Below are 51,737 nucleotides of genomic sequence, written 5' to 3'. Positions count from 1 at the left end.
CCCGTCCCGGCCGGGACGGGCCCTCGGCGTCCTCCGGGACCGGACGTGCGCACCCGGCACGCCTCCCGGACCTCGCGCGGGAGACCTCAGGCCTGGCGCAGGGACATGACGAGATAGCGGAACTCGGGCTCGGCGTCACCGGGGACCTCGGCGATGAGCGCCGGGCGGGTCGGGGATTCCAGGTTGAGGCGGACGAACTCCGTCTCGATCCCCGCCAGGCCGTCCAGCAGGAACTGCGACTGGAAGGCGATCTGGATGTCGTCCCCGGACAGCTCCGCGTCGAGGACCTCCGTACCCCTGCCGACCTCGCCCCCGCCCGCCTGCACGGTCACCCGGCCCGGGGTGAACGACAGGCGGATCGCGGTGTTGCTCTCGGCGACCAGCCGGATCCGCTTGATCGCCTCGAGGAACGGCGCGGTCCGCAGATCGGCCCGGATGGACCAGTCGCCGGCCAGCCGGGAACGGTAGTCGATGAACTGCTCGTCGAGCAGCCGGACCGTGATGCTCCGGCCGACGCTCTCGAACCCGGCGATGCCGTCGCCCAGCCCCACCGTCACCTCGCCGCCCCGCAGCGACCTGGCCGCCTCGACGAGCACCCTGGCCGGGATCACGGCCGCGGCCTCGATGCCGGACCGCTCCGGCCTCCAGTCGAACTCCCGGGCCGCGATCCGGTAGCGGTCGGTGGCCGCCATTGTCACGCTCTCGCCGGAGATGTCGACCCGGACACCGGTGAGCATGGGCAGGGCCTCGTCACGGCTGGCCGCCGGGGCGACCTGGCCGACCGCGCTCGCGAAGACGCCACCGCCGACCGCACCGGCCTTCGGCGGCATGGCGGGCAGCGAGGGGAAGTCCTCCACCGGCATGGTGCGCAGGTCGAACGTCGCGCTCCCGCAGGTCAGCACCGCCTCCGCGCCGTCGGCGACGACCTCGACCGCCTCTCCGGGCAGGCTCCGCGCGATCTCCGCCAGGACCCGCCCGGGGAGCAGCACCCGGCCGGGCTCGGACACGTCCGCGTCCACCCGGACCCGGGCGGAGACGTCGTAGTCGAAGGCCGAGAGCACGAGGTCCTCCCCGGCCTCCAGGAGCAGGCAGGACAGGACCGGGATCGCGGGGCGGCTCGGCAGCATGCGGGCGGCCCAGGCCACAGCGTCGGCCAGGACCTCATGATCAACCCGGAACTTCACCAAAAGCCCCTTTCTGCGGACGGATGCCGTACTCCGTCAGACGTTATCCGCTGCCACCGACACTCGGCCCCGGCCGAGGCCGCCGGGTGGAGGTGACCAGGACGACCCGCGCGATCCCTCAGGTATCCCTCCGGCGGACCGATTCCACAACCATGAAGGGTGTATCCGAATCGGTCCGCGGCGCCTTCGCGCGGATGACCATCAGCAGGGCACTGCGCTTCGGCCTCTCCGTGGTGATCGGCTTGCTGCTGCTGCCCGCCGCCACCTCGGCGTGGTACCTGTGGCAGGCGTCCTCCCAGGTCGGCGACCTCGCCGACACCCACATGCCCACCGCGAGGATCACCGGTGAGATCGACGGTCTGATGAACAAGTACCGCAAGGAGCAGTGGGAGTACCTCGCGCTTCCCGAGGGCGACGAGGAGGTGCCCGCCACCGTCGAGGCCATGGCCGAGGAGGACGCCGAGATGAGGGCGCTGTTCGCCGGGTTCCGCGAGCTCTCGCCGAACGAGGAGAGCTCTCCACCCTGGCCGCGTACGAGAGCGCCTGGACGGACTACGTCCGGGTGACCGCGCCTCTGGTCGATCTGGCCGACGCCGGCGACACGGCCGCCGCCCGCGCGACGTTCGACACCGGCGCCGGCGACGAGCTGTGGGACGCCCTCAAGGAGAACCTGAAGGCCCTGCGCGAACTGGACGCCGCACACGCCATGGCGAGCCGCGACGAGGTCCGCCGCGACGTCGTCATCGGCTTCGCCTCGCTGGGCGTGCTGCTGGCGGCCGCGATCGGCGTCGCCCTGGTCGTCCGCCGCGTCCTGGACCGGCGCATCTCCACCGGGCTGCGCGCCCTGTCCGCGGCGGCCGACAGCATCGCCGGGGGCGATCTCGACCAGCGCGTCGCGGTGACCGCCGACGACGAGATCGCCGAGGTGGCGGCCTCCTTCGACCGCATGGTGGAGTATCTCAACTCGATGGCCCTGGTCTCCCAGCGGCTGGCCGGCGGCGACCTGGCCGTCAGGGCCGCGCCCAAGTCCGCCGAGGACCGCCTCGGGCAGGCGTTCACCTCCATGGTGCACAACCTCAACGACTCCATCGGGCAGGTGCACCACTCGGCGGGCGCGCTCGACACCGCCTCCCGGGAGCTGGCCGGCGTCGCGGACGGCGTGGGCGCCGCCGTCGAGGAGGTGGTCGGCAACGCCGAACGCCAGGTCGACCTGGTCGACTAGGCCCAGCGGGCCGCCCAGCAGACCTCCGGCCTGGTCGACGAGGGCATCGGCACCGTGCGGCACCTGGCACAGGTGATGCGGGACCTCGACGAGAAGTCCACCCGGATCGACGACATCGTCGGCACCATCTCCCGGATCGCCGGGCAGACCAACCTGCTGGCCCTCAACGCCTCCATCGAGGCCGCCCGCGCCGGCGTGCACGGTTCCGGCTTCGCCGTGGTCGCGGGGGAGGTCCGTACGCTCGCCGAGGAGAGCAGCCGGGCGGCCCGGTCCATCGCGGACGTGGTGGCCGAGATCCAGCAGAGCAGCGACGAGGCGGTCGCGGTCGTCGACGAGCAGGCCCGCGGCGCGTTCGAGCGGATCGCCGCCGGCACCGCGACGCTGCAGCAGGCGCTCGACGAGGTCGGCTCCTTCGCCGGGGCCAACCAGGCCTCGACCGAGCGCATGGCGCACGCCACCGAGGCCGTCAGCGCCTCGGTCCGTGAGCTGGCCGCCACGGCCGACCGGCTGCGCGAGGTCACCGGCCGGTTCAGGACCGAGCGGGACTGAGCAAACCCCGGAGTGCGCTCCGCCGGCCGGGGCTCCGTGCTCCGGCCGGTGGACCACGCACCGGCCGACGGACCGTGCTCCGGCCGGTGGACCACGCACCGCGGGAGCGGGCCGCGGTCTCGGAAACGGGCCGGGCCCTCAGAGGCAGGCCGCGGGAGCGGAAGCGGGCCGGGCCCTCAGGAGCGGGCGGCGTTGAGATAGGCCAGGACGGCCAGGACGCGGCGGTTGTCGTCGTCGGACGGGGCCAGGCCGAGCTTGGTGAAGATGCCCGCGGTGTGCTTGCCGACCGCGCTCTCGCTGAGGAACAGCCGCTGGGAGATCGCCGCGTTGGAGCGGCCCTCGGCCATCAGCTCCAGTACCTCGCGCTCGCGCGGCGTCAGCGCGGCCAGCGGCTCGTGCCGGGCGGTGCTGGCCATCAGCTTGGCGATCACCTCGGGGTCCATCGCCGTCCCGCCCGCCGCGACCCGGCGCACCGCGTCGACGAACTGCTCGGCGTTGAAGACCCGGTCCTTCAGCAGGTAGCCGATCCCGCCGGTGCCGTCGGCGAGCAGCTCCCGCGCGTAGAGCTGCTCGACGTGCTGGGAGAGCACCAGGACGGGCAGGCCGGGAACCGCCCGGCGCGCGGCCAGCGCCGCCTGCAGGCCCTCGTCGGTGAAGGTGGGCGGGAGCCGTACGTCGACCACCGCCACGTCGGGCCGCTCGCCGGTCAGCGCGGCGAGCAGCTCGGGGCCGGACTCGACGGCGGCGACGACCTCGAAGCCGTGCGCCTGGAGCAGGTGGACCAGGCCCTCCCGGAGCAGGTAGAGGTCCTCGGCGATCACGACGCGCGGGCTCATCGGTCCTGCTCCGGCCGGTGCGGGACCCGTGGACGGTGTGGGGCTGCGTAGGGGTTCATCGGTCCGAACATAGGAGGCGCGGGGCGCCCTCGGCCATCCACCGCCGGCGGGAGTGCTGGATCAGGACCAGGGTGGGCGCGGCGTACATGAGGACGCCCAGGACGATGTTGAAGACGATCACCGGCCACTGCCACGGCTCGGGCAGGTAGAGCGCGAGGAACCAGCTCCGGTCGTCCGTTTCGGTCAGCTTCATCACCATGGCGACGACGCCCTGCGGGAAGAGCGGGAGCCAGGCGAGCCCCCAGCCGGTCACCATGATGAGCCACTTCCACCAGGGCATCTTCTCCTTGTCCGACGGAGCCCGGACGTCGCGCGTGTGCGGGAGCTCGAGCACCGCGGTGGTCGGCCCGCCCGGCGGGCTGCTGAGCGCGAGCACCCCGTCGAAGGCGGCCAGCCGCCGCTCGATGCCGCGCAGGCCGCTGCCCCGCGCCGGATCGGCGCCGCCGGAGCCGTCGTCGGTGACGGTGATCCGCAGCGCCCCGTCCCGGCTGCCGATGTCGATCCAGGACCGGTCCGCGCCTCCGTGGCGGGCCGCGTTGGCCAGCAGCTCGCTGACCGCGAAGTAGGCCGCCGACTCCACCGGCGGCTCGGGCCGCACCGGCAGGTCGACGGTGACCTCGGTCTTGAGCGGACTGTCCAGGGCGAGGGCGCGTACGGCGTCACCGAGGCCGCGCTCGGCCAGGACCGGCGGGTGGATGCCCCGGACCAGGTTCCGCAGCTCGGTGAGCGCGGTGGAGGAGCCCTCCCGCGCCTTGGCCAGCAGCGCCCTGGCCGTCGCCGGGTCGGAGTCCACCAGCGCCTCGGCGGCGCCGAGCGTCATCCCGATGGCGACCAGCCGGGCCTGCGCCCCGTCGTGCAGGTCGCGCTCGATCCGGCGCAGCTCGGCGGCCTGCGAGTCGGCCGTCTCCATGCGCTCCTGGTCGAGCTTGTGGATCCGGCTCGCCAGCAGGGACTTGGCCGTGGGGCCGAGGAACAGCTCGTTCCACCAGCCGTACAGGCGCAGCAGCCACGGGAGCGCGGCCGGCCCGGCGACGGCGAGGAGCAGGCCGAGGGGGAGCGTCAGGAGCTTCGGCGGCGTCCACAGCCACGGCAGGGACAGGCCGAAGCCCGCGACGGCGAGCGGCAGGAGCAGGAGCAGACCGGCGGCCAGCGGGTTGGCCAGCAGCCAGGCGGCGTCCCGCCAGGTTGCCGGGTCGCCGAACATCCACTGCCAGCGGTTGTGCCAGTCCGGCCAGCGCGGCGTCCGGTAGAGCTGGCGGTCGTGCCGGTACCAGCCGTCGGGCTGCGGCCGGACCGGCGGCGGGGGCGGCAGGTAGGGCGGTGCGATCTCCCTGCCGAGCCACCGGCCGCTCAGCCTCCGCGCCAATCCCGTACGGCGCCGCATCGCCCTGACCGCCGAGGGGAAGAGGAAGATCAGCCCCAGCGCGAACGTGAACGCGACCGTCAGCAGGAACCCCACCGCCAGGAACAGGTCCACCACGGCCAGCAGACCCAGGAACGCCGCCCGGAACGGGGCCGTCGCGTACCGCCGCATGACCTTCATGCCCTGAAGTCTCCGTCATCGGAGCCGGTTCCGCCCAGTGGGGCCGGGCACCGGCGAAGAGTGGAGGTAGCCCCACCCCACCGGGTGCCCAGGCCGATTCTCCCGGCGCGGCGCCGTCCGTAGCGTCGCTGCCATGAAGGTCATCGAGGTCAGCGACCTCCGCAAGCAGTACAACGGCCGGCCAGTGGTGGACGGCGTCTCGTTCACCGTCGAGGAGGGCGAGATCTTCGGCGTCCTCGGGCCCAACGGCGCCGGCAAGACGACCACCGTCGAGTGCGTCGCCGGCCTGCGCACCCCCGACTCCGGCACCGTGAAGGTGCTCGGCGGGTTGAGCGGCGACCGGCTCAAGGAGGAGCTCGGCGTGCAGCTGCAGCGCTCCGCGCTCCCCGAACGCCTCAAGGTGTGGGAGGCCTTGGACCTGTACGCCTCCTTCTACCCCCGTCCCGCGGATTGGGAGACGCTGCTGGAGCGCGTCGGGCTCACCGACAAGCGGGACACCCGCTACGGCAAGCTCTCCGGCGGCCAGCAGCAGCGCCTGTCCATCGCGCTCGCGCTGATCGGCAACCCCCGGGTGGCGATCCTCGACGAACTGACCACCGGACTGGACCCGCAGGCCCGCCGCGACACCTGGGACCTCATCGAGCGGGTCCGCGCGGACGGCGTGACGATCGTGCTGGTCACCCACTTCATGGAGGAGGCCGAGCGGCTCTGCGACCGGATCGCGCTGATCGACTCCGGCAGGGTCGTCGCCCTCGACAGCCCGGACGGGCTCATCGCCCGGCTCGACCGGCGGCAGGCCGTCCGGTTCCGGCCCTCGCAGCCGTTCGACCACGCCGTCCTGACGGCGCTGCCCGAGGTGGCCGAAGTCCGCCGGGAGGGCGACCGGATGGAGGTCACCGGCACCGGCGACCTGCTCCTGGCCGTCGCGGGCGCGCTGTCCGCCGCAGGGGTCGTCCCCGCCGACCTCCGCGTCGAGCAGGCCAGCCTGGACGACGCCTTCCTCGCCCTCACCGGAAAGAAGATCCACGCGGGAGACGACCGATGAACAAGATGCTCGTGACCGAGACCAAGCTGTTCCTCCGTGAGCCGGGAGCGTTGATCTTCGCGATCCTGCTCCCGCTGGGGCTCCTGCTCGGCCTGGGCAGCACCTCGGGCATGCAGGAGATCTCCGCCGACCTCGGGGGCCGGCGCATCATCGACAACCACTTCCCGGCGATGATGACGATCCTGTCCGTGGTGACGATGGCGCTGACCGTCCTGCCCAGCACCCTGGCGACCTACCGGGAGAGCGGCGTCCTGCGCCGTATGGCGACCACGCCGGTCAGCCCGGTGCGGCTGCTCACCGCCCAGATGGTGATCAACCTCGCGGTGGCGGTGGTCTCCACCGCCCTGCTGATCGGACTGGGCCACCTCCTCCTCGACATCCCACTACCGGGGAGCCCGCTGCCCTTCGCGGGGGTGTTCCTGCTCGGCACGGCCTCGATGTTCGGCCTGGGGCTGCTGATCTCCGCCCTGGCGCCCACCGGCAAGTCCGCACCCGGCATCGGCTCGCTGCTGATGTTCCCGCTGCTGTTCATGTCGGGTATGTGGGTCCCCCGGGAGATGATGCCCGACCTGCTCCGGCGGATCGGCGACTTCCTGCCGATGGCCCCGTTCGGCCAGGCGCTCCGGGACACCTGGGCCGGCGACGCCCCGCAGACGCTGCACCTGGCCGTGATGGCCGCGACCCTGCTCGTCCTCGGCGGCCTGGCCGCCCGGCTCTTCCGCTGGCAGTGATCCCGCCCGCCTCCCCGCCGTGGCGAGGGCCGCCTTCCCGCCGGTCCCCGCCGCGGCCCGGTCCCGTGCCCGTCCTCCGCACGGCCCGCAGCCGTACGGCCCGCGACCGCGCGGAGACCGGCTGCCGTACGGCCCGCGACCGTACGGAGACCGGCTGCCGGATCGTGTCAGTCGCAGCCGCAGCTGCACCCGTCCCCGCAGCAGCCGCCCTCACCGCAGCAGTTGCAGCAGCACTGGCAACCGTCGCAGCAGCCGGAGCAGCCGTCGCAGCACTGCCCGCAGGCGTCGCAACCCAGGCGCTCGTGCCAGGGACTGTCGCGCTCCTCGTCCCACGGTGGCCGGTAGAGCCCGCAGCTGCAGGCCATGGAGCTGAGCGCGAAGCAGAGCCGGGGTCCGCAGTCCGGCTTCGGCGGGCGCTTCGGAGCCCAGGGAGGAGTCCCCGGCGGCCCTGACGGCCCCGGCGGCCCCGACGGCAGAACCCCCGCGGGGACGTCCCTGACCGCGCTCCGCTCCGGCGCCTGGAGCGAGCACGCCCCCGCGCCCCCCGGCGCGTGCGGGGCGAAGACCCGGTCCACCGAGCGGCGGACCTCCTTCACCAGCAGCACCCGCACCAGGCTCCGCTCCGCGAGGTCCAGGTCGTCCACCGCCAGTCGCAGGCCGAGCAGCGCGTCGTCGCAGAGGCGACGGGCCTCGGCCAGGTCGGTGCCGGTGGCGAGCAGCGGGTTGTAGGCGCCCGAGGCGCGGTCCTCCTCCAGGTCCTCCACCGCGTCCACCAGGTGGGCGAGGCGGCCGAAGCAGCGCCCCGCCTCGGCCAGGAGGCCGGCGTTGTGCGGCTTGCCGGAGAGCGTCGCGGTGTGCGCGAACGCCGCGGCGACCGCGTCCTCGGTGGGCGCCGTCAGCTCGAGCAGGGTCAGGCCCGTCTCCGCCTCCAGCAGGGTCTGGCGGGCCACCGCGTCCACGAGCACCCCGGCGTCGAACCCGACGGCGCCCGCCGTCCGGGCGCCGGACGCCTCCCAGCGGGCGGCCATCCTGCCCGCCGCGGCGGCGACCGGGCGGCGGGCGTACATCCCGTCCCGGTCGGCGATGTGGTCCTTGAGCTTGCCCGAGGCCAGGATCAGCGAGGTCGCCGCAGCCAGCCGTACCCCCTCTGCCCGCGCGCCGACGACCTCGGCGCCGGAGAACCCGCGCAGCGCGCAGGGCGCGGCCCTGCGGCGCGGGGAGAGCTCCGGAGCCTGCGCCTCGGCCAGGACCGAGACCAGCAGCCCGTCGTAACTGGTCACCAGGCGCGCCGCGTGCCCGTGCTCGTCCCGCAGCGCCAGGCAGAGCCCGCACAGATGCGCCATCCACGACGCGAACAGCCCTCGGCACATCCCGTGCCGGCACGGCCGAACAATCCCGAACATCCTCACCCCGCACATGTCGCAACTTGGGCAAACCCTGCCACAAGCGACTTAAGGATGACTTGAACGGCCCGGTGCCCCGCACCACGGTCGGCCGGACCTCCGCGGCGGCCGGGCGGAGATGCGAGGCTGGAGCAATGCTGACCCTGGCCCACCTGAGCGACACCCACCTCGACGGCACCCCGCGCAGCGCCGAGCGGACCCGGGCCGTCATGCGGCACCTGGAGAGCCTCCCCGGACCGCTGGACGCCGTCCTGGTGACCGGCGACATCGCCGACCACGGCGCGGTGGAGGAGTACGAGACCGCCCGCGACCTGCTGGCCTCCCGCTTCCCCACGGTCGTCTGCCCGGGTAACCACGACGCCCGCGCGCCCTTCCGCAAGGTCCTCCTCGGCGAGGACGGCGCCGGAGCCGGGGACGGCCCGGTCAACCAGGTGCTCCGGCTCGACGGCCTCACCGTCGCCCTGTGCGACTCCAGCGTGCCGGGACGGCCCGAGGGCTTCCTGGAGGACGAGACGCTCGCCTGGCTGGACGCCGTGCTCGCCGAGGACCCCGGCACCCCCGCCCTCGTCGGCATGCACCACCCCGCCGCGGCCCTGGGCATCCCGTACGTGGACGAGATCGGGCTGCGCGCCCCGGAGCGGCTGGCGGAGGTGCTCCGGCGCCATCCCCGGGTGGTGGCCGTGCTCGCCGGGCACGCGCACACCCCGGCGAGCACCGTCTTCGCGGGCCTCCCGCTGCTCGTCGCCCCCGGCGTGATCAGCACCGCCCTGACCTCCGCCGAGACCGCCGAACAGGTCCCGCTCGACCGCGGCCTGCCGCCCCAGATCGCCCTGCACGTCCTCGACGGCCGCCGCCTCACCACCCACGTCCGCCCGGTCATGTAGGCCCCCGTACAGGCCCGCACAGGTCGACGCGGTCGGCGCTCCCGTACGGCCTGGGCGGGTTTCCCGGCCCCGTCCCGGAGTCCGGATCCCCCGTGTGGGCCGGAAGGCTCGGGGCCGGGTCCCATGCGGACCCGAGGTTCGGATCCGGATCCCCATCCGGCCCGAGGTTCCGGGTCCGCAGGACGGCATCCGCGGGCGAATCCGTGATTTCATGATTCATGACCCAAGGGGCGCCATGACCGATCATCGGAAGTTCCGGGCGAGCGATCAGGATCGTGACAGGGTGGCGGAGACGCTCCGCGCCGCCGCCGGCGACGGTCGCATCAGCCTGGAGGAACTGACCGAGCGGATCGACCGCGCCTACACCGCCCGCACTCTGGGCGAACTGGACGAGGTCGTGTCCGACCTGCCGCGGTACGGCGCGCCGTCCCCGGCCGCAGCCCCGCCTCCCGCACCGGCCGGCCTTCCGTTTCCCGTGCCTGCCGAGGGCGACATCCTGCGGCTCCACACGGGCAGCGGCAGGCTCGCGCAGACGGGCCGCTGGACGGTGCCCCGGCACATGAGCGCCAAGGCCGGCCGGTGGGGCAAGGTGCGGATCGACTTCACCCTGGCCGACTGCCCGCACCGGGAGGTGCTGCTCGACGTCGAGATCACCTCCTGGTTCGGTGACATCGTCGTCGTGGTGCCCCGCGGCTGGTGGGTCCGCGACGAGGAGGTCGTCCGGCGCCGGATGGGCGCCGTCCACAACCGCCCGCCGGTGCCGCTCGCGCCCGACGGCGTCACCGTGCGGCTCACCGGCCACGTGCAGACCGGCGACGTCTGGGTGCGCTACCGCGGGATCACGGCCTGAGGAGGGCCGGAGCCCGTCCCGGCCCATGGCGGATCCCGGACGCCGCACCGCTTCCCCGCCCGGAACAGGCCTCATAAGATCATGACGTGCTCCCCACCGCAGTGATCTTCGACTTCTTCGGCACGCTCACCCCGAGCACGCCCTCCCACGTGTGGGACGAGCACGCCGCCCGGAGCGCGGCGGTGCTGGGGATCCCGGCGCGTGACTGGTGCGCGGCCCTGGACGCCTCGTTCCCCGAACGGGCCGTCGGGAGCCTGGGAGACCTGTCGGCCACCTTCCGCGCACTCGTTCAGCGCTGCGGGGCCGAGGCCGACGACCCCGTGCCGACGACCCCGGGCTGGCCGCCGCCTGCGCGGTCCGGCTGGAAGCGCAGCGCGAGCTGTTCACCCTGCGCGAGGACGCCGCACCGGCCTTGACCGCGCTGCGCGCCACGGGGCTGCGGGTGGGCGTGCTCAGTGACTGCACGGTGGAGCTCGCCGAGTCCTGGCCGTCGCTGCCGCTGTCCGGCCTGGTCGACGCGGCCGTGCTCTCGTGTGAGGCCGGCCGGAGGAAACCGGACCCGGAGCTGTTCCGCCTGATCGCCCAGCGGCTGGGAGTCGCCCCGCAGGAGTGCCTGTACATCGGCGACGGCGGCGGCCGCGAGCTCACCGGCGCGTCCGCGTGTGGCATGCGGGCCTTCATGCTGCGCGCCGAGGACTGGTGGGACGACGACGCGCACAGCCGGGAGGACGACTGGCCGGGGCCGTACCTCTCCTCGCTCCGGGAAGTGCTCGACCTCGCGCTCGGCGTCCCGGCGGCGGAGTAGGACCCGGCGCCCGCGCTCGGCGTTTCGGCATCTCTGCCACGGAGCAGGAACCGGCGGCGGTGTCGATGCCGCCGCCGGAAAGGCGGCCCCTGCCGCCCGCCTAGTGGGTGGCCATGTCGACGAAGCGGCTGTAGTGGCCCTGGAAGGCCACGGTGATCGTGGCGGTCGGGCCGTTACGGTGCTTGGCCACGATCAGGTCCGCCTCGCCCGCCCGGGGCGACTCCCGCTCGTAGGCGTCCTCCCGGTGGAGCAGGATGACCATGTCCGCGTCCTGTTCGATGGAGTTGTGCACGTTGATCCCGTTAGCCACGAAATTGTGCGTGCCCAGGACAGTCGCGTCGTAGACGGGCTGCTCCCCCTCGCTCTCTATGGAGACGACCTCGTCCCAGAAAACGTCATTGGTGGCCAGCATCTCCAACTGCGCGTCATCCAAGATCGTGGCGACTCTGCCCAGCCGCTCACGACTGGGAGCGCTCTTCCAGAGCGCGCTTCCGCAGAACTGGGTACCGAGCTGCGCCGAGAAGGTCCTGTGTGTCATCCCCTTCTCCGCCAGCGCTTCCCGGACCTTCTCCCAGACCTCACGGGGCACGGTGTCGAGGTTCGTGTTGCCCTTGAGCCCGCGTAGTGCCGCGGTGCAACGCTCGGCCTGAACCGATCGCTCGCCGTGCACACCGATCTCGTCGAGGAAGCGGAGCTGGTTCTCCGCACCGTAGATGACCAGCTGGTAGCCGGGCCGGTGGTCTCCCTTACGGACCTCCTTCACCCGGGTCATCACGTTGAAGCGGAGCAACAACCGGGCCACGTCGTCGATCAGGCGTCTGCTCGTCGAGGCGTAGTAGATCCGGGCCTGACCGACTTTCTCGTCCCACCAGACGCAGCCGTCGGTCGCCCACAGGTGTCGGAGAAAGAGAGCGATCTGCGGCTTGGTCAGCGAGAAGACCGGCTCCGGCACGTATTTCTCGTGGCTCCTCCGGTCGAAGAGCCCCAGCGAGTCCATCCAGGCCGCGATCGGGTTCCGCTTGCCGTGGGTCAGCCGGTACGGCGCCGGCAGTCGCAGGGTCGTGACCCTCGCCGCTTCGTACTCATCCCGGATCGCCGTGACACCGAAGTGCCCGGCCGCCTCGGTCACCGCCGCGAGACACGCCTCGTCCTTGCTCGCGTAACGGATCGGCTGCCTCTTCAGGCAGGATCCGTCACCGATCATGTGTGCCAGCAGGACGATCTCGCTCTCCGGCCACTCTTGGAGCTGCTCCGGCGGGGGAACGTGCCGCGGCACCGCCAGCCGCGCCCCCTGATGGAGTTCGCCCAGTGGACGCCAGCCGTCGTAGGTCATGAAAGGGTGGTTCGCCGTCGCACTGATCTCCCGGCCGGACTTCAGGCGCAGGCGGAAGACCTCCTTCACCCCGCTCGGGAACACATGGGTCATGGTGCGGGGGATGAGCCTCAACCGCTCGTCGAGCGACCAGACGGGGATGTCCCGTTCACCACTCTCCAGAAGCTCACCCAGGGAGACCTCGGCCCCGTTGTCGGCACGGAGAATCCGAGTGTCGGCCGTAAGGCAGCCCGATTCGCGAAGGTCGCTGACCATGGGTCGTTTGTCCGTTCGTTGCTCCGGACCACGGTTCAGCTGCGAGATCGCGATGACCGGGACCTCCAGCTCCTTGGCGAGGAGCTTGATCGCACGGGAGATCTCGGAGACCTCGTTCTGGCGGCTCTCGGTCTTCTTCGGCGAGGACATCAGCTGGAGGTAGTCGATGACGACGAAGCGCAGGTCGTGACGTTGCTTCAGACGGCGGCACTTGGCCCGGATCTCCATCATCGACATGTTCGGTGAGTCGTCGATGAAGAGCGGGGCTTCGGCCACCTCGCCCATCCGCCGCGCCAGCCTCGCCCAGTCCTCGTCGGTCATCGAGCCCGAGCGCATGGAGTGCAGCGCCACCCGGGCCTCGGCGGAGAGCAGACGCATCGTGATCTCGTTTCTGGACATCTCCAGCGAGAACACGACAGTCGTCATGCCGTGCTTGATAGCGGCAGATCTGGCGAAATCCAGACCCAAAGTGGATTTGCCGATCGCGGGGCGCGCGGCCACGACGATCATCTGGCCGGGGTGGAGGCCGTTGGTGAGGGCGTCGAGGTCCTGGAAGCCGGTGGGGACGCCGACCATCTGGCCGTTCCGGCCGCCGATGGCCTCCAGCTCGTCGAGCGCCCCGGGCATGATGTCCGCCAGCGGCGCGTAGTCCTCGGAGGTGCGGCGCTCGGTGACCTTGTAGATCTCGGCTTGGGCGCGGTCGACGAGGTCGTCGACCTCCTCGTCCTGCCCGCCGTAGCCGTAGGAGACGATGCGGGTGCCCGCCTCGATGAGGCGGCGGAGGATGGCCTGCTCGCGGACGATCCGCGCGTAGTAGCCGGCGTTGGCCGCGGTGGGCACGACGGCGGTCAGCGTGTGGAGGTAGGCGCCGCCGCCGACCCGGGCGACCTCGCCGCGCTTCTGCAGCTCGTCGAAGACCGTGACGGCGTCGGCCGGGTCGCCCCTGCCGTAGAGGGTGGTGATGATGTCGTAGATGATCTGGTGGGCCGGTCGGTAGAAGTCGTCCGCCCGGATGATCTCGACGACGTCGGCGATGGCGTCCTTGGACAGGAGCATGCCGCCCAGCACGGATTGCTCCGCCTCGATGTTGTTCGGCGGCGTGCGTTCGAACCCCGGTTCGAAGACCGGTGGATCTGCGATGCTCACCGCGCACCCCCTCTGTTCATCGCGGCCGCGCTGCCTTCGTTTTTAGCCGACCGATCTGACAGTTTCGCCGCTCCGCGGACCTGGCGGCAACGCGGCCTGTAGACAGACCTGTGGATAACGTGTGCAGTTCTCCCCCGGACATGTGAAAACCCTGGGGACAGCCCTGTGGATAACTATCGCCGCCGGTGTGGAAAGGCCGCTCCACCCGGGATGCCGTCATCCACCGCCTGTGGAGGAAAGAAAGTCGGAGCCCCATGCCGGGGCGGTGTCCGCGCAGGGCCGCCGACCCTCACCTCCGGCTGGCGCCCGGCGGGCTTCCCGCAGGCGCCCGGCGGGCGTCCGATGAGCTTCCGGCGGGCTTCCGGCGGGCGCGGAGCTCAGCCGAAAGTAACAGGCACAATGAAGCCGTGCCTCTTACCGTTCACCCTGACGACCGGCGGATCCTCCGGCTGGCCGTCCCGGCCTTCGGCGCACTGGTCGCCGAGCCGCTCTTCCTCCTCACCGACACCGTGATCGTCGGCCGTCTGCCCTCGCCCGCGCTCGGCGCGCTGGGGGTGGCGAGCACCGTGCTGAGCTTCCTGGTCGGCCTGTGCGTGTTCCTGGCCTACGGCACCACCGCGTCGGTCGCGCGGCAGATGGGCGCGGGCGACCGGCGGCGGGCGCTCCGGCACGGGGTGGACGGCCTCTGGCTGGCGGCCGGGGTCGGCCTGGTGGTCATCGTGGTGGTGTGGCCGCTCGCGCCGTACCTCGTCCAGGCGCTCGGCGCGGAGGGGGAGCTCGCCCGGCAGGCGGTGACCTACCTGCGCATCAGCCTGCTCGGCGTCCCGTCGATGCTGCTGGTGCTCGCCGGGACCGGGGTGCTGCGCGGCATGCAGGACACCGCCACGCCGCTGCTGGTCTCCGTCGGGGCCTTCGCGCTCAACGCGGTGCTCAACGGCGTGTTCGTCCTCGTCCTGGGGTGGGGTGTGGCGGGGTCCGCCTGGGGCACCGTGCTGGCGCAGACACTCGCCGCCGCCGTCTACCTGGCCATCCTGTTCGGCCGCCACCACGCGCCGCTCCGGCCCGACCCCGCCGGGATCAGGGCCGCCGGATCGGCCGGGGTCGCGCTGGTCGTCCGCACGCTCTGCCTGCAGGCGGTGCTGCTCATCGCGACGGCCGTGGCGACCGGGATGGGTGAGGAGCAGCTGGAGGCCCATACGATCGCCTTCCGGATCTGGACCCTGCTGGCCTTCGCCCTGGACGCGATCGCGATCGCCGGGCAGGCCATCACCGGCCATACCCTGGGCACCGGGGACGCGGCGGGGACGCGGGCCGCGACCCGCAGGATGGTCTTCTGGGGCATCGGCTCCGGGCTGGTGCTGGGGCTGGCGGTGATCGCCGCCGGACCCGCCATGCCCGGCCTGTTCGACACGGGGCCCGCGGTGGCGGGCGAACTGCTCGCCCTGCTCTGGGTGGTGGCGCTCCTGCAGCCGGTCGCCGGGATCGTGTTCGTGCTGGACGGGGTCCTGATCGGGGCCGGGGACCAGTCCTACCTCGCCTGGGCGGGGGTGTGGACGACGCTGGCCTACCTGCCCGCCGTGGGCGCGGTCGTCGCCACCGGCGGCGGGTTGATCGCGCTCTGGGCGGCGCTCGGTCTGTGGATGGCGGCCCGGATGACGACGCTGGGCCTGCGCGCCCGCGACGACCGGTGGCTCGTGACGGGCACCTGAGCACCTCACCGGTGGCTCGCAGCGGACACCTGAGCACCTCACCGGTCCCGGCGGGACGGGTGATCGGCACGTGATCAGGCGGTGTCCACCACGTGACCGGTTCCCTCTTGTACGGCGTGATCCCCTGCGGCACTGTGAACAGACCCGGCAACGCAGGGTGTTGCTCCGACCAGGATTGGCCGCGCCGTGTCCGAGGACCGCTCTTCATCGATCACCCGCCGTCTTCCGCCGGGCACCGCGACGGAGCGCTGGACCGGCGCACGCCACGGCATGGCCACGACCTACCGCCGGGCGGACCTCGTCGTGCTGGGCGTCGGCGTCATGATCGGGGCGGGCATCTTCAGCCTCGCCGGCCGCCAGGCCGCCACCATGGCGGGCCCCGGCGTGATCCTCTCCTTCATGATCGCCGGTATCACGAGCATGCTCGTGGCCTTCTGCATCGCCGAGCTGTCGTCCGCCATGCCCGCCTCCGGCAGCGCCTACACCTTCACCTACGTCATCTTCGGCGAGGTCTGGGCCTGGATCGTCGGCTGGGCGCTGGTGATGGAGCTGCTCGTGGCCACCGCGGTGGTCGCCCGCGCCTGGTCGCTCTACGCCGCCCAGATGCTGGCCGACCTCAGGGTCCCCATCCCCGCCCCGCTCGCCGGGGTCGTCGGCCAGACCGAGGGTTTCGACCTGTTCACCCTGCTCATCCTCGTGCTGCTGGTGGCCGTGGTGGCCCTCGGCGCCCGGATCGGCCTGCGCGCCCTGTGGATCATCGTGGTCGCCAAGCTGCTGACCATCGGAGCGGTGATCGTGATCGGCGCCCTCCATTTCGACCAGGGCAACCTCACGGCCATCCCGGCGCCGCCCGCGCCGGTCCCGGCGGCCTCGGAGACGCTGCAGTCCTCGGTGCTCGGGCTGCTCTTCGGCCAGACGGACGCGTTCGGCTGGTTCGGCATCTTCGCCGCCTCCGCCACGATCGCCTTCGCCTACATCGGCTTCGACGTCGTGGCGACGGCCGCCGAGGAGGCGGAGGACGCCCCCCGCGCCGTCCCCCGGGGCATCATCCGCAGCCTGATGGTCACCACCGTCATCTACATCGCGGTCGCGGTGGTCATGGTCGGCATGACCTCCTATGACGAGATCGACCTGAACGCCCCGCTCGCCAGCGCCTTCCGCCGGGCGGGCGTGGACTTCATGGTCCACGTCATCAACATCGGCGCGGTGCTCGGCCTCACCACCGTCGTCCTGGTGCTGCTCGTCGGGCTGACCCGGGTGGTCTTCGCGATGGCCCGCGACGGGCTCTTCCCCCGCTCGCTCGCCAAGGTCAACCGCACCTACCACAGCCCGACCAGGGCCACCCTGGTCATCGGCCTCGCGGCGGTCCTGCTGGCCGAGTTCGTGCCGGTGCTCACCCTGGAGCCGCTGGTCGTCATCGGCGCGCTGTACACGTTCATCGCGTCGGCCGCCGGGGTGATCCGGATGCGCAGGACGATGCCGGGCCTGCCCCGGGGTTTCCGCACCCCGTTCTCCCCCTACGTGCCCGCCGCCTCGATCCTGGCCTGCCTCTGGCTCATGGTGAACCTCCAGGTCGTCACCTGGCTCTACTTCGCCGTCTGGATGGCCTTCGGCCTGCTGGTCTACCTGCTGTACGGCAGGCGCAACAGCCTGCTCGCCACCGGCGGGGGCAGGCCGGCCGTCGACCCCGCCTACGGCAACCGCGGCCGGCACCGGCGCTGACGGGCCCGCTGCCCGCCTGCGGGACCGCCGTGGGGGACGGGAACCGTCAGCGGCGGCACCGGCCGCCGCCGGGGGCGCGTCACATCCTGCGGGCGTCGATCACGGTCCGCAGGAACTCCCGGGTCCGGGGTTCCCCCGGGTCGGTGAAGATCTGCTCGGGAGTGCCGCGTTCCAGGAGCACGCCCTCGTCGAGGAAGCAGACGGTGTCCGCGATCTCCCGGCAGAAGCCCATCTCATGGGTGGTCAGGATCATCGTCATCCCGCCCTCCTTGAGCTCCCTGATGATCCCCAGCACCTCCGCGACCAGCGCCGGGTCCAGCGCCGAGGTGACCTCGTCCAGCAGCATCAGGCGGGGCTGGGTGGCCAGGGCCCGGATGATGGCGACGCGCTGCTGCTGGCCGCCGGAGAGCCGGTCGGGGTAGGCGCCGGCCTTGTCCGCCAGGCCGAACCGCGACAGCAGCTCGCGGGCCTGCTCCTCGGCCCGCGCCCGGCCCACCTTGTGCACCTTGCGCGGGGCCAGCGTGATGTTCTCCAGCACCGTCATGTGCGGGAACAGGTTGAAGGACTGGAAGACCATGCCCACGCGCTTGCGCACGTCGTCGGGGTCGGCCCCGACATCGGTGATCTCGACGCCGTCCAGGTGGATGGCGCCGTCGTCGACGGTCTCCAGCAGGTTCACGCAGCGCAGCAGCGTCGACTTGCCGGAGCCGGAGGCGCCGATGAGGCAGACCACCTCGTGCGGTTCGACCAGGAGGTCGATCCCGCGCAGCACGCTGTGGCCGTGGTAGTTCTTCCAGACGCCCTCGATGGTCAACAGGCTCATGCGCCGCGCCGCCTCTGCGAACGGGCCGCCAGGTGGTCGGTCAGGCGGGCCATGGGGATGGTGAGCGCGACGAACAGCAGCGCGGCCACCAGGTAGGGCGTGTAGTTGAAGGTGCTCGCGGCGTGGATCTGCGCCTGGCGGAGCGCCTCGATCACCCCGATCGTGGAGACCAGGGCGGTGTCCTTCTGCAGCGAGACGAAGTCGTTGAGCAGCGGGGGCACGACCCGGCGCCACGCCTGCGGCAGCACCACGTGGCGCATGGTCTGGCCGTGGCCGAGCCCCAGGGAGCGGGCCGCGGCCCGCTGGCTCGGGTGGACCGAGTCGATGCCCGCGCGGAACACCTCGGCGACGTACGCGGAGTAGGAGAGCACGAGGGCGATCACCCCCAGGGTGATCTCGTCCCTGGGCGTGCCCTGCAGGCCGAGCGCCGGAATGCCGAAGCCGACCAGCAGGATCACCAGGATGGTCGGCACCCCGCGGAACACGTCGGTGTAGACCACCGCCAGCGCCCGGATCGGGAAGAAGACCGGCGCCCGCAGGTTCCGGGCCAGCGCGACGAGCAGGCCGAGGACCAGGATGACCGGCTCGGCGATCAGGAAGATCTGGACGTTCGTCCAGAACCCTTCGAGGACCTCCGGCCACGCCCTGACGAGGGCCTCACCGCTGAAGAAGGTCTCCCGGACCCGGGGCCAGCCCGGCGAGCCGGTGACCACCGCCGCCAGCGCGCCGAGGAAGACGATCGTGGAGACCGTGGCGATCGTGCCCGACCGGACGGCCCGGCTCCGGCGGAGCCTCTCCCGCCGGATCTGCCGCTCGCTCTTGACCCAGGTGGTCTCGCTCATGCGTGCCGCCCGTCCCGCGACGGGACGCGGAGCCCTCCCGCGGCCCCCGCGTCCCGGTGGGGAAGGGTCACGGCAGTTCCCGGGCGCCCGCGGCCGAGCCGAGCCAGTTGTTCTCGATCTCGGCGAGCTTCCCGGACGCGGTGAGCTCGTCGATGGCCGCGTTGACGCAGGGGACCAGCGCGCTGCCCTTCTCGAAGACCAGGCCGAACTGCTCCGGGGTCGCGCCGGCGGCGTCGAACTGCCCGACGATCACGGAGTCCTCGACCTGCGCCGCGGTGACGTAGAACGCGGTCGGCAGGTCCACCACGATGGCGTCCACCTGCTTGTTCTTCAGCGCGTTCACCGCGTCGACCTGCACGTTGTAGACCTTGGGGTCGGAGGTGGGCCGGATGGCGTCCTGGACCGCCTGGAGGCTGGTGGTGCCGACCTGCACCCCGATCCGGGCCTCCTTCAGCGAGGCGAGGTCGCTCGCGGAGGCGAACGCCGAGCCCTTGATCGCGACGACCGCCTGCTTGACCGTGTAGTAGCCCTTGCTGAAGTCGACGGCCTTGGCCCGATCGGGGGTGATGGAGATCTGGTTGATGTCGAAGTCGAACTTCTTGGCGCCCGGGGCGAACGCGGCGTCGAACGGCACCGTCTCCCAGACGACCTCGTCCTTGGCGAAGCCGAGCCGGTCGGCGACGGCGTAGGCGACCGCGCTCTCGAAGCCCTGGCCGTTCGCCGGGTCGTCCTCGGCGAACCACGGCTCGTAGGCGGGCTTGTCGGTGCCGATGGTCAGCTTGCCGGAGGTCTTCAGCGCGAGACCGCCCTTGGCGCAGGCGTCCGCGGCCGGGGAGCCCGCCGGGGCGGAGGCGCCAGGCTGGGCCGCGGTGTCCGAGGCCGGTGCACAGGCCGCGGTGGCCAGCGCGAGGGCGCCGAGCGCGAGCAGCAGCGAGGGACGAACCATGACAGACCTCCGGGGGAGCGCGATGACCTCCGAATTCTACGTACAGCGGAGACCGGCAGATGAACGGCGTCCATGATGGACAGCGCAGATGCGGACATACGGAAACGCAGAAAAGGGTCCCTCCCGTCGACGGGAGGGACCCTCTCTCAGACTGCCGGTCAGGCGCCGATGACCTCGACGTCGAGGGCGGCGGAGACCTCCGGGTGCAGCTTGACGCTGACCCGGTGGGAGCCGACGCTCTTGATCGCGTTGGGGATCTCGATGCGGCGGCGGTCCAGCTCGGGGCCGCCGGCGGCCTTGACGGCCTCGGCGATGTCGCCCGTGGTGACGGAGCCGAAGAGGCGGCCGCCCTGGCCGGCCTTGGTCTTCAGCGACACCTTCAGCGACTTGAGCCGGCCCGCGACCTCCTGGGCGGTGCCCAGGTCGCGGATCTCTCGGGCCTCACGGGCCTTCTTCATCGAGACGATCTGCCGCTCGCCGCCGCGCGTCCACAGGATCGCGAAGCCGCGGGGGAGCAGGTAGTTGCGGCCGTAGCCGTTCTTGACCTCGACGATGTCGCCGGGGGCACCGAGGCCGGTGACCTCACTGGTGAGAATGAGCTTCATTGGTCCGGACCTCCTTAGCGCGCGGTGCTCATGTACGGCAGGAGCGCCATCTCACGAGCGTTCTTGATAGCGGTCGCCACGTCACGCTGGTGCTGGGTGCAGTTGCCCGTCACCCGGCGGGCACGGATCTTGCCGCGGTCGGAGATGAACTTCCGAAGCAGCGCCGTGTCCTTGTAGTCGACGTAGGAGATCTTGTCGTGGCAGAACAGGCAAACCTTCTTCTTGGGCTTGCGCAGTGCCGGCTTGGCCATCGTGGTGCTCCTTTCAGAGCCCCGCCGTCAGGCGGGAATGGTCGCTGCGGTTACTGGGACTGGGATGGACGGGGGCCGCGGCCGCCGCGAGGGCCGCCGCGGACCGTCTCTTAGAAAGGCGGTTCGTCGCTGAAGTCGCCGCCGAAGCCGCCGCCCTGCTGGGGACCGCCGTAGCCGCCCCCCTGAGGACCGCCGCCGAAGCCGCCGCCCTGCTGGGGACCGCCGTAGCCGCCCCCCTGAGGACCGCCGCCGAAGCCGCCGCCCTGGGGCGCGGGTGCCGCGGAGGCCCACGGGTCACCGCCGCCGAAGCCGCCTCCACCGCCCTGGCGGGCGGTCTTGTTGACCTTGGCGGTGGCGTTGCGCAGGGACGGGCCGACCTCGTCGACCTCGACCTCGTAGACCGTGCGCTTCTCGCCTTCCTTGGTCTCGTAGGACCTCTGGCGCAGCCGTCCCTGGACGATGACCCGCATGCCGCGCTGGAGGCTCTCGGCGACGTTCTCCGCCGCCTGCCGCCAGATGTTGCAGGTCAGGAAGAGACCTTCGCCGTCCTTCCACTCGTTGGTCTGCTTGTCCAGATAACGCGGAGTGGACGCGACGCGGAACCGGGCCACGGCTTGCCCCGAGGGGGTGAAGCGCAGCTCGGGGTCGTCGACGAGGTTGCCGACGATGGTGATCTGAGTGTCGCCTGCTGCCATGGCTAGCTTCTGCCCTTCCTGCGGCCTTGGCTGGTTGTCGGCTCAGAGTACGGCTGCCGCCCGACAAAAACGCCGGGGATCAGTGCACGTCCGGGCGGAGGACCTTGGTGCGGAGGATGCCCTCGTTGAGGCCCAGCTGCCGGTCGAGCTCCTTGACCGTGGCGGGAGCGGCGGTCAGGTCGATGACGGCGTAGATGCCCTCGGACTTCTTGGCGATGTCGTAGGACAGCCGCCGCCGGCCCCACACGTCGACCTTCTCCACCGTGCCGCCGTCATTGCGGACGACCGCGAGGAACTGGTCGAGGGACGGGGCCACCGTGCGCTCATCGAGCGAAGGGTCGAGGATGACCATCAGTTCGTAACGACGCATGCTGGCTTCCAACCTCCTCTGGACTGTTGCGGTCACGACACCATGCCGTGACAGGAGGACGCTGACGTCTTCACCCCGCGCGCCCACTTCGGCGACCGGGGCGGAGGGCGGCTCACAGCACACCCATACAACGCAGCCGAGCCAGCCTACCAGGCTGTCAAGGGTTGGACGGACGTTCCACGGGAACCTCCGTACGCGAGGGGGAAAGAGGTGGTGATCCATGCCGCAGACGACGCAGACGACCCGTCCTGCCCAACGGCGGGCACCGAAGTTCGCACGGCTCCCGCTCCTCGACGCCGACGGCCGTCCCCATCCGCTGGAGAACGGCCTGAGCATCGCCACGTTCACCCTGGGGGTGATCGCCTTCCTCTGCGGGCTCTTCCCGGGCGCGCACGTCGCCGCGGCCTGGCTGGGCGCGATCGGCTTCTGGGGGGGCTTCTACTCCCAGTACGTCTCGGCGACGACCCCGGAGCGGGCGCTGAACATCATCGGCATCGTGGCCTCGTTCGTGGGCGTGGCCATGGGCATCTACCACGGCGGCTTCCTCCCGTAGCGGCCCGGCCGCCGGGTTCCGGCGGTCCACCGGAACCGCCGGTGAGCCGCCGGGGTCCGGCCGCTCCGCCGCCCGGCCGGGCCCGGGGGACGGCGCCGGCGAGGGCCGCGGATGAGGGCGGCGGCCGGCGGGACGGCTAACCCAGGTGCAGGTCCACGCCGAGCAGGACGAGGAACCAGAGCAGGACGGCCAGCAGCGCCTCGGCCACGTCCCGCAGCAGCGCGGGGGTGATGTAGTCGTAGACCCAGGCGACGTAGAGGCCGACCAGAAGGTAGATGAGGCCGACCAGGCTGATGCCTCTGCGGTAGCGGTACGCCATTTCGACTCCTTGGCTGGGCCCTTCGGGGGGACGGGGGCAGGGCTCGTCCCCCGCGACTTCCCCGCAGCGCCCCCTCGAAACGGCCGGGCCCGTGACCTGCGCGGATCCGCGCCTCCCGCCGCTCCACGCACCGCGTGCCGGCCGGCCCGGGTACCCGTGCGGCGGTCCGCCCCCGCGCCCGCGTGCGGGCCGCCGCGCATTCCCGGACGGCCGCCCGCGTGCGGGCCGCCGCGCGCTCCCGGACGGCGGCGCGCAGCGGTTAGGCTCGGCACATGTCGCGCATCGGAGCCCACGTCGACTCGGACGACCCGCTCTCCCACGCCCGGGCGTGCGGAGCCGAGGTCGCGCAGTTCTTCCTCGGCGACCCCCAGAGCTGGAAGGGCCCGGTCATCGGGGAGCGGACGCGGGACATCGCGGGTTCGGAGATGGACGTCTACGTCCACGCGCCCTATGTGATCAACGTGGCCACGCTCAACAACCGGGTCCGCATCCCCAGCCGCAAACTGCTGGACGCCCACCTGGCGGCGGCGGCCGAGCTCGGCGCCAAGGGGCTGGTCGTGCACGGGGGGCACGTGGGGGCCGGCGACGACCCCGCCAAGGGCGTCGAGAACTGGCGCAAGGTCTTCGAGCGCATGGAGGAGCGGCCCGTCCCCGTGCTCATCGAGAACACCGCGGGCGGCGGCAACGCCATGGCCAGGACGCTGGAGCGGATCGCCCGCCTGTGGGAGGCTCTCGACGGTTTCGACGTGGGCTTCTGCCTGGACACCTGCCACGCCCACGCGGCCGGGGTGGAACTGCCCGACGTGGTGGACCGGATCACCGCGATCACCGGCCGGATCGACCTGGTGCACTGCAACGACTCGCGTGACGCCTTCGGCTCCGGCGCCGACCGGCACGCCAATCTCGGCGCCGGCACGATCGACCCCGGGCTCATCCTGGAGGTCTGCCGGAGGGCGGGCGCGCCGATCGTGCTGGAGACCCCGTCCGGCGGCCAGGCCGAGGACCTCGCCTTCCTCCGGAAGAACCTCTGATCGCCGGCCGGGGGCGGTTGTCCCCAGCCTGTGGATAACTTCCCTGGATTACTTTCCGGCGAAAACGGGTAAGGGACCTCACCCCACCCAGGCGCCCTCCATGAAACTCATCGTGTGGAAGACCGCCAGCGGTCCCATGACCAGCGCGTAGACCGCTATCACCCCCGTCCGCCAGCGCGGCCCCGGGGTGGAGGCCCGCGCCACGAGCAGGAAGAGCGGCCACCACAGCAGGGCCGAGCGCGGGATCGACAGATAGTAGGCCGAGCAGATCAGCGCGCCCACCTGGAGCCCGACGTAGACCAGCTCGCTCCAGCGGCGCAGCACGAGCAGCAGCACCACCAGCGTGACGCCGACGGCCGCCCCGGCGAGCTCCATCCGGAAGGCCCAGGCGAACCGGCCGTCGCCCATCGCCGAGTCCCACGTGGTGGCCAGCGACTCCCACGGCCAGACCATCGTCCGGCCCCATCCGGCCTCCTGCGCGGTCTTCCACGCCATCCAGTCGCCGGTGCGCGCGTGCTGGTAGGCCGAGTAGGCGGCCAGCGGCAGGAACGGCACCGCCAGCCAGGGCGCCCGCCGTACCGGGCGGCGCTGGACCGCGAACTCCACGATCAGGGCGAGCGCCAGGAACAGGCCGGTGATGCGCACGCAGGACGCCCCCGCGGCCAGCGCCGCCGCGAGCGGCCAGCGGCCCCGGCGGGCGGCCAGCCAGGCCGGGATGGCGAAGGCCAGGAAGAGCGACTCGCTGTAGCCCGCGAACAGGAACACCGACATCGGCCAGAGCAGCAGCGCCAGCACCGCCCGCCACCCGGCGCCGGGCGGCCCCTCGAACTCGGCGAGCCGGGCCAGCGCGGCCACCGCGACGGCGCCGGCCACGAAGGAGATCAGCAGCCCGGCGAGCGTCCAGTCGCCCGTGACGAGGTTCACCGCGCGCAGCGCCAGCGGCATGCCCGGGAAGAACGCGGGCAGCCCCGCGTCCGGGTCACGGGACGGGTCGCCGTCGTAGCCGTGCTCGGCGATGACGGCGAGCAGGTCGGCGTCCCAGTGCCGCCAGCGTTCCAGGAACGGCGCAACGTGCTCTCCCTGTGCCACGGCCGCGGCGGAGGCGGCGGCCAGGACGAAGATCCCCAGACGGGAGGCGATCCAGAGCAGGACCCCCTCCGCCTCGGGAACGCGGTCCGGCCCCTCGCGGCCGGGCTCCTCCACGGTCTCCGCGGTCCGTACGGCCACGTCAGGCGAGGGCGAGCCGGAACCGGTCGGGGGCCCCGTCGAAGACGCCGCCGGAGCGGTCGTCGCTCCCGTCCGCCCTGACCGCGTCGTGCTCGGGCCGGAGGATGTCCCGCACCACGAAGGCCATCATGATCAGGATGGTGATCGCCCGGCCCCAGACCCCCGTGAAGTAGGTGTCCCCGGCGATGCCCAGGTGCGCGTTGCCGTCCTGGATGCCGACCAGATAGAGCCAGATCGCGAAGAAGTACCAGCACTCGGCGACCATCCAGAGCGCGATCGGCTTCCAGTTCGGCCGGGCCAGCACCGCGAAGGGGATCAGCCAGAGCACGTACTGGGGCGACCAGACCTTGTTGGTCAGCATGAAGGCGGCCAGCGTGAGGAAGCAGAGCTGCATCAGCCGGGGCCGCTCCCGGGCCGTCAGCGTCAGCAGCGCGATGGCCGCGCAGAACACGGCGAGCGAGAGCACGCCCAGCGTGTCGAGCCGCTCGGCGTCGCCGAGGATCGGCCATTGCTTCTGGTTGAAGAAGTACCAGAGCGAGCCCCAGTCGGCCGGGCGCTCCTCGCTGAAGACGTAGAAGCGCTTCCAGCCCTCGAAGGCGAAGAGCATCACCGGGAGGTTGACGGCCAGCCAGGCGCCCGCCGTACCGGCCATCGTGCGCAGGAACGGCTTCCACCGGCCCGTCCGCCAGGCCAGCAGGAAGAGCGGGCCGATGAACATCAGCGGGTAGAACTTCGTGGCGATGGCCAGCCCCAGCAGGACTCCCGCCAGCCACTGGCGCTCCTTGGCCCAGGCGAGCAGCGCGCCCAGCGCGAGGGCGTTGGCGGCCAGGTCCCAGTTGATGTAGGCGGTCAAGATCAGCGCGGGCGCCAGGGCGTACCAGAGCGCGTCCCAGCGCCGGGCCGGACCGGCCAGCGCGGCCATCAGCAGCACGCCGACGACCAGGCAGACCGCCATGAGGACGACGGTCAGGTCGTAGAAGACCGTGCCGGCCGCCGTGGTGTCCGGGTCCCCCGGGATGATCCGCCGGAAGAACTCCATGATGGCGCCGATGCCGACGGGGTACTCCACCGGGAAGTCGAAGTACGGGACCTGGCCCTCGTTCAGCTTCTCGTTCCACCAGAGCGGATAGATGTCGGTGTAGCAGAAGTTCGTGAACTGGCGGGTGCCGTCGTTCCAGGCCCCGCCGAAACGGCACGGCCACTTCCACAGGTACGCCAGGACCGCCCCCAGCGCCGCGAACAGCGCCAGGGGCAGGTACGGCACCGCGCGCCGCCCGAAGTCGGACAACGTCTCCGGCAGCGGCTCCCGCGTCGTCTCGGTGCTCCTCATGTCAGGGACGCCGCCCGCTCGGCGCCGGGCTCGGGCTCGTGACGAACGCCGCGCCCTGGGTGCCGCCGGGGCTCGGGGCGCCGCCGTTCGGGACGCCGCCGTTCGGGGCGCCGCTCTTCGAAGCGGCGCTCTTCGGAGCGGCGCCGTTCGGGCCGACGACGCCGTCCCCGTCCCCGTCCATGTCACCGGAGCCGGACTCGCAGACCCAGTCTCCCGGGGCGCACTGCTGCCCCTGGGGCTGGTCCGGATTCTCGTCGAAGGGCCAGTCGTCGCCGGGGCCGTCGCCCTCGTCGATCGGCATGTCGGGCGTCGGGCTGGGGGACGGCTTCGGCTCGGCCAGGTTGTGCACGTTGCCGGTCCCGGCCTTCGGCGGGAACTGCTTGACCTCGTGCCCCGCGGTCACGGCGGCCATGTAGTCGTGCCAGATCTGGGTGGGGGTGCCGCCGCCTCCGATGAAGGAGGGCATCGGCATCTCCTTCCAGGTCACGTCCTCTTGCTTGATCTTGTCGTTGGCGACGTGGCCGTGCTCGTTCACCTTGAGCCTGCGCGTGCCGGCCTTGTTGTACGGCACGTCCTGCGACATGCCGACCGCGGTGACGACCTGCGGGGTGAAGCCGACGAACCAGGCGTCCTTGTAGTCGTTGTTGGTACCGGTCTTGCCGGCCACCGGCCGGTTGCCCAGGTTCGCGGCGCCGCCGGTGCCGCTCTTGACCACGGCCTGCAGGGCGAAGGTCACGTCGGCCGCCGTGTCGGGGGTGATGACCTGCTTGACGGGCTTGTGCTCCTGCAGCACCTCCACACCGTCGGCGTCGACCACCTTGACGACGGTGTGCCAGGGGACGTACTTGCCCTCGTTGGCGAACATCGCGTAACCGGCGGCCTGCTCGACCGCGGTGACCGAGGCGCTGCCGATGGTGACGGCGTAGTTGTGGTTCTCGATCGACCAGTCGACCGCGTTCTTGCCTCCGTACAGCACCCTGAAGCGCTCGCCGACTCCGGCCTCCTTGGCGATCTCGCCCACCTTCGGCAGGGTGACCTCCTGGCCCATCTGGACGAAGACCGTGTTCACCGACTTGGCCATGGCCTTGACCATGTCGATCGGGCCGAAGGCCGCGTTGCCCGCGTTGCTGATCGGCTTGGTCCCCTCCGCCTCGATGGTCTTCATGCCGTCGATGTAGCTGTCCAGGGAGTAGCCCGCCTCCAGCCAGGCGGCCAGCACGTACGGCTTGAACGCCGAGGCGGCCTGCTTGGTCGTGTCGAAGGCGCGGTTGACGGCGTCCACGGTGTAGTCGTCACCGCTGTAGAAGGCGAGCACCCGGCCGTTGGCGGGGTTCACCGAGGCCACCCGGGCGTGGATGGTGGGGTCGAGGCCCTTCGTCCTGGCGTTCACCACCTTCTTGGCGGCCTTCATCATCCCCTCGTCGAAGGTCGTGGTGACCCTGAGCCCCTGGGTGTTCAGCATCTCCTCGGTGATGCCCCGGCCCGCCAGCTCCCGCTTCACGATGTCGAGCATGTAGCCCTTGAGGCCCTTGTTGACCTCAGTGATCTTGAAGTTCCTGATCTTCAGGTCCTCGAACGGGGTCTTGGCGTACTTGCCGTACGCCTCGGGGTTCACCAGCGCCATGCCGCCGAGCACGTACTCGTAGCGTTCCTTGGTGGCGGCGAAGTTGTCGCTCTGCTCCAGGGAGTCGAACCGGCTCGGGTTCTGGATGCGACCGGCGAGGTAGGCCGCCTCGGGCACGGTCAGCTCCCAGACGTGCTTGCGGAAGAACTCCTGGGCGGCGGCCTCGATGCCGTTCGCGCCGCGGCCGAAGTAGATGGTGTTGAGGTAGCGGGTGAGGATCTCCTCCTTGCCCAGCTCGTCGTTGACCTTGACCGCGACGAAGATCTCCTTGATCTTCCGCTGGACCGAGACCTCTTTGGTGATGCCCTCGTAGTAGTTGCGGACGTACTGCTGGGTGATGGTCGAGGCGCCCTGCACCTGCTTGCCGCTGACCGTGTTCAGCACCGACCGGGCCATGCCCGCGAAGTCGATGCCGCTGTCCTCCCAGTAGCTGCGGTTCTCCGCCGCGACCACCGCGTCCTGGACGTGCTTGGGGATCTTCTCGAAGGCCACCGGGATGCGCTTGGTGCCGAGCCGGGCGATCACGGTCTTGCCGTCCCGGTAGTAGATGGTGCTGCCCCGCTCCTCGGCCTCGTCCTGCACGGCCTCGGGGACGGGCGTGTTGGCGTAGGCCACGGCGATCATGCCGAAGACGCCGGCGGTGAGGATGACGGCGCCCGCCATCATGATCTTCCAGCTGGGGATGAACCGCTTCCAGTTCCGGCCCTTGGGCTCGTCCTCCGGCTCCGGTCCCCTGGGCCCGCCCGGACCTCCGGAGCCGCCCGGACCACCGGAACCCCCGGAGCCGCCGCGCCCGCCCCGGCCGCGCCGTCCCCCGCCGTCACCCGGCGGGCGGCCGCCTCCGGCCTGCGCGGCCATGAGGGCCTGGGTGTCCTCGAAGGCCGCCTCGGGACGGCGTCCGTCTCTCGGGTCGGTGTCCTGCCGGCGCATCCCGCCCCTGCCACCCCCCGCCCGGCTGGGCACGGGACCCTGTCCCGGCACGGGCCCCTGGGGCGGGAGCGGGCCCGCGGGCCGGGAGGCGGGCCCGCGGCCCGGCCCGGCGGGACCCGCCGGAGGACGCGGATCCGGGACGCGGCCCTGCGCGGGCGTGCCGTACCCCGGCCCCTGCGGGGAGCGCTGCCCCGGCTGCGCCTGGTGCGGCCCCCTGTTCACGCCACCGGTTTGGCCCGGCTGGACCGGGGGGACGGTACGGGGAGCGGCTTCCGGATTCGAGCGGCGGCGCCGCCCCGGACGAGCCGATCCGTCCGGGCGCTGTGGGCGCCCGTTCGGCTCCGGGTCATGGCTGCTGCTGTAACTCAACGCGTCCTCGTTCGGTCATGGGGGGTCTACGACGGCGTGCAGGCGCGGGTGAGATTACCTCTTGGGCAGGGGATATCTCAGCGCCTTGGCTCACTAGTAGCCGACCTCTTCGGGGGGATCTCCGTTCCCGAGGACGAACGAGACCTTCGGGCCGCTCCGGGAGCAACCACGACGGACCTCTCCTGCGTAGACCTGGGATTCCCCGTGCCCGGCGGCCGTCGCAAGCGCGCGCGAGCCTGAGCCCACCACCGCTCGCTGTGACCACATAACGGTCAGACTACGGCTTTTTTGCGTTTGGTCCCAACCTCTTGGGAAAGTCGTGCGTTGCCGAGATATGTCGAACCGACGTATCCTCCCGATGTATCGGCTCGATACATCGACGCGAGAGGTGGTGGTTTCCAGTGGCCGGTTCGCGAGGCGGCGTGCTGGAGCTCGCCGTGCTCGGGTCGCTGCACGAGACCCCGCTACACGGCTACGAGCTGCGCAAGCGGCTCAACGCCCTGCTCGGCATGTTCCGCGCCTTCTCCTACGGCTCGCTCTATCCGTGCCTGCGCCAGCTGCTGGAGGACGGGCTGATCGCCGAGGAGGAGCCCTCCCCCGAGAGCGCGGTGCCCCTCACCGGCCGCCGGTCGAAGATCGTCTACAAGCTGACCGCGGAGGGCAAGGAGCGGCTGCAGGAGCTCCTCACCCAGGCCGGCCCGTCCGCCTGGGAGGACGAGAGCTTCGGCATCCACTTCGCCTTCTTCCGGCACACCGAGGCCGAGGTGCGCCTGCGCATCCTCGAGGGACGCCGCAGCCGGCTGGAGGAGCGGCTCGACGCCGTCCGTACGGCCCTCGCCCGCACCCGCGAGCGGCTGGACAGCTACACACTCGAGCTCCAGCGGCACGGCCTGGAGTCGGTCGAGCGCGAGGTGCGGTGGCTCAACGAGCTGATCGAGACGGAGCGGCGAGGGGCCGCGGTCAGCGGCCCGGACGACGGGGTGCGGGTCGCCCGCGGACCGGACGGGACCCCGGGCGCGACCGTGGACGCAGAGCGGAGAGGGCCCGCCGCGGATGACGGGGAGTCCCCGGCCGCACAGGAAGAAGAGACGTACCGGGCGCCCGCGCCCGGAACCGATGGTCCGGAGCGGCCCACCGCCCCGGAGAACAAGTGATCAATCAGGACTGAGGGAGCGAGTGCCATGGGTTCGGTGCGCGTAGCCATTGTCGGTGTAGGCAACTGTGCCGCGTCGCTCGTGCAGGGCGTGCACTACTACAGGGACGCCGACCCCGGCGCCCGGGTGCCGGGCCTCATGCACGTGAAGTTCGGCGACTACCACGTCGGCGACGTCGAGTTCGTCGCCGCGTTCGACGTCGACGCCAAGAAGGTCGGCCGTGACCTGTCCGAGGCGATCGTGGCCTCGGAGAACAACACCATCAAGATCTGCGACGTGCCCCCCACCGGTGTCACCGTGCAGCGCGGCCACACCCTCGACGGGCTCGGCGAGTACTACCGCGAGATGGTCGAGGAGTCCGACGAGGCCCCGGTCGACGTCGTGCAGGTCCTCAAGGACGCCAAGGTCGACGTGCTCGTCTCCTACCTGCCGGTGGGATCGGAGGAGGCGGACCGCTTCTACGCCCAGTGCGCCATCGACGCCAAGGTCGCCTTCGTCAACGCGCTGCCCGTCTTCATCGCCTCCGACCCCGAGTGGGCGCAGAAGTTCACCGACGCGGGCGTGCCGATCGTCGGCGACGACATCAAGTCCCAGGTCGGCGCCACCATCACCCACCGGGTCATGGCCAAGCTGTTCGAGGACCGCGGGGTGGAGCTGCTCCGCACCTACCAGCTGAACTTCGGCGGGAACATGGACTTCATGAACATGCTGGAGCGCAAGCGCCTGCAGTCCAAGAAGATCTCCAAGACCCAGTCCGTCACCTCGCAGATCCCGCACGAGATGGCCAAGGCCGACGTGCACATCGGCCCGTCGGACCACGTGCCGTGGCTGGACGACCGCAAGTGGGCCTACGTCCGCCTGGAGGGCCGCTCCTTCGGCGACACCCCGCTGAACCTCGAGTACAAGCTGGAGGTCTGGGACTCCCCCAACTCCGCCGGCATCATCATCGACGCCGTCCGCGCCGCCAAGATCGCCCTGGACCGGGGCGTCGCCGGCCCGATCCTCTCGGCCTCCTCCTACTTCATGAAGTCCCCGCCGGAGCAGTACTCCGACGACGAGGCCCGCGAGTACGTCGAGAAGTTCATCCGCGGCGAGGTCGAGCGCTGACCCCTCCCCGCTGAACCCCTTCCGAGCCCTCCGCCCTTCCCCGGCGGAGGGCTCGTCCTCTCCTGCACATCGGTACGGCGGTTCCGTGAACCGGTGGAGCACGGTGATGTGGAGCGGTCGCTTCGGTGGGGGTTTCTCGTCCGGGTCGTGGGGCGGTCGCTGCGGTGGGGTCCTCTGGCCGGTACATGGTCGCGCTCTGCGGGGCGGTGGTCCGGGCGGCCGTCGCAGTTGCGCTCTGGCGGGGTCAGGCCTGCGGCCTGGCGGGCACGCAGGGTTGCGGTGTTTTATACGCCGCCCGGACCACCGCCCCGCGCCGCGCTCCTCGTGCCCCGCCGCAGGAGCGCGCGGGCCGTATGGATGCGGCCCTTTCCCGGACGACCATGCTTCCCGCCGATGCTGAAGCCACCGCCCGGGTCCGGTCCGGGGTGCTCGCCGTCGCCTTGCGGCCACCCTGTCGGGAAGGACCTCACGGTCGCTCGCCGCAGGGCGCCCCACCGGGGCGCGCTCATCCTTGATCCGCCGGTCGTACGGATCTCTGCACGCGAGTACGCGGGGGCACCGGCCAGGAGCGACCACCGTCTGTTCCGGCAGGGAAGCCGCCCTGCCGGGAGGACGGGAGGTCTTCCCGCCGGAGAGTCGCGGAGCCTGTGAAGGCCGTCAGGACGGGGCGAGCAGTTCGTAGGCCGAGACCTCGACGGTGTTCGTGAAGCCGAGGCGTTCGTAGAGGCGGATCGCTCCGTGGTTGGCGGAGTTGACGCCGAGGGCCACGACGCCGAACTCGGCGTGTGCCGACCGGCTCATCGCCGACGTCAGTACGGTGCCCAGCCCTTGGCCGCGCCGGGACGGGGCGACCGTCAGCCCGGCGAGGTAGCCGACACCGCCGTAGCTCACGTCCGCGCCGCAGGCGGCCAGCCCACCGCCGTCGCGGATGCCGTACCACCGCCGGATGTGCGGCGCCCCCGGCCGGACGGAGGAACTCGGATTGCCTGAGTCCAGGAGCGCCGTGATCTCCCCGGCCGCCGGCAGCACCTCCACCGGGCCCGGTCCCCCGAACGGCCGCGGCGGTCTGTCCGTCCAGCGGAACTGCCAGTCCTCGACATGCCGGAGTGGAAGGACGTGCAGGAGTTCGCCGGTCCCCGGAGGGAGACGTAGCAGCGTTCCGGCGGTGATGAGCCCCTCATGGTGGAGCGTCGTCAGCAACCGGGCCGTCTCCGCCGGTGTGCCCCGGGCGCAGAGCAGCGGCGTCCGGGAAGTCCTGCCGGACCAGGCCACCGCTCCGGCGCCGCCGTACCCGGTGGAGTGATCGGTGAGCACCATCCGCGCGTACGGATCGTCGCCCGCCATCGCGAGCACATCGGCACGTCCCGTGAACCGTTCGATCCCACCGGGCGCTCTCCCCGGCTGAATTCTCATGATCTATTCGACGCCGGACACGTTCACCCAGACCTTCACCGGAGGTGAATGACCGGACCTGATGAGGATCGATGCCTCGTCGTGCTGGAGCACGGTCTGACAAAGGGTGCGGTCGACCATCCGGGGGTCTTCCCGCAGCATGTGGGAGGGCTTGTCGTGAAGTCCCGGGCGAAGATCGCCTCCGGTTTCTCCATGATCCGGTCCCTCCAGCTCCTCCCCGGTTAATATAACCAGACTAGGGTCTAGATAGATCATCTTCTTTGGAAGCGCGCACCGGCCCGTTTCGAAGGCACCCTTGGCGTCTCCCCGGCAGGGCTCCCTGCGGCGAGCGACCGTGAGCTCTTTCCCGCCACGATGGCCGCAAGGCGACGGCGGGCGCCCCGGACCGGACCCGAGCGGTGGCTTCAGCATCGGCGAGCAGCATGGTCGTCCGGGAAAGGGCCGCATCCATACGGTCGCACGCTCCTGCGGCGGGGCACGAGGAGCGCGGCGCGGGGCGGTGGTCCGGGCGGCGTATAAAACACCGCAACCCTGCGTGCCCGCCAGGCCGCAGGCCTGACCCCACCGGGCGGTGACTGCGACGGCCGCCCGGACCACCGCCCCGCAGAGCGCGACCATGCGCCCTACGCGGGCCCTCACAGCAACGGCAGCCCCACATCACCGTGCTCCACCGGTTCACGGAACCGCCGCACCGCCCGGCGAAAGGATCAGCGGGCCGCGGGAGGCAGGTCGGCGGGGTCGGCGACGGGCCAGGCGAGGGGGTCGGCGCCGAGCTTGTCGAGGTACGGCACCTGCTCGCGGCACCACGGGGAGATCGGCAGGCGGTCGTCCAGGACGCCCCCGGCGAACTCCTGCCACGGCATCCAGCGTGTCTCCCCGACCTCGTCGGGGTTGGGCGCGGCCGCGCCGGAGACGACGACCCGGTAGACCGGGCAGAGCTCCCGCTCGACGACGCCGTTGTCCATGACCGCCCGGTAGGAGAAGCGGGGCAGCAGCAGGTCGGCGCCGGCCACGGTGAGGCCCAGCTCGTAGGCCAGGCGCCGGAGCACCGCGTCGTGCGCAGGCTCGCCGGGCAGCGGGTGGCCGCAGCAGCTGTTGGTCCACACGTCCGGCCAGGTGAGCTTGTGCGAGGCCCGCCGGGTCAGGAGCACCCGCCCGTCGCCGTCGAACACGTAGCTGGAGAAGGCGAGGTGGAGAGGGGTGTCGAGACCGTGTACCGCGGCCTTGGGCGCCGTCCCGATCGCGTTCCCCTCGTCGTCGAGGAGCACGACGTGTTCATCAGGTGTCACGGATCGAGACTACGAGATCATGTTTGGTCATCACGCCCGAACAGAGATAGAGGGCGAAAAGTCCTTATATCTGCACTCGACGCATCCGATATGACTCCTGACAATCCCGGGGACATCCCTGATCCCCGTCCCCCTCTCCCACACGTAGGCTGAGCCCGTGTCATTCGTATCCGATCTACGCGTGGTCCTGGAAGGTCGGGACTTCCGGCGGCTGTACGGCACCCGCCTGGTCTCCCAGTTCTCCGACGGCATCTTCCAGTTCGCCGTGGCCGGATTCGCGTTCTTCAGCCCGGAGACGAGCACCAGCGCCGTCGAGATCGCCGCGGGTCTGGCGGTGCTGCTCCTGCCGTACTCCGTCCTCGGCCCCTTCGTGGGCGTGTTCATCGACCGCTGGTCCCGCCAGCGCATCCTGGTCGTCGCCCCGATGGTGCGGGGCGCGCTGCTGCTGGCCACCGCGGCGCTGCTCGCGGCCGGCGTCCCCGACGCGCTCTTCTACGCCGCCGCGCTCTGCGTGCTCGCCGTGAACCGCTTCTTCCTCGCCGCGCTCGGCGCCTCGCTCCCGCACGTCGTCCCGGCCGACCGGCTGCTGGTCGCCAACGCGGTCACCCCCACCTCCGGCACCGTGCTCACCTTCGTCGGCGCGGGCGTCGGCTTCCTGCTCAGGAAGGTCTTCGGCGCCGACCACCAGGGCGTCGCCGTGCTCCTGCTCGTCTCCGGGCTGGTCTTCGGGCTCAGCGCGCTGATCGCCCGGACCATGGACCGGTCGCTGCTCGGCCCGGCCTACGACCCGGACCGGCCGCAGGTCCGCGAGGCGGTGCGCAACGTCGTCAGCGGCCTCGTCGACGGCGCGCGGCACATCGCCCACCACCGGGCCGCCGCGGCCGCGCTCGGCGCGATGGCCACCCACCGGTTCATGTACGGCATGTGCACGGCGATGCTGGTGATGCTCTCGCGCTACTACTTCGCCGAGAGCGCCGAGGACGCCCTGGAGACGGCCACCATCGTGGTCGCCACCTCCGGGGTGGGCTACTTCCTGGCCGTGCTGGTCACGCCCTGGGCCACCGAGCGGTTCGGCCTGCACCGCTGGGTCCCGATCATGCTCACCGCCTCCGGGCTGCTGACGCTGGCGCTGTGCGCGCCGTTCCAGCAGTGGGGGTTCGCGGCCGGCGGCTTCGTGCTGGGCGTCGCCGGGCAGAGCATCAAGATCTGCGCGGACACGGCCGTCCAGCGGGACGTCGACGACGCCTACCTGGGCCGGGCCTTCTCGATCTACGACATGCTCTTCAACGGCAGCTTCGTGCTGGCCGCGGCCTGCGCGGCGGCGCTGCTGCCCGCCGACGGCAAGTCACCGCTCGTGCTCGGCCTCATCACCGCCGGCTATCTCGGCGGCGCCCTGCTCTACCGGGCCGTCAGGCCGGACCGGCTCCCCGAGCCGGAGCCGGCGCAGTCGCAGCCGTCGTCGCCGTGACCTGATCCACGACCGGATCGGTGACCTGATCCGTGGCCTGATCCATGACCTGATCCGCGCACCGGACGGCCGTCGCCGTACGGCGCGGGCCCACGCGGGCCGGCGCCGTACGGACGGCCGGGTTCAGCCGGGCAGCACGCCGTTGGCCCGCGCCCACCCCAGCAGGGCCTCGGTGGCGGCCTCCTTGCCGACGACGCCCTCGTCCATGCGCATGTCGAGGAGGAACTTGTAGGCGCGGCCGACGGTCGGCCCCGGCGGGACGCCGAGGATCCGCTGGATCTCGTTGCCGTCCAGCTCAGGACGGATCTTGCCGAGCTCCTCCTCCTCGGCCAGCCGGGCGATGCGCGCCTCCAGCTGGTCGTAGGTCCGCGACAGGGCCTGCGCCTTGCGCCGGTTGCGGGTGGTGCAGTCGGCCCGGGTGAGCTTGTGCAGCCGGTCCAGCAGGTGCCCGGCGTCCCGGACGTAGCGGCGGACCGCCGAGTCCGTCCACTCTCCCGTGCCGTAGCCGTGGAAGCGCAGGTGCAGCTCGACCAGGCGGGAGACGTCGGCCACCACGTCCTTGGGGAACTTCAGCTCCGTCAGGCGCTTCTTCGTGATCTGGGCGCCGACCACCTCGTGGTGGTGGAAGGAGACCCGGCCGCCGGGCTCGTGCCGGCGCGTCTTGGGCTTGCCCACGTCGTGCATGAGAGCGGCCCAGCGCAGGATGCGGTCGGGGCCCTTCTCCTCCAGGTCGATCGCCTGCTCCAGCACGATCAGCGTGTGCTCGTAGACGTCCTTGTGCCGGTGGTGCTCGTCGATCTCCAGCCGGAGCTTGGGCAGCTCTGGCAGGACGTGCGCGGCGAGCCCGGACTCGGCCAGGATCTGCAGCCCCTCGCGCGGGTGGTCGCCGCAGATCAGCTTGTCCAGCTCGTCGCGGATGCGCTCGGCGGAGACGATCTCGATCCGCCCGGCCATCATGGTCATCGCGGTCAGCGCCGCCGGGTCCACGGTGAAGCCGAGCTGGCTGGCGAAGCGGGCGGCGCGCAGCATGCGCAGGGGGTCGTCGTCGAAGGACCGCTCCGCCGGGCCGGGGGTGCGCAGGACCTTGGCGTGCAGGTCGTCCAGGCCCCCGTGCGGGTCCTCGAACTCCCGGCCGGGCAGGCGCAGCGCCATGGCGTTGACCGCGAAGTCGCGCCGGGCGAGATCGCCCTCCAGCGTGTCCCCGTAGACCACCTCGGGCTTGCGCGACTTCGGGTCGTACGACTCGCTCCGGTAGGTGGTGATCTCCAGCAGCCAGTTGCCCTTGCGCGCGCCGACCGTGCCGAAGTCGATGCCGACCGTCCAGATGGAGTCGGCCCAGTCCCGGATGAGCTCCAGGACGGTCTCGGGCCGCGCGTCCGTGGTCAGGTCGAGATCGTTGCCGATCCGGCCGAGGAAGACGTCGCGGACCGAACCGCCGACCAGGGCGATCTCGTATCCGCGTGCGGCGAACAGCTCGCCGAGCTCGTCGGCGATCGGCGCGATCTTGCGGAACAGCTCGGCCATACCGCGCCGCTGGCTCTCAGACAGATTCGAAAGGGACAAACCGGGTAGGTCCTTCGGTTCAGGGAACACGTTCCCCACTAGGGAGACGCCGTACAGCGATCACCAGGCTACGTTCAGCCGCGGTCCGGGTGGAGCCGAACCCCGAGGCAAGGAGGACCTGTATGAAGGATGCCCTCGCGATCCACCGCTGGCTCCTCGCGCACCAGATCCATCATGAGATCGTACGCCTTCCCCGCATGTTGACGAGTGCGGAGGAGCTGCCCGAGGTCCTGTCCGCCGACCCGGCCTCCTGCGTGGGCGTCACCGTCTTCGAGGTCACCACCCGGCTCGGCCCGGAGGTCGTCGCGGTCGTCGCCCCCGTCGGCGCCCCGCCCCGCTCCGGGACCGTCGGCGGCGTCCTGGACGTGCGCCGGGTCCGGCCCGCCTCGGCCTTCACCGTCAACTCCGCCACCGACTACGCCGCCGGGCTGATCTGCCCGCTGCTGCTCCCCACAGGCCTCACCGTGCTCGTGGACGAGCGGCTCACCCGGATCGGCGGCCCCGTGCACACCCCCACCGGGGAACGGCACGCGGCACTCCGGATCGACGCCGGCGACCTGCTGGAACTCGTCCCCGGGAAGATCGTCGACCTCTCCGTCCCCCGCCCCCGGGGGGAACCCATGACAGCCCGCCTCGTCGGATAGGCCATAGCATTGCGGGCGTGCGCCGTTTTTCACCCTTGGCCGGCACGTGATCCGCAAGCCCGCGCTGCTCGCCGTCGTCCTCGCCACGCTGCTCTCCTTCGCGGCGGTGGCCACTGGCGGCACGGTGAACGCCGCGACGAGCACGAGCCGCCAGACCCTCCAGCTCGCGATCGAGTCGATCAGCCCCGAGGTGCCCCGGGAGCCGACCGCCGAGATCAAGATCTCCGGCTCCATGAGGAACACCGGCACCGAGCCGCTGACCGGCCTGCGCTACCGGCTGCTCTACTCCGCGCAGCCGTTCACCCGCCGGGCCGACATGGCGGCCTATCTCGCCGGGCAGGAGGGATACCAGCCGACCGGGCTGCGTGAGGAGAAGTGGCTCCAGCAGCCCCTGGGCGGCGCGGCCGCGACGCCGTGGGAGTTCGTCCTCACCCCGCAGCAGCTGGGCCTGTTCCGGTTCGGCGCGTACCCGCTGACGGTCGAGGTGCGCGACGCCTCCTGGCAGCAGGTCGCGGTCCAGCGCACGTTCGTGACCTACCTGCCTCCCGACGCCGAGGCGCCCCGGACCCGCGTCGCCATGGTCCTGCCGATCATCGACCAGCCGCACCGGGCCGACGACGGCACCTTCCTCGACGAGAAGCTCCCCGCCTCCCTGGCCGACGGCAAGCGCCTCGGCAACCTGCTGAAGCTCGCCCAGGAGACCGCCTCGGCCAAGGGCGTCACCTGGATGGTCGATCCCGCGCTGCTCGACGACGTCCGGGCGGCGGGCAGGGCGCACCGGGTGAAGTCCGGGGACCGGACCGTGAGCCGGCCCGCCGACGCCGCCGCGGCCAGGTGGCTCGGTGACCTGCGCACCGCCCTGGCCTCCGCGCCCGTGGCGGTCACCCCCTACGCCGACCCGGACGTGGTCTCCCTGGCCCACAACGGCCTCGACAGCGCTCCCCGGACGGGGGTGCAGGCGGCCGGGAGGGTCGGCAGGGAGATCCTCGGGCGCGCCGTCACGACCGACGTCAACTGGCCGGTCGGCGGGCTGCTCGACCACGACGGGCTGGACCTCCTGGCGACCGCCGGGGTCGGCACCGTGCTGCTGAGCCAGGCGAACCTGCCGCCCGCCGCGCCTCCCGGCACGGCCCCCGGCACCGCGCCCGCCACCACCCCGCACGCCGCCGCCACCCTGCAGAGCGTGAGCGGCCCGGTCAAGGCCCTGGTCGCCGACCCGGCGCTGAGCGACGTCATCGGCGCGGACACCTCCGCGCCCGGCGCCGCCCTGCTGAACCGGCAGCGGTTCATCGCGGAGACCGCGACGATCAGCGCCGAGCCCGTCACCTCCTCGCGAAGCGTGCTCGTCGTCCCGCCTCGCCGCTGGTCGCCCGATCCGGGCCACGTGGCCGAGCTGGTGCGCACGGCCTCCTCCCTGCCCTGGCTGACCCCCACGACGCTCGACGCGATCAAGCCCGGCAAGACCGACCCGCCCCGCGTCGACCTCGTCTACACCACGCAGCACCAGCGCGCGGAGCTCAGCAAGAGCTACCTCACCGGCGTACGGCGGGTCAGCGGGCGTGCGAGCCTGGCCACCGCCGTCACCCCGGACGACGACGCGGCCGACGACTCCGGCACCTACAACCTGGCGCTGCTGCGGCTGGGCTCCACCGCCTGGCGGGGCCGGACCGAGACCGCCAAGTCGTACGTCGACCGGCTCCGGAGCACGATCGACGACCGGATCGGCCAGGTGCGGATCATCGGCAGCGAGCAGACGGAGCAGCTGCGCACCCTGGCCGGCGACGACGGCGAGGTGCCGATCAGCGTCCGCAACGAGCGCAGCGATCCCGACAGCACGGTCGTGGTCCGGGTCAAGGTGACCTCGCAGCGCCCCGGCAGGCTGGAGATCGGGGAGTACGACGGCCGGATGGTCATCGCCGGCGGCCAGACCCAGACCGTCCGGGTCCCGATGTCCACCACGGGCGTCTCCGGCGGCCAGACCACGGTCGTGGTCCAGCTCACCACCGACGACGGCCGCGCGTACGGCCAGCGTGTGCGGATGACCGTGCGGACCACCGGCTACACCGGGATCGCCCTGGTGATCGTGGGCGCGGCCCTGCTGGTGATGCTGGCCGCCGTGACCTTGCGCGTGCTGCGCCGCAGGGGGGCCCGGCGGACCGCGGCCGCCGCGCCGAAACCACGCGAGAGCGTGCCCGCGGGCACGGAGTCCTGAAGCACGCGGGTCCGGGGGAGGTCCCCGGGAGTTCGTGAGGGCCTGCGGCGCGTCCCGCGCCGGAGCGCCCGACCAGCGGAGGAAGAGGCAGAGGAAGCGGCATGAGCAGGGTCCTGCGCGCGAGCGCGATCATGGCGGCGGGGACGCTGGTCTCCCGCGTCACGGGCTTCGCCCGGTCGGCGGTGCTCGTGGCGGCGCTCAGCAGCGGCCCCATGGGCGACGCCTACAACATCGCCAACGCGATCCCGTTCATCCTGTTCGACTTCCTGCTCGGCGGGATCCTCAGCAGCGTCGTGGTCCCGTCGATCGTGCGCCGCCAGCAGAGCGATCCCGACGGCGGCCGGGCCTTCGAGCAGCGGCTGATGACGGTCGGCACGGTGGCGCTGGTGGTGCTCACCGCGGCGGCGGTGCTGCTCGCCCGGCCGCTGATCGAGCTCTACACCGACGCCGGCTGGAGTGCCCGGCAGACCGAGGTCGCGGTCGTCCTGGCCCGGTACGTGCTGCCGCAGATCGCCTTCGTCGGCCTCGGCGCGATCGCCGGGGCGATCCTCAACACCCGCGACCGCTTCGCCGCCCCGATGTGGGCGCCGGTGCTGAACAACGTCGTGATGATCGGCGTCCTGGTCCTCTACCTGGTGACGGCCGGGAAGCCGGGCGCGGACGTCGAGACGGTGAGCGACGCCGACCTGGCGCTGCTCGGGCTCGGCACCACCGGCGGGATCGTGGTCCAGTGCCTGGTGCTGATGGTGGCGCTGCACCGGGCGGGCTTCCGCTTCCGGCCCCGGTTCGGCCTGCGCGGCACCGGGCTGGGCGAGATGGGCCGGACCGCCTTCTGGGGCGTCGTCTACGTGCTCGTCACCCAGATCACCTTCTGGGTCACCATGAAGATCTCCACCGGCGCGGGCGGGGAGGTCGAGGGCGCGGGCAACACCGCCTACGCGCAGGCGTTCCAGCTCTTCCAGCTCCCCTACGGGATCATCGCGGTCTCGGTGATCACCGCGATGCTGCCCCGGATGAGCCGGTCGGCGAACGCCGGCGACCTCGGCGCGGTCCGCGAGGAGTTCGCCTCCGGGGTCCGGCTCGTCTCGGTGCTGCTGGTGCCCGCCGGGCTGCTGCTGATGGTGCTGGGGCCGGCGGTGGCCGTGCTGATCTTCTCCTGGGGCAACAACGACACCGAGAACGCGATCTACATCGGCAACGTGCTGCAGGTCTTCGGCCTGGCGCTGGTGCCGTTCTCGCTCTTCCAGCTCCTGCTCCGCGTCTTCTACGCCTTCGGCGACACCCGGACCCCGGTCTTCATCGGGGTGGGCAACGCGGCGGTGAGCATCACGCTCAGCGTGCTGGCCGCCGCCGTCCTGCCGCCCCGGTACGTCGTGATGGGCCTGGCCGGCGCGCTCGCCGCCGCCTACACGACGGGCACCGCGGTCGCCTGGGTCCTGGCCTCCCGCCGCACCCGCGGACTGAACGGGCGCGTGGTGGGCACGGGGCTGTCCCGGATGTACACCGCGGCCCTGCCGGGCACGCTGCTCGCTCTCGGCGTACTCTGGATCACTCAGGAGTCGGTCGGCCTGACCCCGCTCGGCTCCGTCGTCATGCTCGCCGCGGGTGGCGGGCTCGGCCTGGCGCTCTACCTGGTCATCGCCCACCGCATGCGCATCCCCGAGGTGAGCTCGATCGTCGGGCTGGTCACAGGACGGGCACGGCGGTGAGCCGGAGGTTTTCCCCCTCCGTCCGGTAGGCAGAACACGGGGGGAACGGTGCGGCACTACCATGGTGCGAACGTGTGACGACACGCGGCGAGTGGAAGCAGGAGGGCGTGGGCGGATCCACCCGGCATCGTGCGATGTGGTCCGGCGTGCCCGCCGGACGCGGCGCCGACACGTTCCCAGTTTCGGAGAGTTCATGAGCACCTCCTCGGCGATCGAGCCCGGCACGAAGCTGGCCGAACGGTTCCGGCTCGAAGACCGCGTTCACGAGTCCAACGGGGCCACGCTCTGGAAGGCCATCGACGAGGTGCTCGCCCGGCCCGTCGCCGTCCACACCTTCGGTCCCGACTTCCCGCGCATCGACGAGGTGGTCTCGGCCGCCCGTACGGCCAGCCGCCTCACCGACCCCCGGCTGACCCAGGTCTTCGACGCCACCGAGGACGAGGGCTGCTCCTACGTCGTCAGCGAGTGGGTGACCGGGGAGAACCTCGCCGACCTGGTCGCCGCCGGGCCGCTGGAGCCCGATCGGGCCGCCGCGCTGGTCGCGGAGGTCGCCGAGGCGCTGGTCCACGCCCACGAGGCCGGCGTGCCCCACCTCTGCCTGACCCCCGAGCACCTGGTGTGGACGGCGGGCGGCACGGTCAAGCTGCTCGGCCTCGGGGTCGACGCCGTCCTGGCCGACGTGGTGCACGACAGCATGAGGGTCGAGGACGCCGCCCGGGGCGACGCCGAAGGGCTCGGCCGCCTGCTGTACGCCGGGCTGACCGGTCACTGGCCGGGTGAGGACACCCCCGGCGGGTTGCCCGTCGCCCCCATGTCGGGCGGGCACTTCTGCACGCCGCGCCAGGTCACCGCCGGTGTGCCCGGCTACCTCGACACCATCGTCTGCCGGGCGATCCTGCCGGAGAGCAAGCGCGGCCAGGCCCCGCTGACGAGCCCCGCGGAGGTCGCCGAGGCGCTCAGCTCCGTGCCCCGGCCCGCGCCCATGCCCATGCCCATGCCGACGCCTCCCGCGCCCGTGGTGACGGCCTCCCGCTCCGAGGGCCTGGAGGTCGCCGACTCCCCGCAGCGTCCCCCCACGCCGCCGACGCTCCCGCCGTACCAGCCGATCCACCGGCCGCCCGTTTCCGGAGGCGGCGGGATGCTCGGCAAGGTGGCCGTCGGAGTGGTCGTGCTGCTGGTCATGGCGGCCGTCGGCCTGGGCGCCTGGACGCTGGGCCGGAGCATCGGCAACGCAGGCGGCGGCTCGGACGCCACCGTCAGCGCCGCGCCCACGCCCACCTCGAAGGCCCCGGCCACCCGCGAGGTGAAGCCCGGATCCGCCCAGGGCTTCGACCCGATGGGCGACGACGGCGACGAGCGCAGCGACCTGGCGCACCTGGCGCTGGACGGCAAGCCCTCCACCGAGTGGTACTCGCAGTCCTACAACTCCGCCGACTTCGGCCGGTTGAAGACCGGGGTGGGCCTGCTGATCGACCTGAAGAAGAGCGTGACCGTCACGGAGGTGACCGCCGACTTCGGCCCCGTCTCCGGCGGCGCCATGGAAGTGCGGGTGGGCGAGTCCAAGAGCCTGGACGCCCTCGGCAAGGTCGCGGAGATCTCCGGCCTCGGAGGCAAGAAGACCCTCTCCGTCAAGTCTCCGAAGCAGGGCCGCTACGTCCTGCTCTGGTTCACCGAGGCCCCTCCCCACCAGGGCAGGTACCGTGCGCAGGTGAACGAGGTGAAGATCCGCGCGGTCAAGTGACCGGTGGGGCGAAACCAGTCTGATTTGATCTATTTTGCCGTTCTCCTTGCCGATCATGTGAGATTCCATGGCACCATCTATCTCGTAGAGGTGTTCTCCCGGACCGGCACAGCAGGACTTTCCTTGTGAATTCCCCACCCGATATCCCGCCGACGGCGGGCCGGCAGACGGCACGGACGAGCATGTCCGACGCCGATCTGCTGACCCGGCACATCGCCGGGGACCCGCACGCTTTCAGCGAAATAGTCAAGCGCCACCGAGACCGCATGTGGGCGGTCGCCCTGCGCACGCTCGGCGATCCCGACGAGGCGGCGGACGCCGTGCAGGACGCGTTCGTCTCCGCCTACCGCAAGGCGGAGAGCTTCCGCGGCGAGGCGGCCGTCACCACGTGGCTGCACCGCATCGTGGTGAACGCCTGCCTGGACCGCATGCGCCGCAAGGCCGTACGGCCCGTGGCCGACGACGAGCTGATCGAGGCCGCCGAGCGCGACACGCCGGTCCCCGACCAGACGGCCGAGCGCGAGGTCTCCATGGAGGTCTCCTCCGCGCTCAAGCTCCTGCCGGCCGACCAGCGGGCGGCGCTGGTGCTCGTGGACATGATGGGCTACTCCGTCGAGGACGCGGCCCAGGTCCTGCAGGTGCCGAGCGGAACGGTGAAGAGCCGGTGCGCGCGAGGCCGCGCGAAACTTGTCCCCATTCTTTCCCATCTGCGGAACCGATCCGACCGATCTCGCGTCTCATCGGCGAAGGGAGCAGAACTTCGTGACGGGTGATACGCACTACGATCTGGAGGTCCTGGCCGAGCTGGCCGAGGGCCTCCTCGACGCCGCCACGGCCATGCGGGTTCGCGAGCATCTCGCGATCTGCGATCCCTGTGGCGAGAGCCTCGCCGACCTCGCAGCGGTCCGCGAGCTCCTGGCGGCGACGCCTACCCCTGCGATGCCGATGGGAGTCGCACTCCGCATCGACCGCGCCCTGGCCGCCGAGGCCGAGAACTTCCGTGGAGGTGCAATCGGGCTGGTGGAAGCACCGGCCTGGGACGACATGATGCGTGACGCGCCGTGGGAGACGGCGCCCCTCCCGCAGGAGGAGCCGGTGGTCCTGCCGGAACGCGAGGCCCGGCCGGAGCCCGTGCGGCTGGGGGTCGTCGGCGACGACGGCACCGTCACCCCGGTGACCCCGTCCCGGCGGCGCGCCGCCGCGGCGCGGCGCCGCTGGGCGATGCCCGCGGCGGTGGCCGGAGTGGCGGCGGCCGTGGTCGGCGCGACCGTGGTGGCGACGAGCATGCTCTCGGCGACCGGCCCGGAGCGGGAGCAGGTCATCGCCCAGCCCGCACCGGCGACCTCCACGGCCGACTACCAGCTGACCGCCAGCAACTGGAACTACACCGACCAGGAGCTGCGCGGCTCGCTGATGGAGTACATCAGCCCCGCCCCCATCGCACGGGACACCTCCGACAGCTCCCAGCTGGCCCGCTGCGTGCAGCAGGTCTCGGCGAAGGTCGGCAAGGCCCCGTTCGCGGTGGACCAGGGTTACTACAACGGCCAGGAGGCCAACATCGTGCTGTTCTGGCACAACGAGGCCAGGAACCAGGTGCGCGTGCACGTGGTCGGCCCGTCGTGCGAGACGGTGCGCAAGCCCGCCCTCGCCGGCTGGAAGTAACCTCCGCACGGACATCGCAGGCCCGGTACGGATCCGTCCGTACCGGGCTTGCGCGCCTTCGGGAATCACCGACGCCTAGGATCTGTTGTTGCGACCGGCAACAGCAGAGGGAAAGGCGCAACGCGTGATGGACGTCCGGAATGTGATCATCATCGGATCGGGTCCCGCCGGTTACACATCGGCTGTGTACTCCGCGCGCGCCGAACTCAAGCCCCTGGTCTTCGAGGGCTCGGTCACCGCCGGCGGCGCGCTGATGAACACCACCGAGGTGGAGAACTTCCCCGGCTTCCCGGACGGCGTCATGGGCCCCGACCTCATGGACGGCATGCGCAAGCAGGCCGAGCGCTTCGGCGCCGAGCTCGTCGCCGACGACGTGGTCGAGGTCGACCTGACCGCCGCCCCCAAGGTCGTCAAGACCGCCACCGGCACCTTCTACGCCAAGACCGTCATCCTCGCCACCGGCTCGGGCTACCGCGAACTGGGCGTGCCCAACGAGAAGCGGCTCTCCGGCCGCGGCGTCTCCTGGTGCGCCACCTGCGACGGCTTCTTCTTCCGCGGGCAGGACATCGTGGTCGTCGGCGGCGGTGACACCGCCATGGAGGAGGCCACCTTCCTCACCCGGTTCGCCAACTCGGTGACCGTCGTCCACCGCCGGAACGAGCTGCGCGCCAGCAAGATCATGCAGGAGCGCGCGTTCGCCAACGACAAGATCCGCTTCGTCTGGGACAGCGAGGTCGTCGACGTCCTGGGCGAGGAGAAGGTCAGCGGCGTACGGCTGCGCAACATCCGGACCGGCGAGGAGAGCGAGCTGGCGGTCACCGGCCTGTTCGTCGCCATCGGCCACGACCCCCGCACCGAGCTGGTCAAGGGCCAGGTGGAGCTCGACGACCAGGGCTACATCAAGGTCGACGCCCCCTCCACCCGCACCAACCTCGACGGCGTCTTCGCCGCCGGCGACGTCGTCGACCACACCTACCGTCAGGCGATCACCGCCGCGGGCACCGGCTGCTCTGCGTCGCTGGACGCCGAGCGCTGGCTGGCCGAGCACGGCGACTGAGCCGGCGGCCCGTCCCCACGACTCCGGCCGCCCGCCAGGCCCGGCGGCCGGATCGCCGACCGAACTTCAGACCGACCATCCGACGACAGGAGTGATGAAGTGGGCGACATCAAGAACGTGACCGAGGCGAGCTTCGAGGCCGACGTGCTCAAGAGCGACAAGCCGGTCCTCGTGGACTTCTGGGCCGAATGGTGCGGCCCGTGCCGCCAGGTCGCGCCCATCCTGGAGGAGATCGCCAAGGAGCACGGCGACAAGCTGACGATCGTCAAGCTCAACGTCGACGAAAATCAGGCGATCGCCGGCCAGTACGGCGTACTCCAGATCCCGACGATGAACGTCTATAAGGGCGGAGAGGTCGTGAAGCAGATCATCGGCGCCAAGCCGAAGGCCATGCTGCTCCGCGAGCTCGAGGGCATCATCTAGGAGCCTGCTGGCTGGGGCTCCCGGAGAGCCCCCTGCGGCCGCCGCTCCCCACGGCGCCGGCCGTACCACCCGCTTCCGAGCGGCACACCCACCAGAGAGCCCCCTCCTTCCCCCGAGGGGGCTCTCGTGCGTTCCCGGGGGCCGCCCACGGGAACGGGAGCTCCCCCCACCCGCGACCCCGCCCGCCATCCCGGCTGCCTCGGCCTGGAGCGCTCACGGACGCCGATGAGGCGTCGGCGACGCTCAGAACGCCTCAGACAGGCCGCAGAGCCCTCTCCGGGTTCATGGAGCCCAGCAGCCTCTCCAGCGCCACCTCGACGTCCTCACGCCACGAGACGGCGCTCTTGAGCTCCAGCCGGAGCCGGGGGAAGCGCAGGTGCGGCCGGACCGTCTTGAAGCCGACCGCGAGGAGATAGTCGGCGGGCATCACGCAGGCCCCCGGCTGCTCCCACTTCAGGTCGCCGAACGCCTCGATCGCCCGCACCCCGCGCCGGGTCAGGTCCTTGGCCACCCCCTGGACCAGCATCCGGCCCAGACCGCCGCCGGAGAACTCGGGGATGATGTGCGCGGTCATCAGCAGCACGGCGTCGGCACTGACGGGCGAGGTCGGGAAGGCCGCCGAGCGCGGCACGTAGAGCGGCGGCGCGTACAGCACGAAACCGGCCGGGGCGCCGTCCACATAAGCGATCTTGCCGCAGCTGCCCCACTCCAGGAGCGTGGCCGAGATCCACGCCTCCTTCTCCAGGCCCGGATCGCCCGACTCCACCGCCCGGTCCCCGCTGACCGGATCGAGCTCCCAGAAGACGCACCGGCGGCAGCGGCGCGGCAGGTCGTCCAGGTTGTCGAGAGTGACGTTCACCAGCCGACGCGACACCTGTTGGCCCCAATCGCGTGCGAGACGAGTGCCCAGGCCTTCCTGGCCACGGCGGGAAAACCCGCGAAAACGGCTCCCCCAGCTGGCATCGTAGCCCAGCGAGGGGCGTCGTTTCAGGGCTCCGATCCCCCACGGGGAGTACAGGTGCCCCTGACGTACCCTGGTTTACCTAGCTTGAGCACGTTGTGCTCCCATACGACGAGGAGGTGGACCGTGCCCCAGGATTCGGATCACGGTCGGACCGTCGCGGCCCACGGGTCGCGCATCGATGCCTACGTCGACCGGTACGCCGCACGAGCTACCGAGATGGTCGCCTCCGAGGTCCGAGCTCTCTTCGCCGTCGCATCGAGGCCCGAGGTGGTCTCGCTGGCCGGCGGCATGCCGTACGTCACCGCCCTCCCCCTGGACGTCGTGGGAGAGCTCGTCGCCGACCTCGTGGCCCGCCGCGGCCCGGTCGCGCTCCAGTACGGCTCCGGCCAGGGAGACCCGCACCTGCGCGAGCAGATCTGCGAGGTCATGCGCCTGGAGGGCATCGAGGGCCACGCCGACGACGTCGTGGTCACCGTCGGCTCGCAGCAGGCCCTCGACCTGATCACCCGCATCTTCATCGACCCGGGCGACGTCATCCTCGCCGAGGGCCCCTCCTACGTCGGCGCGCTGGGCACCTTCGCCGCCTACCAGGCGAAGGTCGTGCACATCGCGATGGACGACGAGGGCATCATCCCCGAGTCGCTGGCGCAGACCATCTACGCGCTGCAGACCGCGGGCAGCCGGATCAAGTTCCTGTACACGATCCCCACCTTCCACAACCCCGGCGGGGTCACGCTCAACACCGAGCGCAGGACGCAGGTGCTGGAGATCTGCCAGCGCGCCGGCGTGCTGATCGTCGAGGACAACCCGTACGGCCTGCTCGGCTTCGACGGCGAGCCCATGCGGGCGCTGCGCGCCGACAACCCCGACGGCGTCGTCTACCTCGGCTCGTTCTCCAAGACGCTCGCCCCCGGGTTCCGGGTGGGCTGGGCGCTCGCCCCGCACGCCATCCGCGACAAGCTCGTGCTCGCGATGGAGTCGGCGGTGCTCTCGCACTCCGTCTTCACGCAGCTCGCCGTGGGGCAGTACCTCACCACCCAGCCGTGGCGCGAGCAGATCAAGGCGTTCCAGGAGCTCTACCGGGAGCGCCGGGACACCATGCTCTCCGCGCTGGAGTCCCTGATGCCCGACGAGTGCACCTGGACGCGGCCGAGCGGCGGCTTCTTCGTCTGGGCGACCCTTCCCGAAGGGCTGGACTCCAAGGCCCTGCTGCCCCGCGCGGTGGCCGAGCGGGTGGCGTTCGTGCCGGGCACCGGGTTCTTCGCCGACGGCAGCGGCGCCCGCCACATGCGGCTGTCCTACTGCTACCCGGAGCCCGAGCGCATCCGCGAGGGGGTGCGCCGGCTGGCCGGGGTGATCGAGCAGGAGCTCCAGCTCCGCGACACGTTCGGCACCGGCACCTTCCCCGGCCACATCGGAGTGGACACCCCGGGCCCCGACCTGGCGTAGGTCTCCCTCCGGCGGGCCCCTGTCACGCGGGCCCGCCGGAGGGAGGCCGCGGCGCGGAGCCGGAAACGGCGCCCGCGTCCTGCCGCCGGAGCACGGGCACCGTGTGCGGACCCGGCCGCTCCGCCCGCCACTCCTCCCCCCCCCGGCGGCCCGCCACCTAGGTCACCTCCCTCGCCGTGCCGTACGGTGACATCCGACGTTGTCGTTCGACAGATCGACCCGATCAGTGAGAAGAGCGGCTCGGCGGACTCGGCACGGGCCTTGAGGAGAAGGTGTTTTCGGATGAGTGATCTTGGCCACGTGCTCGTCCTGGCCGGTGGGCTGTCCTACGAGCGGGAGGTCTCGCTGCGCTCGGGCCGCCGGGTCAGCGACGTGCTGCGTGCGGCGGGCGTCTCCGCGGAGACGTGTGACGTCGACGCCGCTCTCGTCCCCCGCGTGCTGGCCGACCCGCCGAGCGCGGTCTTCGTGACGCTGCACGGCGGCGCCGGTGAGGACGGCGCCATCCGCTCCGTGCTCGACCTCCTCTCCGTGCCCTACGTCGGCGCCCGGTCCGAAGCCTGCCGGATCGCCTTCGACAAGCCCACCGCGAAGACCGTCGTCCGCCAGGCGGGCCTGCGCACCCCCGAATCCGTGACCCTGCCGAAGGAGACGTTCCACGACCTCGGCGCATCCGCCGTGCTGACCCGCATCGTGGAGCGGCTGGGACTCCCCCTGTTCGTCAAGCCGTCCCGCGGCGGATCCGCGCTCGGCGCCTCGATCGTGCGCACCGCCGAGGATCTGCCCTCCGCCATGGTGGGCTGCTTCGCCTACGGCGACACCGCCCTGATCGAACGCTACGTCGAGGGGGTCGAGGTCGCCGTCTCCGTGGTCGACCTCGGTGACGGCCCCGCCGCCCTGCCCCCGGTGGAGATCGTCCCCGACAACGGGGTCTACGACTACGCCGCCCGCTACACCGCCGGCCGGACGGAGTTCTTCGCCCCGGCGCGGCTCTCGCCGGAGGCCGCCGCCGCCTGCGCCGAGATGGCCGTGACCGCCCACACCGCCCTGGGCCTGCGCGACCTCTCCCGCACCGACCTCATCGTCGACGGGGACGGGCGGCCCCACTTCCTCGAGGTCAACGTCGCCCCCGGCATGACGGAGACCTCCCTCTTCCCCATGGCCGTCGAGGCCTCCGACCGGGATCTCGGCTCCATCTGCCGTTCCCTGCTGGAGCAGGCCGCCACCCGCGGCGCCGCCTGACCCGCCCCCGCCGGGCCGCACCTCACGGGTACGGCCCGGCGGCCGTCCGAACGCCACCGACCGGCAGGCCGAGGACACAGGGACGGCCCGGCCGGCTGAACAGCCGCCGTCCGCCCGTGCGCCACCGGCCGTCCGCTTCAGGCCTCCTCCACCCCACCCGATCACCCGGAGAACCGGCTCCCATACGCTGGCTCTGTGCTGACCTCCACCCTCTTTCCCAAGAGCTTCGCCAGCGACAACCACGCGGGAGTGCACCCCAAGGTGCTCGCCGCCATCGCCGACGCGAACACCGGAGACGCTCCCGCCTACGGCACCGACCCGTGGACCGCGGCGATGGAGGAGGCGTTCCGGGAGCACTTCGGCGGCCAGGCGACGGCCTATCCGGTCTTCAACGGCACCGGCGCCAACGTCGTGGCGCTGGGCCTGGCCCTGCGCCCCTACGACTCCGTGCTCTGCCCGGTCACCGCGCACATCAACACGCACGAGTGCGGCGCGGCCGAGCGGGTCCTGGGCGCCAAGCTCGTCCCCCTCCCCACGGACGACGGCAAGCTCACAGTCGACGCCGTCCGTGGGCACCTCTCCGTCCTGGGGAACACCCAGTACGCCCAGCCGCGCGTCATCTCCATCTCCCAGGTGACCGAGTGCGGCACCGCCTACACCGCCGACGAGATCGCCGAGCTCGCGGACTTCGCCCATGCCCACGGACTCTTCCTGCACATGGACGGTGCCCGCCTCGCCAACGCCGCCGCCGAGCTCGGCTGCTCGATGCGGGCCCTCACCACCGACGCGGGTGTGGACCTGCTCAGCTTCGGCGGCACCAAGAACGGAGCCATGGGCGCGGAGGCCCTCGTCGTCCTCCGCCCCGAGCTGGACGGCCCCGCCCTGTTCCTGCGCAAGCAGGGGATGCAGCTCGCCTCCAAGATGCGCTTCGTCTCCGCCCAGCTGACCGCGCTGCTCACCGACGAGCTCTGGCATGCCAACGCCGCCCACGCCAACGCCATGGCCCACCGTCTCGCCGACGGCGTCACCGACCTCCCGGGGGTCTCCCTGCGCTACCCGGTGCAGTCCAACGCCGTCTTCCCCGCCCTCCCGGAGAAGGCCATCGCCGACCTCCAGCAGCGCTACCTCTTCCACATGTGGGACGAGACAGAGAACGTGGTCCGCTGGGTGACCTCCTTCGACACCACCCCCGACCACGTCGACACCTTCGTCGCCGACATCCGCACCGCCGTCAAGGCGTGCTCCTGACGCTCCCGCCGGGAGCCGAGCGGCTGTTTCACGTGAAACACGGACGCCTCCTCCCGGTCCGTGTTTCACGTGAAACATCTCGCCCATCGCCCCTCGCCAGGTTTCACGTGAAACATGGCTCGCACGGAGCACGCCTCATTCGTCGCTCCTGCTCTTCCGTGCGGAGCCGATCTTCGCCGGTGGCCGTACGGGTTCGGCTTGGC

General features: G+C 71.6%; 46 protein-coding genes and 1 pseudogene. 27 read left to right on the top strand and 20 right to left on the bottom strand.

The window, feature by feature from the left end; all coding sequences use genetic code 11:
* Positions 1-86: 86 nt before the first annotated feature.
* Positions 87-1,184, bottom strand: coding sequence for a DNA polymerase III subunit beta (gene dnaN / locus ACFOWE_RS02250; RefSeq protein WP_377285052.1), 1,098 nt, complete (start codon positions 1,182-1,184; stop codon positions 87-89).
* Positions 1,185-1,336: 152 nt separating this feature from the next.
* Here dnaN and ACFOWE_RS02245 point away from each other — a divergent pair, with 152 nt between their 5' ends.
* The 3 genes from ACFOWE_RS02245 to ACFOWE_RS02235 are packed head-to-tail and all read left to right on the top strand — an operon-like array spanning position 1,337 to position 2,955.
* Positions 1,337-1,750, top strand: coding sequence for a hypothetical protein (locus tag ACFOWE_RS02245; RefSeq protein WP_377285051.1), 414 nt, complete (start codon positions 1,337-1,339; stop codon positions 1,748-1,750).
* A complete protein-coding gene (locus tag ACFOWE_RS02240; RefSeq protein ID WP_377285050.1) occupies positions 1,747-2,406 on the top strand; it encodes a HAMP domain-containing protein in 660 nt (219 codons plus the stop codon). The genes ACFOWE_RS02245 and ACFOWE_RS02240 overlap by 4 nt, the downstream gene beginning before the upstream one ends.
* A gap of 54 nt (positions 2,407-2,460) precedes the next feature.
* Positions 2,461-2,955, top strand: coding sequence for a methyl-accepting chemotaxis protein (locus tag ACFOWE_RS02235; protein WP_377285049.1), 495 nt, complete (start codon positions 2,461-2,463; stop codon positions 2,953-2,955).
* A gap of 176 nt (positions 2,956-3,131) precedes the next feature.
* On the opposite strand, the gene ACFOWE_RS02230 is transcribed toward ACFOWE_RS02235, so the two are convergent.
* Both ACFOWE_RS02230 and ACFOWE_RS02225 read right to left on the bottom strand, forming a co-directional pair.
* On the bottom strand, positions 3,132-3,791 hold the full coding sequence (locus tag ACFOWE_RS02230; protein WP_377285048.1) for a response regulator transcription factor: 660 nt from the start codon (positions 3,789-3,791) through the stop codon (positions 3,132-3,134).
* 55 nt (positions 3,792-3,846) lie between these two features.
* Complete coding sequence (locus ACFOWE_RS02225; RefSeq protein ID WP_377285047.1) at positions 3,847-5,394, bottom strand: sensor histidine kinase; 1,548 nt, start codon at positions 5,392-5,394, stop codon at positions 3,847-3,849.
* Positions 5,395-5,527: 133 nt separating this feature from the next.
* Between ACFOWE_RS02225 and ACFOWE_RS02220 the strand changes: the two genes are divergently transcribed.
* Positions 5,528-6,439 (top strand): ABC transporter ATP-binding protein, encoded by a 912-nt coding sequence (locus ACFOWE_RS02220; protein ID WP_377285046.1) that lies wholly within the window; start codon positions 5,528-5,530, stop codon positions 6,437-6,439.
* Entirely contained in the window at positions 6,436-7,170 is a 735-nt protein-coding gene (locus ACFOWE_RS02215) for an ABC transporter permease (protein WP_377285045.1), read from the top strand. Before ACFOWE_RS02220 ends, ACFOWE_RS02215 begins: the two co-directional genes overlap by 4 nt.
* Positions 7,171-7,337: 167 nt before the next feature.
* Here the strand turns inward: ACFOWE_RS02215 and ACFOWE_RS02210 are convergent, their stop codons facing one another.
* Entirely contained in the window at positions 7,338-8,573 is a 1,236-nt protein-coding gene (locus tag ACFOWE_RS02210) for a DUF5685 family protein (RefSeq protein WP_377285044.1), read from the bottom strand.
* Between the two features lie 134 nt (positions 8,574-8,707).
* Here ACFOWE_RS02210 and ACFOWE_RS02205 point away from each other — a divergent pair, with 134 nt between their 5' ends.
* From ACFOWE_RS02205 to ACFOWE_RS02190, 4 genes are all read left to right on the top strand, one after another.
* A complete protein-coding gene (locus ACFOWE_RS02205; protein ID WP_377285043.1) occupies positions 8,708-9,457 on the top strand; it encodes a phosphodiesterase in 750 nt (249 codons plus the stop codon).
* Between the two features lie 235 nt (positions 9,458-9,692).
* Positions 9,693-10,307, top strand: coding sequence for a DUF1707 SHOCT-like domain-containing protein (locus ACFOWE_RS02200; RefSeq protein WP_377285042.1), 615 nt, complete (start codon positions 9,693-9,695; stop codon positions 10,305-10,307).
* An 86-nt stretch (positions 10,308-10,393) separates the two neighbouring features.
* On the top strand, positions 10,394-10,723 hold the full coding sequence (locus ACFOWE_RS02195) for a hypothetical protein (RefSeq protein ID WP_377285178.1): 330 nt from the start codon (positions 10,394-10,396) through the stop codon (positions 10,721-10,723).
* The gene (locus ACFOWE_RS02190) at positions 10,645-11,112 is read left to right on the top strand and encodes an HAD family hydrolase (protein ID WP_377285175.1); all 468 of its coding nucleotides are present in this window, start codon (positions 10,645-10,647) and stop codon (positions 11,110-11,112) included. The genes ACFOWE_RS02195 and ACFOWE_RS02190 overlap by 79 nt, the downstream gene beginning before the upstream one ends.
* 100 nt (positions 11,113-11,212) lie before the next feature.
* Here the strand turns inward: ACFOWE_RS02190 and ACFOWE_RS02185 are convergent, their stop codons facing one another.
* Positions 11,213-13,756: a replicative DNA helicase gene (locus ACFOWE_RS02185; RefSeq protein WP_377285174.1), complete on the bottom strand. Its 2,544-nt coding sequence runs from the start codon at positions 13,754-13,756 to the stop codon at positions 11,213-11,215.
* A 497-nt stretch (positions 13,757-14,253) separates the two neighbouring features.
* Between ACFOWE_RS02185 and ACFOWE_RS02180 the strand changes: the two genes are divergently transcribed.
* Both ACFOWE_RS02180 and ACFOWE_RS02175 read left to right on the top strand, forming a co-directional pair.
* Entirely contained in the window at positions 14,254-15,555 is a 1,302-nt protein-coding gene (locus tag ACFOWE_RS02180) for an MATE family efflux transporter (RefSeq protein ID WP_377285041.1), read from the top strand.
* Between the two features lie 186 nt (positions 15,556-15,741).
* Positions 15,742-17,277 (top strand): amino acid permease, encoded by a 1,536-nt coding sequence (locus ACFOWE_RS02175; protein WP_377285040.1) that lies wholly within the window; start codon positions 15,742-15,744, stop codon positions 17,275-17,277.
* A gap of 79 nt (positions 17,278-17,356) precedes the next feature.
* Here ACFOWE_RS02175 and ACFOWE_RS02170 read toward each other — a convergent pair whose 3' ends face one another.
* From ACFOWE_RS02170 to rpsF, 7 genes are all read right to left on the bottom strand, one after another.
* A complete protein-coding gene (locus tag ACFOWE_RS02170) occupies positions 17,357-18,100 on the bottom strand; it encodes an amino acid ABC transporter ATP-binding protein (RefSeq protein WP_377285039.1) in 744 nt (247 codons plus the stop codon).
* Positions 18,097-18,942, bottom strand: a complete 846-nt coding sequence (locus tag ACFOWE_RS02165) for an amino acid ABC transporter permease (protein ID WP_377285038.1) — start codon at positions 18,940-18,942, stop codon at positions 18,097-18,099. Before ACFOWE_RS02165 ends, ACFOWE_RS02170 begins: the two co-directional genes overlap by 4 nt.
* A 67-nt stretch (positions 18,943-19,009) precedes the next feature.
* The gene (locus tag ACFOWE_RS02160; protein ID WP_377285037.1) at positions 19,010-19,888 is read right to left on the bottom strand and encodes an ABC transporter substrate-binding protein; all 879 of its coding nucleotides are present in this window, start codon (positions 19,886-19,888) and stop codon (positions 19,010-19,012) included.
* 158 nt (positions 19,889-20,046) lie between these two features.
* Positions 20,047-20,493 carry a 50S ribosomal protein L9 gene (rplI, locus tag ACFOWE_RS02155; RefSeq protein WP_377285036.1) on the bottom strand — a complete coding sequence of 149 codons (447 nt, stop codon included), beginning with the start codon at positions 20,491-20,493 and terminating at the stop codon, positions 20,047-20,049.
* A 14-nt stretch (positions 20,494-20,507) separates the two neighbouring features.
* The gene (rpsR, locus tag ACFOWE_RS02150) at positions 20,508-20,744 is read right to left on the bottom strand and encodes a 30S ribosomal protein S18 (protein ID WP_012895699.1); all 237 of its coding nucleotides are present in this window, start codon (positions 20,742-20,744) and stop codon (positions 20,508-20,510) included.
* A gap of 110 nt (positions 20,745-20,854) precedes the next feature.
* On the bottom strand, positions 20,855-21,439 hold the full coding sequence (locus ACFOWE_RS02145) for a single-stranded DNA-binding protein (protein ID WP_377285035.1): 585 nt from the start codon (positions 21,437-21,439) through the stop codon (positions 20,855-20,857).
* A 79-nt stretch (positions 21,440-21,518) separates the two neighbouring features.
* Complete coding sequence (rpsF, locus tag ACFOWE_RS02140) at positions 21,519-21,809, bottom strand: 30S ribosomal protein S6 (protein ID WP_377285034.1); 291 nt, start codon at positions 21,807-21,809, stop codon at positions 21,519-21,521.
* Positions 21,810-22,029: 220 nt separating this feature from the next.
* Between rpsF and ACFOWE_RS02135 the strand changes: the two genes are divergently transcribed.
* Positions 22,030-22,362 (top strand): hypothetical protein, encoded by a 333-nt coding sequence (locus ACFOWE_RS02135; RefSeq protein ID WP_377285033.1) that lies wholly within the window; start codon positions 22,030-22,032, stop codon positions 22,360-22,362.
* Between the two features lie 136 nt (positions 22,363-22,498).
* On the opposite strand, the gene ACFOWE_RS02130 is transcribed toward ACFOWE_RS02135, so the two are convergent.
* Positions 22,499-22,681, bottom strand: a complete 183-nt coding sequence (locus ACFOWE_RS02130) for a hypothetical protein (protein ID WP_344858731.1) — start codon at positions 22,679-22,681, stop codon at positions 22,499-22,501.
* A 272-nt stretch (positions 22,682-22,953) separates the two neighbouring features.
* Between ACFOWE_RS02130 and ACFOWE_RS02125 the strand changes: the two genes are divergently transcribed.
* A complete protein-coding gene (locus tag ACFOWE_RS02125; protein WP_377285032.1) occupies positions 22,954-23,712 on the top strand; it encodes a deoxyribonuclease IV in 759 nt (252 codons plus the stop codon).
* Between the two features lie 78 nt (positions 23,713-23,790).
* Here ACFOWE_RS02125 and ACFOWE_RS02120 read toward each other — a convergent pair whose 3' ends face one another.
* Genes ACFOWE_RS02120 through ACFOWE_RS02110 form a run of 3 tightly spaced genes read right to left on the bottom strand, consistent with a single transcriptional unit; the run spans position 23,791 to position 28,823 of the window.
* Positions 23,791-24,939 (bottom strand): mannosyltransferase family protein, encoded by a 1,149-nt coding sequence (locus tag ACFOWE_RS02120; protein ID WP_377285031.1) that lies wholly within the window; start codon positions 24,937-24,939, stop codon positions 23,791-23,793.
* A gap of 1 nt (position 24,940) precedes the next feature.
* The gene (locus ACFOWE_RS02115; protein WP_377285030.1) at positions 24,941-26,269 is read right to left on the bottom strand and encodes a glycosyltransferase family 87 protein; all 1,329 of its coding nucleotides are present in this window, start codon (positions 26,267-26,269) and stop codon (positions 24,941-24,943) included.
* A 1-nt stretch (position 26,270) separates the two neighbouring features.
* The gene (locus ACFOWE_RS02110) at positions 26,271-28,823 is read right to left on the bottom strand and encodes a transglycosylase domain-containing protein (protein WP_377285029.1); all 2,553 of its coding nucleotides are present in this window, start codon (positions 28,821-28,823) and stop codon (positions 26,271-26,273) included.
* A gap of 770 nt (positions 28,824-29,593) precedes the next feature.
* Between ACFOWE_RS02110 and ACFOWE_RS02105 the strand changes: the two are divergent.
* Positions 29,594-30,142 (top strand): annotated as a pseudogene (locus ACFOWE_RS02105) (helix-turn-helix transcriptional regulator); the annotation flags it as partial.
* Positions 30,143-30,373: 231 nt separating this feature from the next.
* On the top strand, positions 30,374-31,453 hold the full coding sequence (locus ACFOWE_RS02100; RefSeq protein ID WP_377285028.1) for an inositol-3-phosphate synthase: 1,080 nt from the start codon (positions 30,374-30,376) through the stop codon (positions 31,451-31,453).
* A gap of 657 nt (positions 31,454-32,110) precedes the next feature.
* On the opposite strand, the gene ACFOWE_RS02095 is transcribed toward ACFOWE_RS02100, so the two are convergent.
* Together ACFOWE_RS02095 and idi are read right to left on the bottom strand one after the other, a co-directional pair.
* Positions 32,111-32,797 carry a GNAT family N-acetyltransferase gene (locus ACFOWE_RS02095; RefSeq protein WP_377285027.1) on the bottom strand — a complete coding sequence of 229 codons (687 nt, stop codon included), beginning with the start codon at positions 32,795-32,797 and terminating at the stop codon, positions 32,111-32,113.
* Between the two features lie 776 nt (positions 32,798-33,573).
* A complete protein-coding gene (idi, locus tag ACFOWE_RS02090; RefSeq protein WP_377285026.1) occupies positions 33,574-34,155 on the bottom strand; it encodes an isopentenyl-diphosphate Delta-isomerase in 582 nt (193 codons plus the stop codon).
* 157 nt (positions 34,156-34,312) lie between these two features.
* Here idi and ACFOWE_RS02085 point away from each other — a divergent pair, with 157 nt between their 5' ends.
* Positions 34,313-35,623 (top strand): MFS transporter, encoded by a 1,311-nt coding sequence (locus ACFOWE_RS02085; RefSeq protein ID WP_377285025.1) that lies wholly within the window; start codon positions 34,313-34,315, stop codon positions 35,621-35,623.
* Positions 35,624-35,746: 123 nt separating this feature from the next.
* On the opposite strand, the gene ACFOWE_RS02080 is transcribed toward ACFOWE_RS02085, so the two are convergent.
* Positions 35,747-37,147 carry a CCA tRNA nucleotidyltransferase gene (locus ACFOWE_RS02080; protein WP_377285024.1) on the bottom strand — a complete coding sequence of 467 codons (1,401 nt, stop codon included), beginning with the start codon at positions 37,145-37,147 and terminating at the stop codon, positions 35,747-35,749.
* A 161-nt stretch (positions 37,148-37,308) separates the two neighbouring features.
* Here ACFOWE_RS02080 and ACFOWE_RS02075 point away from each other — a divergent pair, with 161 nt between their 5' ends.
* The 8 genes from ACFOWE_RS02075 to trxA all read left to right on the top strand — a co-directional run bounded on the left by ACFOWE_RS02075 (position 37,309) and on the right by trxA (position 46,634).
* Positions 37,309-37,830: an aminoacyl-tRNA deacylase gene (locus ACFOWE_RS02075; RefSeq protein ID WP_377285023.1), complete on the top strand. Its 522-nt coding sequence runs from the start codon at positions 37,309-37,311 to the stop codon at positions 37,828-37,830.
* Between the two features lie 46 nt (positions 37,831-37,876).
* A complete protein-coding gene (locus ACFOWE_RS02070; RefSeq protein WP_377285022.1) occupies positions 37,877-40,042 on the top strand; it encodes a hypothetical protein in 2,166 nt (721 codons plus the stop codon).
* A gap of 101 nt (positions 40,043-40,143) precedes the next feature.
* A complete protein-coding gene (gene murJ / locus ACFOWE_RS02065) occupies positions 40,144-41,751 on the top strand; it encodes a murein biosynthesis integral membrane protein MurJ (protein WP_377285021.1) in 1,608 nt (535 codons plus the stop codon).
* A gap of 193 nt (positions 41,752-41,944) precedes the next feature.
* On the top strand, positions 41,945-43,492 hold the full coding sequence (locus ACFOWE_RS02060; RefSeq protein WP_377285020.1) for a serine/threonine protein kinase: 1,548 nt from the start codon (positions 41,945-41,947) through the stop codon (positions 43,490-43,492).
* A gap of 182 nt (positions 43,493-43,674) precedes the next feature.
* Positions 43,675-44,265 (top strand): RNA polymerase sigma factor SigM, encoded by a 591-nt coding sequence (sigM, locus tag ACFOWE_RS02055; RefSeq protein WP_377285019.1) that lies wholly within the window; start codon positions 43,675-43,677, stop codon positions 44,263-44,265.
* The gene (locus ACFOWE_RS02050) at positions 44,255-45,154 is read left to right on the top strand and encodes an anti-sigma factor family protein (RefSeq protein ID WP_377285018.1); all 900 of its coding nucleotides are present in this window, start codon (positions 44,255-44,257) and stop codon (positions 45,152-45,154) included. Before sigM ends, ACFOWE_RS02050 begins: the two co-directional genes overlap by 11 nt.
* Before the next feature lie 124 nt (positions 45,155-45,278).
* A complete protein-coding gene (trxB, locus tag ACFOWE_RS02045; protein ID WP_377285017.1) occupies positions 45,279-46,211 on the top strand; it encodes a thioredoxin-disulfide reductase in 933 nt (310 codons plus the stop codon).
* Positions 46,212-46,310: 99 nt separating this feature from the next.
* A complete protein-coding gene (trxA, locus tag ACFOWE_RS02040) occupies positions 46,311-46,634 on the top strand; it encodes a thioredoxin (RefSeq protein WP_377285016.1) in 324 nt (107 codons plus the stop codon).
* A 253-nt stretch (positions 46,635-46,887) separates the two neighbouring features.
* Here the strand turns inward: trxA and ACFOWE_RS02035 are convergent, their stop codons facing one another.
* Positions 46,888-47,493 carry a GNAT family N-acetyltransferase gene (locus ACFOWE_RS02035; protein ID WP_449301195.1) on the bottom strand — a complete coding sequence of 202 codons (606 nt, stop codon included), beginning with the start codon at positions 47,491-47,493 and terminating at the stop codon, positions 46,888-46,890.
* 321 nt (positions 47,494-47,814) lie between these two features.
* Between ACFOWE_RS02035 and ACFOWE_RS02030 the strand changes: the two genes are divergently transcribed.
* From ACFOWE_RS02030 to ACFOWE_RS02020, 3 genes are all read left to right on the top strand, one after another.
* Complete coding sequence (locus ACFOWE_RS02030) at positions 47,815-49,047, top strand: aminotransferase-like domain-containing protein (protein ID WP_449301196.1); 1,233 nt, start codon at positions 47,815-47,817, stop codon at positions 49,045-49,047.
* A gap of 282 nt (positions 49,048-49,329) precedes the next feature.
* On the top strand, positions 49,330-50,286 hold the full coding sequence (locus ACFOWE_RS02025) for a D-alanine--D-alanine ligase family protein (protein WP_377285013.1): 957 nt from the start codon (positions 49,330-49,332) through the stop codon (positions 50,284-50,286).
* Positions 50,287-50,481: 195 nt separating this feature from the next.
* Positions 50,482-51,534 (top strand): threonine aldolase family protein, encoded by a 1,053-nt coding sequence (locus ACFOWE_RS02020; RefSeq protein WP_377285012.1) that lies wholly within the window; start codon positions 50,482-50,484, stop codon positions 51,532-51,534.
* Positions 51,535-51,737 lie beyond the last annotated feature (203 nt).

The organism is Planomonospora corallina, from assembly GCF_042650625.1.
GTDB classification, from domain to species: Bacteria; Actinomycetota; Actinomycetes; order Streptosporangiales; family Streptosporangiaceae; genus Planomonospora_B; species Planomonospora_B corallina.
Note: the sequence above shows the minus strand (reverse complement) of the source record. Positions and strands in the feature narration are given on the sequence as shown.

Coding starts and splice junctions, on each gene's coding strand:
- rplI (WP_377285036.1), bottom strand. CDS start 20,493: ATGAAGCTCATTCTCACCAGTGAGGTCACCGGCCTCGGTGCCCCCGGC.
- ACFOWE_RS02230 (WP_377285048.1), bottom strand. CDS start 3,791: ATGAGCCCGCGCGTCGTGATCGCCGAGGACCTCTACCTGCTCCGGGAG.
- ACFOWE_RS02205 (WP_377285043.1), top strand. CDS start 8,708: ATGCTGACCCTGGCCCACCTGAGCGACACCCACCTCGACGGCACCCCG.
- ACFOWE_RS02245 (WP_377285051.1), top strand. CDS start 1,337: ATGAAGGGTGTATCCGAATCGGTCCGCGGCGCCTTCGCGCGGATGACC.
- ACFOWE_RS02220 (WP_377285046.1), top strand. CDS start 5,528: ATGAAGGTCATCGAGGTCAGCGACCTCCGCAAGCAGTACAACGGCCGG.
- ACFOWE_RS02165 (WP_377285038.1), bottom strand. CDS start 18,942: ATGAGCGAGACCACCTGGGTCAAGAGCGAGCGGCAGATCCGGCGGGAG.
- ACFOWE_RS02210 (WP_377285044.1), bottom strand. CDS start 8,573: ATGTTCGGGATTGTTCGGCCGTGCCGGCACGGGATGTGCCGAGGGCTG.
- ACFOWE_RS02225 (WP_377285047.1), bottom strand. CDS start 5,394: ATGAAGGTCATGCGGCGGTACGCGACGGCCCCGTTCCGGGCGGCGTTC.
- ACFOWE_RS02145 (WP_377285035.1), bottom strand. CDS start 21,439: ATGGCAGCAGGCGACACTCAGATCACCATCGTCGGCAACCTCGTCGAC.
- ACFOWE_RS02185 (WP_377285174.1), bottom strand. CDS start 13,756: ATGCTCCTGTCCAAGGACGCCATCGCCGACGTCGTCGAGATCATCCGG.
- ACFOWE_RS02160 (WP_377285037.1), bottom strand. CDS start 19,888: ATGGTTCGTCCCTCGCTGCTGCTCGCGCTCGGCGCCCTCGCGCTGGCC.
- ACFOWE_RS02075 (WP_377285023.1), top strand. CDS start 37,309: ATGAAGGATGCCCTCGCGATCCACCGCTGGCTCCTCGCGCACCAGATC.
- ACFOWE_RS02115 (WP_377285030.1), bottom strand. CDS start 26,269: ATGAGGAGCACCGAGACGACGCGGGAGCCGCTGCCGGAGACGTTGTCC.
- ACFOWE_RS02125 (WP_377285032.1), top strand. CDS start 22,954: ATGTCGCGCATCGGAGCCCACGTCGACTCGGACGACCCGCTCTCCCAC.
- ACFOWE_RS02030 (WP_449301196.1), top strand. CDS start 47,815: ATGGTCGCCTCCGAGGTCCGAGCTCTCTTCGCCGTCGCATCGAGGCCC.
- rpsR (WP_012895699.1), bottom strand. CDS start 20,744: ATGGCCAAGCCGGCACTGCGCAAGCCCAAGAAGAAGGTTTGCCTGTTC.
- ACFOWE_RS02170 (WP_377285039.1), bottom strand. CDS start 18,100: ATGAGCCTGTTGACCATCGAGGGCGTCTGGAAGAACTACCACGGCCAC.
- ACFOWE_RS02060 (WP_377285020.1), top strand. CDS start 41,945: ATGAGCACCTCCTCGGCGATCGAGCCCGGCACGAAGCTGGCCGAACGG.
- ACFOWE_RS02215 (WP_377285045.1), top strand. CDS start 6,436: ATGAACAAGATGCTCGTGACCGAGACCAAGCTGTTCCTCCGTGAGCCG.
- rpsF (WP_377285034.1), bottom strand. CDS start 21,809: ATGCGTCGTTACGAACTGATGGTCATCCTCGACCCTTCGCTCGATGAG.
- ACFOWE_RS02135 (WP_377285033.1), top strand. CDS start 22,030: ATGCCGCAGACGACGCAGACGACCCGTCCTGCCCAACGGCGGGCACCG.
- ACFOWE_RS02110 (WP_377285029.1), bottom strand. CDS start 28,823: ATGCGCCGGCAGGACACCGACCCGAGAGACGGACGCCGTCCCGAGGCG.
- ACFOWE_RS02200 (WP_377285042.1), top strand. CDS start 9,693: ATGACCGATCATCGGAAGTTCCGGGCGAGCGATCAGGATCGTGACAGG.
- sigM (WP_377285019.1), top strand. CDS start 43,675: ATGTCCGACGCCGATCTGCTGACCCGGCACATCGCCGGGGACCCGCAC.
- murJ (WP_377285021.1), top strand. CDS start 40,144: ATGAGCAGGGTCCTGCGCGCGAGCGCGATCATGGCGGCGGGGACGCTG.
- ACFOWE_RS02025 (WP_377285013.1), top strand. CDS start 49,330: ATGAGTGATCTTGGCCACGTGCTCGTCCTGGCCGGTGGGCTGTCCTAC.
- ACFOWE_RS02095 (WP_377285027.1), bottom strand. CDS start 32,797: ATGGCGGGCGACGATCCGTACGCGCGGATGGTGCTCACCGATCACTCC.
- ACFOWE_RS02130 (WP_344858731.1), bottom strand. CDS start 22,681: ATGGCGTACCGCTACCGCAGAGGCATCAGCCTGGTCGGCCTCATCTAC.
- ACFOWE_RS02080 (WP_377285024.1), bottom strand. CDS start 37,147: ATGGCCGAGCTGTTCCGCAAGATCGCGCCGATCGCCGACGAGCTCGGC.
- ACFOWE_RS02100 (WP_377285028.1), top strand. CDS start 30,374: ATGGGTTCGGTGCGCGTAGCCATTGTCGGTGTAGGCAACTGTGCCGCG.